Annotated in this window: 53 protein-coding genes and 6 pseudogenes (2 of these 59 only partly in view); 35 read left to right on the top strand and 24 right to left on the bottom strand. The window is 70.7% G+C overall.

All coding sequences use genetic code 11. The annotated features are described in order from the left end of the window. A protein-coding gene (locus P3T34_RS39630; RefSeq protein ID WP_280671703.1) for a replication-relaxation family protein crosses the window boundary here: on the top strand, positions 1-302 show its 3' portion. It extends 649 nt beyond the left edge of the window; only the last 302 of its 951 coding nucleotides appear in the window; the start codon falls outside the window, past its left edge; the stop codon is at positions 300-302. 235 nt (positions 303-537) lie between these two features. Continuing rightward, a pseudogene (locus P3T34_RS39625) lies at positions 538-711 on the top strand (IS5/IS1182 family transposase); the annotation flags it as partial. Positions 712-799: 88 nt separating this feature from the next. Here P3T34_RS39625 and P3T34_RS39620 read toward each other — a convergent pair. Continuing rightward, on the bottom strand, positions 800-1,990 hold the full coding sequence (locus P3T34_RS39620; protein WP_280671702.1) for a hypothetical protein: 1,191 nt from the start codon (positions 1,988-1,990) through the stop codon (positions 800-802). 232 nt (positions 1,991-2,222) lie between these two features. Continuing rightward, entirely contained in the window at positions 2,223-2,684 is a 462-nt protein-coding gene (locus P3T34_RS39615; protein WP_280671700.1) for an ATP-binding protein, read from the bottom strand. Between the two features lie 377 nt (positions 2,685-3,061). Here P3T34_RS39615 and P3T34_RS39610 point away from each other — a divergent pair, with 377 nt between their 5' ends. The 14 genes from P3T34_RS39610 (at position 3,062) to P3T34_RS39545 (ending at position 16,729) form a co-directional block, all read left to right on the top strand. Next, entirely contained in the window at positions 3,062-3,910 is an 849-nt protein-coding gene (locus tag P3T34_RS39610) for a helix-turn-helix transcriptional regulator (RefSeq protein ID WP_280671698.1), read from the top strand. After that, complete coding sequence (locus P3T34_RS39605; RefSeq protein WP_280671696.1) at positions 3,907-4,131, top strand: DUF397 domain-containing protein; 225 nt, start codon at positions 3,907-3,909, stop codon at positions 4,129-4,131. Before P3T34_RS39610 ends, P3T34_RS39605 begins: the two co-directional genes overlap by 4 nt. 291 nt (positions 4,132-4,422) lie before the next feature. Next, positions 4,423-5,373 carry a hypothetical protein gene (locus tag P3T34_RS39600; protein WP_280671694.1) on the top strand — a complete coding sequence of 317 codons (951 nt, stop codon included), beginning with the start codon at positions 4,423-4,425 and terminating at the stop codon, positions 5,371-5,373. A gap of 216 nt (positions 5,374-5,589) precedes the next feature. Next, the gene (locus tag P3T34_RS39595) at positions 5,590-6,153 is read left to right on the top strand and encodes a hypothetical protein (RefSeq protein WP_280671692.1); all 564 of its coding nucleotides are present in this window, start codon (positions 5,590-5,592) and stop codon (positions 6,151-6,153) included. A 437-nt stretch (positions 6,154-6,590) separates the two neighbouring features. Beyond that, on the top strand, positions 6,591-7,073 hold the full coding sequence (locus tag P3T34_RS39590) for an ATP/GTP-binding protein (RefSeq protein ID WP_280671690.1): 483 nt from the start codon (positions 6,591-6,593) through the stop codon (positions 7,071-7,073). A 121-nt stretch (positions 7,074-7,194) separates the two neighbouring features. Beyond that, on the top strand, positions 7,195-7,770 hold the full coding sequence (locus P3T34_RS39585; RefSeq protein ID WP_280671688.1) for an SAF domain-containing protein: 576 nt from the start codon (positions 7,195-7,197) through the stop codon (positions 7,768-7,770). An 870-nt stretch (positions 7,771-8,640) separates the two neighbouring features. Further along, the gene (locus tag P3T34_RS39580) at positions 8,641-10,119 is read left to right on the top strand and encodes a CpaF/VirB11 family protein (protein ID WP_280671686.1); all 1,479 of its coding nucleotides are present in this window, start codon (positions 8,641-8,643) and stop codon (positions 10,117-10,119) included. Then, complete coding sequence (locus P3T34_RS39575) at positions 10,119-11,048, top strand: type II secretion system F family protein (protein ID WP_280671684.1); 930 nt, start codon at positions 10,119-10,121, stop codon at positions 11,046-11,048. The genes P3T34_RS39580 and P3T34_RS39575 overlap by 1 nt, the downstream gene beginning before the upstream one ends. After that, entirely contained in the window at positions 11,045-11,947 is a 903-nt protein-coding gene (locus P3T34_RS39570) for a hypothetical protein (RefSeq protein WP_280671682.1), read from the top strand. Before P3T34_RS39575 ends, P3T34_RS39570 begins: the two co-directional genes overlap by 4 nt. A 67-nt stretch (positions 11,948-12,014) precedes the next feature. Then, positions 12,015-12,251, top strand: a complete 237-nt coding sequence (locus P3T34_RS39565) for a hypothetical protein (protein WP_280671680.1) — start codon at positions 12,015-12,017, stop codon at positions 12,249-12,251. Then, positions 12,251-12,667, top strand: coding sequence for a TadE/TadG family type IV pilus assembly protein (locus tag P3T34_RS39560; RefSeq protein ID WP_280671678.1), 417 nt, complete (start codon positions 12,251-12,253; stop codon positions 12,665-12,667). Before P3T34_RS39565 ends, P3T34_RS39560 begins: the two co-directional genes overlap by 1 nt. Then, positions 12,664-13,098, top strand: a complete 435-nt coding sequence (locus P3T34_RS39555; RefSeq protein ID WP_280671676.1) for a TadE/TadG family type IV pilus assembly protein — start codon at positions 12,664-12,666, stop codon at positions 13,096-13,098. The genes P3T34_RS39560 and P3T34_RS39555 overlap by 4 nt, the downstream gene beginning before the upstream one ends. Beyond that, positions 13,098-13,544 carry a pilus assembly protein TadG-related protein gene (locus P3T34_RS39550; RefSeq protein WP_280671673.1) on the top strand — a complete coding sequence of 149 codons (447 nt, stop codon included), beginning with the start codon at positions 13,098-13,100 and terminating at the stop codon, positions 13,542-13,544. Before P3T34_RS39555 ends, P3T34_RS39550 begins: the two co-directional genes overlap by 1 nt. An 8-nt stretch (positions 13,545-13,552) precedes the next feature. Then, the gene (locus P3T34_RS39545; protein WP_280671671.1) at positions 13,553-16,729 is read left to right on the top strand and encodes a LysM peptidoglycan-binding domain-containing protein; all 3,177 of its coding nucleotides are present in this window, start codon (positions 13,553-13,555) and stop codon (positions 16,727-16,729) included. A 1,161-nt stretch (positions 16,730-17,890) separates the two neighbouring features. On the opposite strand, the gene P3T34_RS39540 is transcribed toward P3T34_RS39545, so the two are convergent. Beyond that, on the bottom strand, positions 17,891-18,358 hold the full coding sequence (locus tag P3T34_RS39540; RefSeq protein ID WP_280671669.1) for a hypothetical protein: 468 nt from the start codon (positions 18,356-18,358) through the stop codon (positions 17,891-17,893). Positions 18,359-18,826: 468 nt separating this feature from the next. Here P3T34_RS39540 and P3T34_RS39535 point away from each other — a divergent pair. Continuing rightward, positions 18,827-19,499, top strand: a pseudogene (locus P3T34_RS39535) (HAD family hydrolase). Between the two features lie 99 nt (positions 19,500-19,598). Here the strand turns inward: P3T34_RS39535 and P3T34_RS39530 are convergent. The 4 genes from P3T34_RS39530 to P3T34_RS39515 all read right to left on the bottom strand — a co-directional run bounded on the left by P3T34_RS39530 (position 19,599) and on the right by P3T34_RS39515 (position 21,920). Next, positions 19,599-19,994, bottom strand: coding sequence for a hypothetical protein (locus tag P3T34_RS39530; protein ID WP_280671667.1), 396 nt, complete (start codon positions 19,992-19,994; stop codon positions 19,599-19,601). Beyond that, the gene (locus P3T34_RS39525; RefSeq protein ID WP_280671665.1) at positions 19,991-20,839 is read right to left on the bottom strand and encodes an IS5 family transposase; all 849 of its coding nucleotides are present in this window, start codon (positions 20,837-20,839) and stop codon (positions 19,991-19,993) included. The genes P3T34_RS39530 and P3T34_RS39525 overlap by 4 nt, the downstream gene beginning before the upstream one ends. Before the next feature lie 88 nt (positions 20,840-20,927). After that, on the bottom strand, positions 20,928-21,500 hold the full coding sequence (locus P3T34_RS39520; protein WP_280671663.1) for an endonuclease domain-containing protein: 573 nt from the start codon (positions 21,498-21,500) through the stop codon (positions 20,928-20,930). Between the two features lie 138 nt (positions 21,501-21,638). Then, positions 21,639-21,920 (bottom strand): HU family DNA-binding protein, encoded by a 282-nt coding sequence (locus tag P3T34_RS39515; RefSeq protein WP_280671661.1) that lies wholly within the window; start codon positions 21,918-21,920, stop codon positions 21,639-21,641. Positions 21,921-22,057: 137 nt separating this feature from the next. On the opposite strand from P3T34_RS39515, the gene P3T34_RS39510 reads away from it, so the two are divergent. The 4 genes from P3T34_RS39510 (at position 22,058) to P3T34_RS39495 (ending at position 26,807) form a co-directional block, all read left to right on the top strand. Continuing rightward, positions 22,058-22,675 (top strand): cell wall assembly protein Knr4, encoded by a 618-nt coding sequence (locus P3T34_RS39510; RefSeq protein WP_280671660.1) that lies wholly within the window; start codon positions 22,058-22,060, stop codon positions 22,673-22,675. Between the two features lie 574 nt (positions 22,676-23,249). Then, entirely contained in the window at positions 23,250-23,978 is a 729-nt protein-coding gene (locus tag P3T34_RS39505) for a class I SAM-dependent methyltransferase (RefSeq protein ID WP_280671658.1), read from the top strand. A gap of 239 nt (positions 23,979-24,217) precedes the next feature. After that, positions 24,218-25,912, top strand: coding sequence for an IS1182 family transposase (locus P3T34_RS39500; protein ID WP_280671656.1), 1,695 nt, complete (start codon positions 24,218-24,220; stop codon positions 25,910-25,912). Between the two features lie 406 nt (positions 25,913-26,318). Next, the gene (locus P3T34_RS39495) at positions 26,319-26,807 is read left to right on the top strand and encodes a hypothetical protein (RefSeq protein ID WP_280671654.1); all 489 of its coding nucleotides are present in this window, start codon (positions 26,319-26,321) and stop codon (positions 26,805-26,807) included. A 180-nt stretch (positions 26,808-26,987) separates the two neighbouring features. On the opposite strand, the gene P3T34_RS39490 is transcribed toward P3T34_RS39495, so the two are convergent. From P3T34_RS39490 to P3T34_RS39470, 5 genes and pseudogenes are all read right to left on the bottom strand, one after another. Next, positions 26,988-27,800, bottom strand: a complete 813-nt coding sequence (locus P3T34_RS39490; protein ID WP_280671652.1) for a DUF817 domain-containing protein — start codon at positions 27,798-27,800, stop codon at positions 26,988-26,990. A gap of 143 nt (positions 27,801-27,943) precedes the next feature. Next, entirely contained in the window at positions 27,944-28,552 is a 609-nt protein-coding gene (locus P3T34_RS39485) for a hypothetical protein (protein ID WP_280671650.1), read from the bottom strand. Positions 28,553-28,916: 364 nt separating this feature from the next. Then, the gene (locus tag P3T34_RS39480; protein ID WP_280671649.1) at positions 28,917-29,735 is read right to left on the bottom strand and encodes a hypothetical protein; all 819 of its coding nucleotides are present in this window, start codon (positions 29,733-29,735) and stop codon (positions 28,917-28,919) included. Between the two features lie 211 nt (positions 29,736-29,946). Beyond that, a pseudogene (locus P3T34_RS39475) lies at positions 29,947-30,298 on the bottom strand (WhiB family transcriptional regulator). Between the two features lie 2,112 nt (positions 30,299-32,410). Further along, the gene (locus P3T34_RS39470) at positions 32,411-33,733 is read right to left on the bottom strand and encodes a hypothetical protein (protein WP_280671647.1); all 1,323 of its coding nucleotides are present in this window, start codon (positions 33,731-33,733) and stop codon (positions 32,411-32,413) included. 432 nt (positions 33,734-34,165) lie between these two features. Between P3T34_RS39470 and P3T34_RS39465 the strand changes: the two genes are divergently transcribed. Further along, the gene (locus P3T34_RS39465; protein ID WP_280671645.1) at positions 34,166-34,693 is read left to right on the top strand and encodes a hypothetical protein; all 528 of its coding nucleotides are present in this window, start codon (positions 34,166-34,168) and stop codon (positions 34,691-34,693) included. A gap of 81 nt (positions 34,694-34,774) precedes the next feature. After that, positions 34,775-35,311, top strand: a complete 537-nt coding sequence (locus tag P3T34_RS39460) for a hypothetical protein (RefSeq protein WP_280671644.1) — start codon at positions 34,775-34,777, stop codon at positions 35,309-35,311. 244 nt (positions 35,312-35,555) lie between these two features. Here the strand turns inward: P3T34_RS39460 and P3T34_RS39455 are convergent, their stop codons facing one another. Next, a complete protein-coding gene (locus P3T34_RS39455; RefSeq protein ID WP_280671642.1) occupies positions 35,556-36,377 on the bottom strand; it encodes a S1 RNA-binding domain-containing protein in 822 nt (273 codons plus the stop codon). 68 nt (positions 36,378-36,445) lie between these two features. Between P3T34_RS39455 and P3T34_RS39450 the strand changes: the two genes are divergently transcribed. Next, a complete protein-coding gene (locus P3T34_RS39450) occupies positions 36,446-36,943 on the top strand; it encodes an NUDIX domain-containing protein (protein WP_280671640.1) in 498 nt (165 codons plus the stop codon). Between the two features lie 120 nt (positions 36,944-37,063). Here P3T34_RS39450 and P3T34_RS39445 read toward each other — a convergent pair. The 4 genes and pseudogenes from P3T34_RS39445 to P3T34_RS39435 all read right to left on the bottom strand — a co-directional run. After that, positions 37,064-38,179 (bottom strand): annotated as a pseudogene (locus P3T34_RS39445) (ISAzo13 family transposase); the annotation flags it as partial. A 72-nt stretch (positions 38,180-38,251) separates the two neighbouring features. Then, positions 38,252-38,902, bottom strand: coding sequence for a group II intron maturase-specific domain-containing protein (locus P3T34_RS40040; protein WP_348534746.1), 651 nt, complete (start codon positions 38,900-38,902; stop codon positions 38,252-38,254). Between the two features lie 172 nt (positions 38,903-39,074). Then, positions 39,075-40,055: pseudogene (locus P3T34_RS40035) on the bottom strand (reverse transcriptase domain-containing protein); the annotation flags it as partial. Between the two features lie 601 nt (positions 40,056-40,656). Further along, positions 40,657-41,307: an ISAzo13 family transposase gene (locus P3T34_RS39435; protein WP_280671638.1), complete on the bottom strand. Its 651-nt coding sequence runs from the start codon at positions 41,305-41,307 to the stop codon at positions 40,657-40,659. 54 nt (positions 41,308-41,361) lie between these two features. On the opposite strand from P3T34_RS39435, the gene P3T34_RS39430 reads away from it, so the two are divergent. Then, complete coding sequence (locus P3T34_RS39430) at positions 41,362-42,276, top strand: IS982 family transposase (protein WP_280671636.1); 915 nt, start codon at positions 41,362-41,364, stop codon at positions 42,274-42,276. Positions 42,277-42,366: 90 nt separating this feature from the next. On the opposite strand, the pseudogene P3T34_RS39425 reads toward P3T34_RS39430, so the two are convergent. The 3 genes and pseudogenes from P3T34_RS39425 to P3T34_RS39415 all read right to left on the bottom strand — a co-directional run bounded on the left by P3T34_RS39425 (position 42,367) and on the right by P3T34_RS39415 (position 44,250). Next, a pseudogene (locus P3T34_RS39425) lies at positions 42,367-43,373 on the bottom strand (IS5 family transposase). 205 nt (positions 43,374-43,578) lie between these two features. After that, the gene (locus P3T34_RS39420; protein ID WP_280671634.1) at positions 43,579-43,749 is read right to left on the bottom strand and encodes a hydrophobic protein; all 171 of its coding nucleotides are present in this window, start codon (positions 43,747-43,749) and stop codon (positions 43,579-43,581) included. 87 nt (positions 43,750-43,836) lie between these two features. Next, positions 43,837-44,250 carry an STAS domain-containing protein gene (locus P3T34_RS39415; protein WP_280671632.1) on the bottom strand — a complete coding sequence of 138 codons (414 nt, stop codon included), beginning with the start codon at positions 44,248-44,250 and terminating at the stop codon, positions 43,837-43,839. A gap of 129 nt (positions 44,251-44,379) precedes the next feature. Here P3T34_RS39415 and P3T34_RS39410 point away from each other — a divergent pair, with 129 nt between their 5' ends. The 4 genes from P3T34_RS39410 to P3T34_RS39395 all read left to right on the top strand — a co-directional run bounded on the left by P3T34_RS39410 (position 44,380) and on the right by P3T34_RS39395 (position 46,455). Continuing rightward, on the top strand, positions 44,380-44,736 hold the full coding sequence (locus P3T34_RS39410; RefSeq protein WP_280671630.1) for a winged helix-turn-helix domain-containing protein: 357 nt from the start codon (positions 44,380-44,382) through the stop codon (positions 44,734-44,736). After that, positions 44,733-45,053: an SOS response-associated peptidase family protein gene (locus P3T34_RS39405; RefSeq protein WP_348534768.1), complete on the top strand. Its 321-nt coding sequence runs from the start codon at positions 44,733-44,735 to the stop codon at positions 45,051-45,053. Before P3T34_RS39410 ends, P3T34_RS39405 begins: the two co-directional genes overlap by 4 nt. Positions 45,054-45,107: 54 nt before the next feature. Further along, positions 45,108-46,019: a hypothetical protein gene (locus P3T34_RS39400; RefSeq protein WP_280671628.1), complete on the top strand. Its 912-nt coding sequence runs from the start codon at positions 45,108-45,110 to the stop codon at positions 46,017-46,019. A 211-nt stretch (positions 46,020-46,230) separates the two neighbouring features. Then, positions 46,231-46,455: a hypothetical protein gene (locus P3T34_RS39395; RefSeq protein WP_280671626.1), complete on the top strand. Its 225-nt coding sequence runs from the start codon at positions 46,231-46,233 to the stop codon at positions 46,453-46,455. Positions 46,456-46,499: 44 nt separating this feature from the next. On the opposite strand, the gene P3T34_RS39390 is transcribed toward P3T34_RS39395, so the two are convergent. Continuing rightward, complete coding sequence (locus tag P3T34_RS39390) at positions 46,500-47,237, bottom strand: dienelactone hydrolase family protein (protein WP_280671624.1); 738 nt, start codon at positions 47,235-47,237, stop codon at positions 46,500-46,502. A gap of 542 nt (positions 47,238-47,779) precedes the next feature. On the opposite strand from P3T34_RS39390, the gene P3T34_RS39385 reads away from it, so the two are divergent. Continuing rightward, entirely contained in the window at positions 47,780-47,941 is a 162-nt protein-coding gene (locus tag P3T34_RS39385; protein WP_280671622.1) for a hypothetical protein, read from the top strand. A gap of 962 nt (positions 47,942-48,903) precedes the next feature. Continuing rightward, positions 48,904-50,043 (top strand): DUF4190 domain-containing protein, encoded by a 1,140-nt coding sequence (locus tag P3T34_RS39380; RefSeq protein WP_280671620.1) that lies wholly within the window; start codon positions 48,904-48,906, stop codon positions 50,041-50,043. Positions 50,044-50,144: 101 nt separating this feature from the next. Here the strand turns inward: P3T34_RS39380 and P3T34_RS39375 are convergent, their stop codons facing one another. Next, positions 50,145-50,645 carry a transposase family protein gene (locus P3T34_RS39375; protein WP_280671618.1) on the bottom strand — a complete coding sequence of 167 codons (501 nt, stop codon included), beginning with the start codon at positions 50,643-50,645 and terminating at the stop codon, positions 50,145-50,147. Positions 50,646-50,919: 274 nt separating this feature from the next. Here P3T34_RS39375 and P3T34_RS39370 point away from each other — a divergent pair, with 274 nt between their 5' ends. Continuing rightward, positions 50,920-51,384 carry a hypothetical protein gene (locus P3T34_RS39370; protein ID WP_280671616.1) on the top strand — a complete coding sequence of 155 codons (465 nt, stop codon included), beginning with the start codon at positions 50,920-50,922 and terminating at the stop codon, positions 51,382-51,384. Positions 51,385-51,858: 474 nt separating this feature from the next. Here P3T34_RS39370 and P3T34_RS39365 read toward each other — a convergent pair whose 3' ends face one another. Beyond that, on the bottom strand, positions 51,859-52,260 hold the full coding sequence (locus P3T34_RS39365; RefSeq protein WP_280671614.1) for a hypothetical protein: 402 nt from the start codon (positions 52,258-52,260) through the stop codon (positions 51,859-51,861). A gap of 228 nt (positions 52,261-52,488) precedes the next feature. Here P3T34_RS39365 and P3T34_RS39360 point away from each other — a divergent pair, with 228 nt between their 5' ends. The 3 genes from P3T34_RS39360 (at position 52,489) to P3T34_RS39350 (ending at position 55,602) form a co-directional block, all read left to right on the top strand. Beyond that, the gene (locus tag P3T34_RS39360) at positions 52,489-53,763 is read left to right on the top strand and encodes a M48 family metallopeptidase (protein ID WP_280671612.1); all 1,275 of its coding nucleotides are present in this window, start codon (positions 52,489-52,491) and stop codon (positions 53,761-53,763) included. A gap of 175 nt (positions 53,764-53,938) precedes the next feature. Continuing rightward, entirely contained in the window at positions 53,939-54,568 is a 630-nt protein-coding gene (locus P3T34_RS39355) for an RNA polymerase sigma factor (protein ID WP_280671611.1), read from the top strand. Beyond that, positions 54,565-55,602, top strand: coding sequence for a CU044_5270 family protein (locus P3T34_RS39350; protein WP_280671608.1), 1,038 nt, complete (start codon positions 54,565-54,567; stop codon positions 55,600-55,602). Before P3T34_RS39355 ends, P3T34_RS39350 begins: the two co-directional genes overlap by 4 nt. Before the next feature lie 518 nt (positions 55,603-56,120). Here P3T34_RS39350 and P3T34_RS39345 read toward each other — a convergent pair. Beyond that, positions 56,121-56,282 carry the 3' portion of a hypothetical protein gene (locus P3T34_RS39345; RefSeq protein ID WP_280671606.1) on the bottom strand. It continues 132 nt past the right edge of the window, so the window shows 162 of its 294 coding nt (coding positions 133-294); its start codon lies off the right edge, out of view; its stop codon occupies positions 56,121-56,123.

Below are 56,282 nucleotides of genomic sequence, written 5' to 3'. Positions count from 1 at the left end.
CCCGCACCACCGTCCGCAGCGCCGCCGCGGTCCCGGCCTGGCGCAGCCGCTACCCCGCCTTCCCCCGGCTGCTCCTGGTCCTCACCGGCGCCGAACCGGCCCGCCTGCAGCGGCGCATCGCCGACCTGCGCAGCCTCGCCGCCAGCGACCCGCTCCTGACGGCCAGTCCGATCCGCGTCGGCGCCACCACCCTCGACCAGCTACGCGAGCGCGGCCCGTTCGCCCCGATCTTCAACCCCGTCCTCAGCGCGGACGGGCCGGTCGACGCCTGGCTCCGCCCGCAGGCTGCCACCCCGGCCTGATCCTGACCACAGTGCTCTGCGGGACTTCCGAACATTAGGTCGCCGACCTGGACGCCCATCTCGCCCAGCTCCGCCACCTACGCGAGGCGATGCTTTTGCCCAATGTCGATCTGCAGGTGATCCCCTTCAGTAAGAGGTCGCGCAGATAGGCGTGGTGACAGCACCCCGGTAGCAGTACTGGCACGGACCTTGTCGATCATGGAGTTGCGACGCTCTGTGATCACCGGGGGGACCTGTGCCAGTACTTCCGTCATGGCTGACCGAACCACTCTGGAGCCAGTTCAGCGCGCTGCTGCCCGAGCGGCCGACCTACGCGGCCACCCATCCGCTGGGCTGCCACCGGCCGCGCATCAGCGACCGGATCATCTTCGACAAGATGCTGCAGCTCTTGCGGTTCGGCTGCTCCTACCAAGCCATCGGCTACCGCACACCACGCCGTTACTGCCCATCGTGATCGGCACGTTGCTGACGCTGGGTGGCGGGGCCTGCTGCGGTGCTCATCCAAGCTCCCAGTGGGCCGGGGCGAGGAGCTGCGCGCCGGGGCGTCCGGCGCGCAGCAGGGTCGCAGTCCAGCGGTCGATGGTCGGTCGTCCGAGGGTGTCCCAGTCGGCGATCAGGCGAGTCAGACGGTCGGCCATCTCGTGAGTCCGCGGGTTGTGATCGCTGAGCAGGAGGGCGCCGGGTAAGACGCGCACCGCGTGGCTGCGGTCCTGTGTGACCAGCGCGCAACCGTTGCCGCTCTCGCCGGAGATGGGGACCTTGGTCGTGCGGCGGTCCTGGGTGGCCAGGTACATCCACAGGTCGTAGTAAGCGTCATGGGTGAGATCGTCGGGGACCGTGCTGCGGCGGCCATAGGCGGACGGCGGAAGTGGCAGGTCATCGAGATGGCGGTCTGGGCAGAGGAGTCCTACAGCCCGGGCGCGGTGGGCGGCTGAGATGAGGCGAGCTCGCGGACCGCGGGGGCCGGTGGTGATCCGGGCCAGGACCTCCAGTCCGCGGTAGCCGAGCGGGCCGACGATGTAGCCGCCCGGGGCAAGCTGCCCGATCCAGGCAGGTGGGACCCCTGCGGTCGCGCAGGTGGTGATGATCCGGTCCAACGGGTCGTGGGACCGGGCAAGGTAGCCGTCCTGATCCCGGATGCGGACCAGGCGTCGGAGCCCAGCGCGGTCGACCACAACGCGGGCTCGGCGCGAGGTCGACTGGTCGATGTCCACGGTGACCACTGTGGTTCCGGTCATGGCGGCCGTCAGGCACGCAGTCCGGCCGTCGCCTGCTGTCCCGATCTCCATGACCCTGAGGCCGGCCTTCAGGTCAGCGGCTCTCAGCACCTCCATCGCATCACCGTTCACGCATGCCGAGGGTCCTACCGGGAGGTGCTGGTGCGGATCGATCGGATCACTGCCAGGGCCGAGCCGGAGGTGCTCAGCCGCGTGTGCGAGGACCACACCGTTGGGAAGACTTGACCAATCACGGAACAAAGAGCCTATCTGGTAGGGCAGTTGTTCAACGGCTCGCCTCGGCATCGGCCACTGCGATACGTCACCGACGGAGACAAGCGGGAACCCCAGCTGCCCGAAGGGCGTAAGGTGGGTCATCGTGAACTCGCCTGCTTCGTGCCGTTCTACGGCGTAGCCGGGCCTGAGCGGCACGGTGGTTCCATCGCGACCGGAAGCCTGCGATGTCGTCATGGGTGGTCCTCGCTGTGGGTGGCTACCCAGAGAGCTCGATGGCCACAACTGGGCTCTCGCGCCTGCGATTCAGGCGCTGGTGATTGCAGGGGTCGACAGAGAGGATCACGTCTGCTGGCTGCCCCAGTGCGGGGATGAGCGCTGCGGGCACCACGTGAGCGAGGATGCCTCTCTGCTCGACGCGACGCCGAGGCCGACGAGACGCCCACTCTCCATCCGGGCCGAATCGGGCTCATGCCGCGCTCATCTCGTAGGGCAGTCGGCATCGGATCTGTTTGCCGACCGGGGTAGCGAGCACCTGCCAGCCCGGCGCGAGCACATCGAGGATGTACAGGCCGCGCCCACACTCCGCCACGAGGTTGTCCGCAAGGGCGGCAGAGCGCCGGGGCAGGCTCTCTGAATCAGGGTCATGGACGGTCACCCACACCCCAGAGCGTTCCGCGTAGACCTCAACCACCAGCGGCACGAAGTCTCCGCACAGCCGAACCGCATTGCCGACCAGTTCACTGACCAGCAGTTTGGCGTCGTCCACGAGCTCCGGGCAGACCCCGACTCCACTCAGTCGGGCATCTGAAAGCTCCCTCAACCTTGCCAGGTTCCCCCGGCAGGCGATCACGTGCGCCGTAAAACCTGACGCCCTGTCCTGGAGATAGAACCCGAGCCCAACTTCACCCGGGTTCACTGTCGCCGTCATCACAGCTCCTCCTGTCTGCGGGCCTGGGGTCCGCGCAGCATCGGAAATAAGTAGCTCTCCGCGATCATCAGTCGACCCCGAGCTGGCTCGCTCCTTGGGGGTGGACTCTTTTCAGTCGGGCTCGCCGGGCCGCGACTTGACGGCCCGCAAGGCGACGCCGCGCTGGGCCACGGAGAACTGGGCCGACCTTCATCGAGTCGGCGTGTTCCGCGTCACACTCAGCATGACGCCACATCAGGCAATGATGCAAGTAGCCTGGCGAAAGATGTATTTATGCATATCGAACCCGGATTCGGGCCACCCGCAGTGCAGTTGCCGCTGGCGCGAGTGCTTGGATCGAGGGCAGACTGGTGATCTCAGTTCAGGAGGGGTACTGCATGGCGGTCTCGACCGTTCGTCGCCGACGGCTCGGCGACGAACTGCGGAAGCTCCGCGAGGGCAAGAAGATGACGGCGGAGCAGGTAGCTGACGTCATGGGCTGGAGTCAGCCCAAGATCAACCGGATCGAGAACGCGAAGACGGCGGCCAAACTCGAGGACGTGGTCAGGCTCCTGGACTTCTACGAGGTCGCCGACGGCGAGATCCGCACCGGCCTTCTCGCCATCACCAAGGACGGCAGCAAGCGCGGCTGGTGGCTCAGCTACCGCGACGCGATCAACGCGACCGCGTTCGACCTCATCACACTGGAGACCGAGGCGTCGACGTTCAAGACATACGAGCCGTCCTACATCCCCGGCCTGTTCCAGACGCCGGACTACGCACGGATCGTCATCGAGCGACTCGGCGGCAGGATGGGCGGCACCGTCGAGGACCAGGTGCAGGTCAGGATGGCCCGCCAGTCCATCCTGACCCGACCGAACCCCGTCGAGGTCTGGGCCGTCATCCACGAAGCCGCCCTCTGCTCCAACGGGAAGCGGCCCGACATCATGGGACCGCAGCTGGACAAGGTCCTCGCGCTCAACCGCCTGGACAACGTCAATATCCAGGTGATGCCGATCAACGCGGCCATCCACCCGGGCATGGGCGGGCCGATGGCCATCATCGGGTTTCCGCAGCGCTCAGACCTCGACGTCGTGCTCGTCGAAGGACTGATGAGCAGTCTCTTCGTCGAGGATCCGGCCGATGTGGAGCAGTACCGAGCGAGGTTCACCGTCATCACGGCCGAGGCCTTGAACAAGGACGACTCGCTCGCCTTCATCCTCGAACAGAAAGCCAAGATCACGTGAGCCACTACCCCGATGCCGCGGCCACTGGGCTCGCCTTCGCGAAGTCCACCTACAGCGGAGGAAACGAGAACTGCCTGGAGTGCGCGGCGGACCTGCCTGACAAGGTTGCCGTCCGAGACAGCAAGGACCCGCACGGTCCGGCCCTTCGCTTCACGCGCAGTGCGTGGTCAGCGTTCATCCACGACGTTGTGTCAGCTCACTCGCTGCCCGACGAGGGCTGATCAGGCCAGCCGCAGCCAGGACGAGCGCACCCCTGACGGGTCGGGGGTGCGCCACAGGTCGTCCGCCGGACGGTCTGGAAGCGTCCCGCCTGCGGCCCCGCCAACCCGCAAGCGGGCATCGCAGCGCCCTCGCTCACACAAAGAGCTTGGGGTGCAGGACAACTGAGCCACTTTCAGGAATCCGCAACAGCGGGACCCAGGCCTGTGCTACGGTCCGTAATCAATCGAATACAGATGACCCCGGCGGTGCGCTAACACCCCGGGGTCCGGCAACAGGAGTACAAGCTCCCGATGCAGGTACATCGTAGCGCCCACGCGCGCAAATTCATCGTGCTGCCCAACGCCCTGCTACAAGACCGGCGGCTGAGCTACACGGCCCGCGGATTGCTGGCCGACCTCCTGTCGCGCCCCGACGGCTGGCGCGAGGACGGCCGACAGATGGCTGACTCCAGCACCCAGGGACGCGGGGCGATCCGCAAGGCTCTGAAGGAACTGACCGCGGCCGGCTACTACCGGGTCGACACACTGCGAATGAAGGACGGGACGATCCGCAGTGAGGCCCACGTCTTCGACACCCCTCAGCTCGAGCTGCCAGGTGTCCCCCATCCGGCGTCCGGTCAGCAGGAGACCGGGCTTGCTGACGCCTCTCCTGTAAAGGACTTGGGCAAAGCACCCACCCTCCCGGGTGAGCCGGTCAACGCGCAGTCGGTCAACGCCGAGGCGACTGGCGAGCCGAGAGGAAGGAAGAGCTACGACATCATCAAGGAATCGTCGGATGAGCAGGTCCGCGCGGCAGTGGTGACGCTGTTCGGGGTGATCAAGTCGGAGCCGCGCCTGCATGTCGGTGAAGCCGAAGCGCTGGAGCTGGCGCCCCTGGTGGCGCAATGGCTGGAGCGCGGCGCCTCCTCCAAAGAGCTGACGCAGGCGCTTCTGGTCGGCCTCCCCTCAACGGTGGTCTCCCCAACTGGATTGCTCCGCAGCCGACTTCGCCGCAAGATGCCGCCGCTCCGCTTCTCGTCGGAGCCGGCCGCCCACAAGCCCGCATACTCCGAGTGCCACATCTGCCATGACCCAGTGCTTCGGCAGGGGATCTGCCGATCGTGCGCGGGCCTCAGCACTCCGTCAGCCGCTATCGGCGGAGGGGAGGCCGTGACACCCAGTGGCGCCAGGCGCGTCCGTGAAGCGATGCGCTCCAGCAGAGTCGCGCTTGGTATCAGGGGCGTCGCCCTGGCCACCCAGTAGTCGACGAAAAGGGCCCGCGGGCAGAGGGCAGGGAACAGAACGCCAAATCCGCTGCGCGGCCGAGCGTTTGGCTGATGCCTCGAAGATCGAGAAGTGATGAACCTCCAAGCGGAAGCATCGTATAGTGACGATTGCATCACGTTCCGCAATCATGTGTGGCGGGAGCGTCATCGCCCCATGCCGCACAACCGTTGGAGGGGGAGACAGGTGTCGGCCATGCGACAGCGAACGATCGCGCTCGGAACGGGCATCGGTCTGCTGGCGTTCCTGACCGCCGGCTGCACGAGCAACGCACGTGAGGGCGGAGCGGGCAGCAGCCCGCTCAGCACCGTGGCATCGGCAGCCACGCCGTCTGTGCTCTCCGACGCAGCAAGCCGAGCAGCGGTCCTGGACACCTACCGCAAGTACTGGGATGAGCAGATCAAGGCATACGCGCAGGGCAGCGTCGTCGGTACGGAGCTGGAGAAGTACAGCGTCGACCAGGCGCTGAGCGGGACCCGCGCGGACGTCTACAACAACAAGACCGCCGGGATCGTCCTCACGGGCTCGCCGAAGATCAGCCCGACGGTGACAACGATCGAGCTCGACAAGTCTCCCAAGCAGGCCACGCTCAGCGACTGCCTGGACATCAGCGGATGGACGCCGGTCGACACGAAGACGGGCGCCGCACGGCCCGTCACCAACCCAGTGCTCCGGTACACCGTCACGGCCACAGCGCGCACGGTCGGCTCCGACTGGATGATCTCGGAGGTCGACTCCGACATGAGCCGTCCGTGCTGAGGCGCCACTTGCCACCGCTCGCGTCGGGCGTCTCTCTCAGCCTCCTGTGCGCTATCAGCCTGCTCCAGCCGTGCTCTGCCGAGGCCGACGTCGCGCCGTGCGCCAGCAAGTTCGTCTGCGTCGGTGTACAGACCTTCGCGCCACCGTCCACTGCTGCCGGCGCCACCCCGGCCGATAGCACGGACCATGAGCCTGACTGCTCCTGGAACGGGGTCCAGCACCCCTGCTCCGTCCTGGACCTCGGCTGGTTCAACGGAAACGACGGCTGCTACTGGCAGCCCGCGAGCCCTCAACCACCAGCTGGCGACCCCCTGTGGCAGGGCCACAGCCCGGACGACGGAGCCGTCTACTCCCGCACCTGCCTGGATGCTGCTGGAGGTATCACCGCCGCTCCAGATCATTGGTCAAAAGACCCTCCGCAGGGCTACGGCGGCGGTGTGGACCTCGTCGGCCTGGCCCACCAGGCCGTGGACAAGATGCTCCTCGCCGATCCGGCCATCACCACGGCGCCGAACTCCGGTTCCACCGGGCTGATCGGCATGCCGGTGTGGATGTGGGCCACCGTGTCCCCCACCACCTGGGGGCCGAACACCGCCACAGCCGACGCAGGCGGGGACAGCGTGACAGCAACCGCGCACGTCACCAGCATGGCCTGGACCATGGGAGACGGACACACCGTCACCTGCAGCTCAGCCGGCACCCCGTACAACGCCTCCTACGGCGGACACGCTTCGCCCGACTGCGGCTACACCTACACCAACACCTCGGCGAACCAGCCGCACGCACAGTTCCACATCACCGCGACCGCAGCCTGGACGGTCGACTGGACAGGCGGCGGCCGGCAGGGGCAGTTCGCCCTCACCCGCACCTCCGGCGCCGACGTGGCGATCGCGGAGGCCCAAGCGGTCGTCGAACCATGACGAGAAGGACCTGATGAGCACGATCAACAGAGTTCCACGCGCCCCGGAGCAGCCCGCCGCCTCTCCCCTGCCGGCAGCACCGGCAGTGCGTCAACTGCCGGTGCGTCGAAGGCGACCGGCGATGATCGCGGCTTCCATCGCCCTGATCGCGGTCGGCTCCCTCGCGGGTGCCTACCAGTACGTGGCCACCGGGCAGCGGATCGGGGTGCTGGCGGTGGCTCGGGACGTCCCGGCGGGTGCGACGATCACCGCGGATGACCTGGTGGAGGCGAGGATCGCCTCCGATCCGCTCCTCAAGCCTGTGCCCAGCCAGGACCTGGCCAAGGTTATCGGCAAACGCGCCGTGACCTCTCTCCCCGCCGGCACGCTGCTGAGCGAACAGGCTGTCACCAGCAGCCCGTTGATGACGTCCGGGCAGCAACTTGCCTCCATCGCGCTGGCACCTGCCCAGTTTCCCGCGACCCCGTTCACCCCCGGACAGAGGCTCCAGCTGGTCCACACGCCCAAGGACGGCAGCACGGGCACAGCGCAGGCCCCGGAAGCGCCGATGGCGGCGGGGGTGGTGCGGGTCGGCAAGCCCGACAACGCCGGCGACATCGTCGTCGATGTCGCCGTGACCGCGATGGACGGGCCGACGCTCGCGCGGTGGGCCGCACGGGGCGAGGTCGCCTTCCTTCAGCTGCCGGCAGGGGGATGACATGGCGGTGATCGCGTTCGTCGGCTCCCCCGGCGCGCCAGGTGTGACCACAACCGCCTTGGCCGCGCTGCTCAGTTGGCCGCTGGTGCCGGGTCGGCGCGCAGTGCTGGCCGAGTGCGACCCCGACGGTGGATCGGTCATCGCCGGGTATCTCGAGGGCCGTGTGCCGGGCGAGCACGGGCTGGCGAACCTCCAGGTCGCGGACCGCCTGGGCCGCCTGGAGGCTGGGCTGTGGGAGCAGCTGATCAACCTGTCGGTGCCCGAGGCGGCCGCCGACCGGCTGCTGCTGCCGGGGCTCAGGAGCCCAGCGCAGGCGGCCGGGCTGCAGCAGACGTGGCCGCATTTGGCGACGCTGTTCGGGGCTTGGCACCGGGAGGCAGGAGTGGACGTCCTGGTGGATCTGGGACGGTCCGGTGCTTCGGGTCCAGCCGGCGTGCTGGCGCGGTCGGCGGACGTGGTGGCCGTCGTGGTGCGCGGGACGCTGCGGGCGGCTGCTGCGGCGCGGCCGCGCATCGCGGGGCTGCGTGAGAGCGTCGGCGCGCGTGCGGGCAGCGGGCTGGGGTTGGTCCTGATCACGGAGGGTCCGTACGCGCAGCGGGACATCGCCGAGCACCTGCAGCTGCCGGTGCTGGCGAGTCTTGCCGTACGACCCTGGGGCGGCGAGGGTGCTGACCCACGGCGGTGCGGGCGGCAAGGCGTTCGGCCGCTCGCCGCTGCTTCGCCAGGCTGCGGTGATGGGGACGCGGCTGCAGCAACTTGCTGGGGAGCGCCGCGATCTCCTGTCGCTCCCTGCCGGCGGTCGGGGGGTGATCGTTGGTGGCGGTTCGCGGTAGGCCCCTGTATTCGACGGCACCCACCGCGCCCACGGCGGTGCCCGAGTCCCTCACGATGCCGGCGCAGCCGCAGGCTCCGTGGGCGAGCGCCGGCGCACCTGGGGCGGGGCACGCCGTCGCGGGGCGGGTCGCCCGGTGGGAGTGGTCCGAGGTGCGGGCGTTGCGGCGCGAGCTCGCGGATCGTCTCGCGCCCGAGTTCCAGGCGTACAAGGAGAGCCGTGGCAGCGAGATGCCTGCTGAGCACGCCGAGCAGCTGGGCCTGGCGCTGATCAACGACCTGGTCGCCCGGTGGGCTGCGGACTACGCGACGGCCCGTCAGGTCTCGCCCACGGCGGCCGACGAGCGGTCGCTGTTGCGGGCGGTCTTCGACTCGCAGTTCCGGCTGGGCCGGATCCAGCCGCATCTGGACGATCCGGATCTGGAGAACCTGATGATCAACGGCTGCGACGACGTGTGGGCGGACTATGCCTCCAAGCCGCGCCGGCGCCTGGAGGCGGTCGCCGACAGCGACGGCGAGCTCGTGGAGTTCCTGCAGCTGCTGGCCCGCCGCCACGGCCAGGGTGAGCGCTCGCTGTCCAACTCCCGGCCCAACCTGGCGCTGGCGTTGGAGGGCGGCTTCCGCCTGCAGGTGATGACGCAGGTCACCCCGCGCCCGTATGTGAACATCCGCCGCCAGCGGATCCGGGACATCACGCTGGAGGGCCTGGTCGAGCTCGGCACCATCGACACCGCGCTGCTCGCCCTGCTGCGCTCGGCGATCCGCGCGGGCAAGAACATCATGGTGTCCGGCACGCAGGGCGTTGGGAAGACCACGCTGCTGATCGCGCTGGCGCGCGAGATCGACCCCGACGAGCGGATCGGGACCTTCGAGACCGAGTCCGAGCTCTACCTGCACAAGTCCGGGCACCTGCGCCAGGTCGTCCCGATGGAGGCACGGGAGGGCAACGGCGAGCGGGGCCCGGATGGCCGGGAGGTCGGCGCGGTCTCGATCGCCGACCTGATCCCGCCGGCGCTGCGGATGAACCTGCGCAAGATGATCGTCGGCGAGGTCCGCTCCCGGGAGATCGTGCCGATGCTGCAGGCCATGTCCGGTGGTGAGGGCGGCTCGCTGTGCACCATCCACGTCCGCAAGCCCGACGCCATCTTCGCCCGAATCGCGCAGCTGTGCCTGGAGCACGGCAGCGCCGGGATGACCCAGGAGCTGGCCTACCTGATGGCGGCCAACGCGCTCGACCTGGTAGTGCACATCGGCATGGTGGACGAGACCGGCCGCGGCGGCAGCCGCCACCGATTCGTCCAGCACGTCCTGGAGGTCACCGGCGTAGGCGAGCGCGGCGCCCCCGCCTACAACCGGCTTTTCGCCCCGCGCCCCGGCAGCGGTGAGCTGCGGGCGGTGCCGACCGGCGTGATGCCGGCCTGCCTGGACGACCTGCGCGACGTCGGCTTCGACCCCGGCTGGCTCACCACCGACGGCGCCTGGGCCGCCCCTCTCAGCCTCCTTAGGGCGGTGCGGTGATGGGTGCCCTGATCGCCGCGTTCGGCGGAGTGTGCCTGCTGATCGGCGGACTCGGGCTGGTCGCCGGCCTGCGCGGCACCACCGCCCCGCCCCCCAGGCCCCGCTCCCGCCTGGCCCGGGCCGGCGGCACACGTCCGCCCCGGGCCAGGCGGCGCCTGCGCATCCAGGCGATCACCGCCGTCTGCGCGTTCACTCTGGTGTGGCTGTTCACCGGGTGGCTGCCCTCGGCCGTCGTCATCACCGCGACCGTGTTCTTCCTGCCCTGGCTGCTGGCCCCCAACAAGGCCGCCATCGAGCGGATCAAGCGCCTGGACGCCCTCGCCCAGTGGACCAAGCGCCTGGGCGACCTGGTGCGGGTGGGCACCGGCATCGAGGAGGCCATCAACGCCTCGCTGCGCACCGCACCAGCGCCGATCGTCCGCGAGGTCGCTGACCTCGCCGCGCGACTGCAGGCCCGCTGGGACGCCCAGGTCGCCTTGAGGGCCTTCGCCCGTGAGTTCGGGGACCCGCGCGCCGACCTGGTCGGCGCCGCGCTGGCGCTGCGCATCCGCGACCGCGGCCCGGGCCTGGCGCAGGTGCTGTCCGACCTCGGCGCGACCACCGCGGACGTGGTGCGCCGGCGGCGCGACGTGGAAGCGGACCGGGCCAAGGCCCGGACCACCGCCCGGTGGATCTGCTGCATCGCCACCGTCGTGATCGTCGGTATCTCCTTCAACCGCGGCTACGTCGCCCCCTACAACACCGCCCCCGGGGTGGTCGTGCTGATGCTGCTGCTGGCCGCCGCGGTCGGCCTGTTCACCTGGATGCACCGCCTGGGCGCCGCCAAGCAGCTGCCCGGCTTCCTCGAAGACAGCGCCGACGCCGCCGGCGCTGGCCCCCGCGCCGCGCTCACCCCCTCGCCGGCGGCCGGTCGGGCGGTGGCCTCGTGACGCCGTACGCGATCGTCGCCGGCGCCGTCCTGGGCGGCGGCCTGGCGCTGCTGGTGCGCGAACTCGCCCCCGCGCCGCCCGAGCTCGGCGCCGCCCTGGACCGCGTCGAAGGCAAAGTCCCCATCCCCCTTCCCCGGACCGAGGACGACACGGCGAAGGCGGCGCCGTGGTGGGAGCGTGCGGGATCGGCAGCCGCCGATCGCTTCGGCGGCCGCGCCGGGCTGCGCATCCCGCTGCAGGACCTCGACCTGGTGGGCCAGAGCCCCGGGGAATTCCTCGCCGCCAAGGCGGCCCTGGCACTGCTGGGCCTTTTGCTGCCCTCGCTGATGGTGGCGATCCTGGTCCTGGGCGGCTGGAGCACGGGCTTCACCCTCCCCGTGCTCGGCGGTCCGGTCGCAGCGGCCGGCGGCTGGCTGCTGCCCGACTTCGCGCTGCGGGACAAGGCCAAGCGGGCCCGGGAGGAGGCCACCTGGGCGTTCGCCGCCTACATGGAGCTCGCCGCGATGGAACGCGCCTCCGACGCCGGAGCCCAGGACTCCCTGGAGCGTCCCTCGGAGATCGCCGACGGCTGGGTGTTCCGCCGCATCCGGGGCGCCCTGATGCGCGCCCGCCTGGACCGCGTCCCGCCTTGGGAGGGTCTGCGGACACTGGGTCAGGAGACCGGCGTGAGCGCGGCGGAGGACATCGCCGACATCGTCAGCATCTCGGGGCGCGACGGCGCCGCCATCTACGAGACGCTGCGCGCCCGCTCCGAGAGCCTGGCCGGTGAGCTGATCGCCGCCGAGCAGGCCAGGGCCAACCAGGCCACCGAGAGCATGGCCGTCCCCGTGACGCTGCTCTCCATGGTGCTGCTCGTCTTCCTGGCTTTCCCCGCCATGATCCGCATCTTCCTCATGTAGACCGCCCAGCCGCCGGCCCGCCGGCGCCCGCCGCCCATCGAGTCACCGACGAAGGACGAACAGCCCCATGAACCACCTCAACCGCACTGCCCTGCGCCTGAGCGCTGCCGCCCACCTGCGTCTGGACGCCGCTACCAGCCAGCTGCGCGCACGCGCCGAGCAGTTGCGCGCCGCGCCCGACCGCGGGGACGTCAACATCCCCACCATCTTGTGGATCGTGGGTGGTGTGCTGTTCGCCGTCACCGCCGTCGCCGCGTTCAAGACCCTGGGAGACAAGCACCTCGCGGACATGACGAGCCTCTGATGACCTTTCGCGTCCTCCTGCACCGGGTCCGCACCCGCGCCCACCGTCGGGGGTGCGACAGGGGCGACACCAGCATCCAGATGGTCATCTGCTTCCCCGCCGCCCTGCTGCTGCTCTTCATGGTCGTGACCGCCTGCAACATCTACCTCGCCCAGCAGGCCGCCCAGACCGCCGCCCGCGAAGGCGTCCAGGGCGCGCGCGGCTACGGGTCGGGCACCGAAGCGGGCCTGGCCCGCGCCCAGAGCGTCCTGGACCGCCTGCACGGCACCCTCACCGGCACCCGGATCTCGGCCGACGGCAGCACCGGCGAGCGGATACAGATCACCGTGACCGGCACGGCCCAGAACGTCCTGGGCCTGCCGATCAGCGTCACCGAGCACGCCAGCGGCCCCGTCGAGAAGTGGATCGCACCGTGATCCGCCGCCGCGCACGCTGCCGCGACGAGGGCAGCGCCGCGATCGAGTTCACCATCTGGGTCCCCGCCGGGTTCATGCTGCTGGCCCTGGCCATGGTCGGCGGACGGATCATCAACGCCGGCGACGCCGTCGACGCGGCGGCGGCCGACGCCGCCCGCGAGGCGTCGCTGGCCCCCACCGCCGCCGCAGCCCAGCAGCAGGCCGGCACCGCCGCAGCCCAGACCCTCGCCGACCAGCACCTGCACTGCGCCAGCGTCGACATCAGTGTCGACACCTCCGGCTTCGACGCCCCCATCGGCCAGTACGGTGCCGTCACCGCCAGCGTCCACTGCCGGCTGACCCTGTCCGACCTCGGGCTGCCCGTCAGCGGCGGCAAGGACATGTCGGCGACGTTCACCTCCGTCATCGACCGGTGGAGGCCCCGCACCTGATGACCGCTCACCGCTCACCCAAGAACCGGGCCGGTCGCGACCGGGGCAGCATCACCCTGTGGTGGGTGATCGTCATGGCTGGCGCGTTCATGATGATCGGCCTCGTCGTGGACGGCGGCGGCAAGCTCCGCGCCGTCGAGAACGCCGACGCCCTCGCCGCCGAAGCGGCCCGGGCCGGCAGCCAGGCCGTCGACCCGACCAAGGCCATCCCCGGCCAGGCCATCGTCATCGACCCCGCCAAGGCCGTCGCCGCCGCCGACGACTACCTCGCCCGCGCCGGGGCCACGGGCACCGCGACCCCCAGCGCCGACGGCACCACTCTCGAAGTCCAGGTCACCGCCCGGCACAAGACCCTCTTCCTCCAGGTCATCGGCGTCTCCTCCCTCAGCGCCGAAGGCCACGCCACCGCCGAACTCTTGCACGGCGTCACCGCGCCCGAAGGGTAGGACCCAGCATGCGACCGCCCACCCACCCAAGGACCCGAGGCAGGACCGGCAGCCGCCTGGCCGCCGCCCTGCGCGCCATCGCCGCTCTCGTGACGCTGCTCGCCCTCCTGGCCGGTGTGCCCGCCCTGCTGTGGCTGTTCACCACCACCCTGCTCCCCCACGGCGTCAGCACCGCCGACCTCCAGAGCCTGCTCACCCCGCAGAGCAACGACGTCGGCACACCGTTCATCGCGGTGCTCACCGCCGTCGGCTGGAGCGCCTGGGCCGGCTTCACGCTGTGCGTGCTGCTGGAGATCCCCGCCCAGCTCACCGGCCGGGGCGCCGTCCGACTGCCCGCGTTCGGCGCACCGCAGCGCCTGGCCGCGCTGTTGGTCGGCGCGATCCTCATCCTCCTGCCCACCGGCAGCGCGCTGGCCGCCGCCGCGCCCGCCAGCGCGGCCACCGCCCGCCCGCTGGTCGCCGCCACCGCCGGCCAGCACCCTGCCAGCGCCTCGGTCGCCCAGGCGGCCACCCCGACAACGCCCTCCGCCGGCGCCCAGGCCGCTCAGCACCGCCAGTACACGGTGCAAGACCGCGACAGCCTGTGGAGCATCGCCCAGCACCAACTCGGCGACGCCACGCGCTGGAAGGACATCGCCCAGCTCAACGCCGACCGCACCATGAACGACGGCACCCTCTTCAGCGCCGACACCATCCAACCGGGCTGGACCCTGCTCCTACCCGACGCCCCCGCCGGCCCCGGGCCCACCACCGTCCAGGGCGCTCAGCAGCAGTCACCCCCCTCCGAGGCGAGGACAACCTCCCAGGAGGGACCCGCCTCTGTCGGGAACCCGACGGCCTGGCCGACGCACACCGTCCAGTCGCCGACCGAGTCGCCGTGGGACCTGGCAGTCAGCTATCTGGGTGACGGACAGCGCTGGACGGACATCGCCGCCCTCAACCCGACCCTGCCCGAGACCGCTGCCGGATACCTGCCGCAGGGCGCGGTCATCAACCTGCCCGCCGACGCCCGCCTCACCACCGCCCCGGCAGCACCGGCCGCCGGAGCAACCTCGGACAGCACGACCAGCCCAACTTCCCAGCAGCAGCCGTTCGACGCGCAAGCGACGCCCTCCACAGGATCTGGCCAAGGCGAGAGCCACGTGACGGTGCACGCAGGCGACAGCCTCTGGTCGATCGCCCAGAGCGCGTACGGGGATCCCGAGCAGTGGCCAGCCATCGCCGACGCCAACAAGGGGACGATCTCCGATCCCGACCTCATCCACCCCGGCCAGCAGCTGACCGTGCCGCCCCCGCCCGGAACGGCGCAGACACCGGCCGGCACCGAATCGCCGACCCGGGGGACAGCGGTGCAGCCGGACACCCCGTCCATGCCGACGGCGACCACGGGCGCGGGCTCGGCCCCGACGCAGAGCCGGCCGACGCCACCAGCAGCAAGCCCGGCCACCCCGGCGCCGACGCGACCGGCGATCCCCTCCCCGAGCGCCCACACGCCGAGCCCTGCCGCACCCCCGGACCAGGTGGGCGGCGCTGTCCAGCTGCGCACCGCGCAGCCAGCTGCTGAGGCGACGGCGCACGTCCTCGCGCCCGCCGAGGTCTGGCTGGGGGCCGGAGCGCTGGCGGCGGCGCTGGTCGGCGCGGTGGCGCTGCGCCGGCGCCTGCAGCAGCGGCGCCTGCCGCCCGGGCGGCACATTCCCCTTCCTACGGGCCGCGCTGCCAAGACCGAGCAGTCCCTACGCGCCGCCCAGCACCCCGCCGGCTTCGACCTGCTGGACCGGTCCCTGCGCACCCTGGCCCTCAACCTCGCGGACGCCGGACGGGAGCTGCCCATCGTGGAGGCGGTCGTCCTGCGCGAGGCCCGCGTCGAGCTGCACCTGGCCGCCGACACGGCCCCGATGCAGCCCTTCACCGCCGCTCCCGGCCGCACCGACCTGTGGACCTGCTCTGCGAGCAGCCCGGATCTGCCCGAGGACGAAGCCCTCGCAGACGCCGAGACGCCCTATCCGGCGCTGGTCTCCATCGGCTGGGACACCCGAGGCCACCTCGTCCTGGTCGACCTGGAGCACATCGGGATCCTGCAGCTGAGCGGCGACCGTGCCTTCGCCCGGCACGTCCTTCAGGCCCTGGCCGTCGAGCTCGCCACCACACCGCTGCCCGGGCACCTGGAGATCGCCGCCCTGGGCGAGGCGGCACCGGGACTGGAAGCCGCGGCGCCTGAGCGCGTCGCCCGCACTGCGGACCTCGCGCAGGGCGCGACCGCGCTGGCCGCCCACACCGCCGACCAGCGCCGCGCCCTGGCCGCCCTCGGGGCCGACTCCCCCAGGACCGCCCGCCTCGGCGATGGGGCAGGCGACTCCTGGACTCCGCACATCGTCCTGGCGCAGCAACTGGCCGCCGGCCCTGATACCGATCGCCTCCTGGAGGCCCTCGCCCAGCAGCCCCGCACCTCGAGCGCGGTCATCGCCACCGGCGATGAAGCGACCTTCGGTGGGTGGACGCTGATCTGCGAGGACCCCGACGTGACGGTGCTCCTGCCCGGCTCCGGCCTGCCCATCCGCCTCCAGGGGCTGAGCGACGAGCACTTCGCCGATGCCGTCGAGATCCTTACCCTCGCTTCGAGCGAAGCGGACCTCCCCGCACCAGCCTGGATCACCGAGCCCGCGTGGGTCTGGGCAGACGAAGCCGTTCTCGATCCGACCGCAGTCGCTGACGCGGACGAGGACGGGCTGCCAGCCAAGCACGCGGCCCTGGAGGACGAAGCACTGACCGACGAGCAGGACGCCGAGACCGACCTCGCCGTCGAACCGGACGGGAGCACCGCCGCCGCGCCGCTGCCGGTGAAGACGCCGGCCGAGCCGACCGAAGACCAGGACGACCCCGACGGCGGCCCGACCCTCGCCGACATCCTGGCCGAAGACGACACCCCGCCCGACACCCCGGCGCAGCACACGTGGCCCACCCCGATCCCCACCGCCCCGGTGCCCCCGCCTGCGGCACCCGCCCCCGCGACCGCGGTGGTTCCCACCGCCGCCACCGCGCTCCCCACCAGGCCCCCGGCCGGCCGGCGGGAGGCACAGCCGCCGCCCCGGGCCGCGGGCCGTCCGTACTGCTGCTCGGCGCTCTCGCGATCGAGGGTGCGGCGGGCCGGGTCGACTCCAACCGGCAGCGGTCCGCCACCGAGCTGATCGCCTACCTCGCGCTCAACCCGGGCGTCGACCACCACGCCATCGACGCCGCGCTGTGGCCCGGACAGCTTGTCAGCAAGCAGGTCCGCAACGCCCTCATCTCCCGCGCGCGCTCCTGGCTCGGCAACCACCCCGACGGGCACGCGTCCCTCCCCCGGGTCCAGGACACCGGCGACAGCCGCTACCGCCTGGCCCCGAGCGTCGCCTGCGACTGGGCTACCTTTCAGCAGTACGCCCTCGCTGGCCTCGCCGACCCGGGCGAGGACGGCGACCTCGCGCTGCGCCGGGCGCTCGCCCAGGTCCGCGGCCGTCCCTTCGCCGCGACCGACCCCGGCCGCTACGCCTGGGCCGAGCCCGCCATCCAGGGCATGGTCTCCGAGATCACCGCCGTCGCGTACGAGCTGTCCACCCGCTGCCTGGAAGCGGGCGACCTGCCCGCTGCGCTGCGGGCGGCACGCCAGGGACTGCTGGCCGCCGAGGAGAACGAAGTACTGCACCGCTGCGTCTTCCGCGCGCTGCACGCAGCCGGCGACATCGACGCGCTGCGGGCCTCCGCCACCGTCCTCGCGAAGATCAACCAGCAGCTCGGAGACGTCGACATGGAGGCCGAGACGGCGGCGCTCCTGCAGGAGCTCTTGCCCCGGCCGGTTCCCGTCCGTTGAACGAACCCGCCCCTGAGGGAGCAGTCGGCCTTCGGTGTGTGCGGCACCGGGGTCATCGACTGGCTGCGCGCCGAAAAACACCACCGCGTCCGCCAGGTCCGCCAGGTCCGCCAGGTCCGCCAGCAGATCGTCCCTGCGCCCCACCCACCGCATGCTCACGCTGTGATCATGCACCATCACGTGGCGTTCCATGCCATGAACAAGCCAACTGACCAGCCGTCATGGGGATCCCGCAGGCCTGCCAGGCGGGCACGGCCGACAGGCAACCCGGGGCTCATGCCCAGCAGCCGAAGACTCGGCACGTCGCTGGGGTGGTGACAGGAGCCCCGGGGCTGATCGGCCTGACAGCCGAAGGGCGCGGTGGTGAGCTGCTGGGGAGGCCGGGGCCTCGGGGTGGGTGGGGTCACTGCGCGCTGTCGGGGACGGGCCGGCATGCGCCGACTGCGTCTGACCGAACGGCAGGGTGATGAGTCCTGCCGAAAACGATCCAGCTCACGATCTACAGCCGAGTACCAGGCCGTCTCAGCCCCGGCGCCCGCGACCAGAGCGGTTGCAGGACGATGCCGAGGGCGAGCAGCTCCGCGGCGGCGAGCGCCGTGACGCCGGCCCAGCCGTACGGCAGGCTCGACGAGACCGGCAGGGCCAGCAGCAGGGCGACCCCCTGCAGGACGGTGGAGAACACAGCCAACTCCTGCGCCGCCCGGCCCTTGCGCCTGCGCATCACCGTGATCCCCCACAGCAGCGGGAAGAGCAGGCAGACGACCGCGAGGAGGGCGAAGAACGGCGCGGCGAACACGGCCCCCATGTCCCCGCCGCCCGGTGAGTCGTCGCCGGGGACGGGCACCGGATGATCCACGCCCCAGTTCGCGACCCGCATCGCCTCCACGAACACGGCGGAGAACGCCCCCGAGGCCAGCGCCGCCGCGCCGAACCAGGCCCGGCCCACCGCCTCGTCTCCTGCCACCATCGCCGCTCCTTCGCCAACCGCTCCGCTGGATCGACGAGTTCGCCGCACCAGGCCCTGCATGATCAACAATAGGTGGAACGACGCGGGCGCCGTCTGCGTCCCCGGCGCGCAGCTGGGCATGGTGCAGGCCGGCCACTCCACCCCACCATCGTCACCCAAGCCTGGCGCGCCCCCAGCTGGACCTGCCGCAGGACGCGCCTGCTGGCCAGCGGGCCTTCGTGGTGGGTAAGGCGGCGGTCGGGTGGGGTGTGCTGGTCGCGGCCGCGACCAGCTGGATCGGGCATCCGGTCTGCCTACAGGGGCGCGGCTGGCGGGTTGTTGAGGTACTCGGCCTTCGGACAATCTGAGAGGCCGTTCTGTGAGCTTTCGAGACGCCCCCCTGCTCCCTTGACTCCAGCGAGGCGACGGTGCGCATGCCCGCCCGGGCGCCGCCGGGTCCGTGATCATCACTGCGCTACACTTCGCGGGATGACACATTCGATCGACCTTGTCATCTTCGACTGCGACGGCGTCCTGCTAGACAGTGAGCGCCTGGCCGTGCAGGTTGACGCGGTGGTGCTCGCGGCCCTCGGCTGGGAACTGACCATTGAGGAGATCGTCGACCGGTTCGTCGGGCCGCTCCCACGAGTTCATGGTCTCGCAGGTCGAGGCGCACCTCGGTCGGCCCCTGCCGACGGGCTGGGAATCAGAGTTCCAGCCCCTCTACGCCCATGCCTTCGCGACCGGGCTGGCTCCGGTGGCGGGCATCGTGGCGGCGCTCGACGCGATCACCCTGCCCACGTGCGTCGCCTCCAGCAGCAGCCACGAGAGGCTGCGCACCACGCTCGTCCAGACCGGCCTCCATGACCGCTTCGCCGGGCGGATCTTCAGCGCAAGCGAGGTTGCCAACGGCAAGCCCGCCCCCGACCTCTTCCTTCACGCCGCCGCCAGGCTGGGTGTGCAACCCAGCCGGTGCGTCGTCGTCGAGGACAGCCAGTACGGCGTCGCGGCCGCCCGGGCCGCGGGCATGCGCGCCTTCGGTTACGCGGGCGGCCTAACACCCGCCGACTGGCTCGACGGGCCCCACACGGTGGTCTTTGAAGACATGGCGGAACTGCCGGACCTCATCGCCCGGGCGCAGCACACGTCGCTCCACCCCTGAGCGGGTCTTCTGTAATGCTTTGTCAGAGGGCTGTTCGAGAGCCGATTTCCGTTTCGAAGTGAGACAGGACAGGGCTGCTGGTCGCGGGGGCTCGGTCGGCTACTGCTTTTTGGTAAAGCTGCCGGCGTCGACTTCGGTGAGGACGTCGAGTTTGACCAGGCGTTTCAGCTTGGCGCGAGTGCCTTCGATGTTCTTCGGCTGTGGTTCGTGGCCGAGGGCTTCGCAGACGTCACGGGCTCGCAGGGGGCCGGTCGCCTCGTTGAAGAGCGCGAGGATGCGGGGGTAGTCCGGGTGCTCGGGCGGGGTGGTCCGGGCCGGGAGGCGGTCGGCGAGGGCGGTGACGGTCTTGCGGGTGATCGCGAGGTGTTCGAGCTGGGTCTCGGCCTCCCGCAGTCGGCCCTGCAGTTCCTGGATTTGGCTGCGGAGGTCGTCGGCCATGGCCCGGGCGGCGTCTTCTTGGATGTCGAGCGCGTCGAGGAGGGGCTGGATGGTCACGCCGTCACCACCTGCGGGTCGCGCCAGGTGGGCGTGTTCGCGCAGGTGAGGCGGCGGGCCATGACCGAGGTCATGGCCCAGTAGACGCGGGAGGCGGAGGAGGCCGGGCTGTGCTCGTAGTCGCGGACCAGGCGCCGGTGCAGGACCAGGATCCCGTAGGTCTGCTCGACTCTCCAGCGTTTCGGCTGCGGAACGAACCCCTTGTCCTGCGGGTTGCGTTCGACGATCTCGACGTCGATGCCCAGGCCGGCGCCGTGCGCGGCGACCTGCTTCTTGAAGCCCTGGTCGACCAGGGCCTTGCGGACGGTGCCGCTAGTGTGTTCGGCGACCCGGTCCAGCAGAGCGATGCCCGCGGCGTTGTCGTGCGTGTTCGCGGCCAGGACGATGACGGCTATGACCAGGCCCAACACGTCGACGGCCAGGGCCCGTTTGCGACCGGGAACCCGTTTCGCCGGGTCCAGACCGGTCGTGGAGGCGGGGACCCCGGCGGCCACGTGGACGCTCTGCGTGTCCAGGACCACCAGGGTCGGGTCCTCTAATCGGCGGGCCCTCTCGCGAACCTGGCAGCGCAGTAGTTCGTGGATCACCTGGTCGGTCCCGTCGTCACGCCAGGCGGCGAAGTAGTAGTACGTCGCGCTCTTCGGCGGCAGATCGTGCGGGAGGTAGGCCCACTGGCAGCCGGTCCTGCCCTGATAGAGGATCGAGTTCACGATCTCCCGCATCGCATAGGCGCCCTGATGGCCGCTCACCGACCGATGCCGGCCCTTCCAGGCTGTGATGACCGGCTCGATCAACGACCACTGCTCATCCGATAAGTCGCTTGGGTACGGCTTGCGTTCACTCACGCCCCCACCCCAGCAGAGCAGCGGTGGCAAGCGAGCGAACTCCAGTCCACACTCACACCATCAGGTGACACCAGAACCGGTCAAATGCTCACAGACCGCCCTCTGAGAGGTGTACGCAGCAGTCCGCGGTGCGGTTGCACAGGGCGCACAGGAGTCCGCGGACCAGCCCGGTGCCGTGATCGTGGTCCACCATCGCGCCGGGGTAGCGCCCGCAGAGGTGGCAGTCCGGACCGAGTGCGTCGACCAGGGCGGCTCGCAGCGGCCGGATAGAGGCGGTCTTGGTGGGAGGCCGCGGCCAGCTGTGCATCTTCTCGGTGTAGTCCATCCCCGCCGTGCACCTCTGGTCCTCGGGCACTTGGCCAGGGTCCGCCGCTGGTGTGAGCGGCCGGATCTGATCCGGCTCGTGCCCTGGAGTGACATGGCTCGCAGCCCGCGCGCCGGGGGCCGCTTGGCAGAGCAGTTGGTCGCCGCGCATCAGGTGGACCATGCCGTCGTCTGCGTGTGCGGCTGTGAGGTTCGGCAGCGTGAGCCGTGCTTCGGTGCAGTGATCCCGCCCCGGCTTGCGCACGGACTTCTCCAGAGCGGTAAGTCCGGGGAACAGCACGTAGTGCCACATCAGGGCGTAGCGTCTGTTCTTGGGGAAGTCGTCCAGGGTCGGCACAGGCCGATCCTGGCAGCCGGGTACGACAGGCTCGCCCTGCGGGGGATCCGCGTCCGTGGAGTCGGCGCTGTCGACGCGTTCAGGCTGGCCAGTTCGGGGCCGGTACCCGTGACCGCGGTGGCCGGCCCCGAAGTTGTGTCACTGGCCTTTCGCGGCGTCCTTGAGCTTGCTGCCGGCGCTGACCTTGACGCTGTACCCGGCCGGGATGTCGATCGGGTCTCCGGTCTGCGGGTTGCGTGCGGTGCGGGCGGCGCGCAGGGTGCGCTCGAAGGCGAGGAAGCCGGGGATGGTGAGCTTCTCGTCCCCCTTGGCGACGACCTCGCCGGTGATCTCGGCGAAGGCGTTCAGGATCGCGTCGGCGTCCTTGCGGTTCACCTCGGCACGCTCAGCCATCGCGACCACCAGTTCACTGCGGTTCATGTGTAAGACCTTCGCTCGAGGGGTACTGATCCCCCGCATGCTGCCAGGTCACACCGACAGGGGCCCGGCCCGACACTCCCACCTGGCACGCCGCACGCGCCCGCCGACGAGTCGGTGCGCCGCCCTACGGTCCTCACATGACCGACACTGACAGCGATGTCCCCGCCTTCGACCGGGCCTGGCGGCGCTTCACCGCCTGGCTTGCCGCCAATTCCCCGGCCGACCAAGCCGCCTTGCGGCCGGCGGCCGACGCCGGGCAGATCACCCACCTGGAGGACGAGCTCGGCTTCGCCCTGCACCCCCAGCCGCGCGCGCTGCTCGAAACGCACGACGGCGTCGTGGTGCCACAGTTCGACGGCGACCGGGAGTTCTTCCCCGCGGGGTCCTTCCTTCCGCTGGGGCACCGACTGAACACCATCGAACGCATCGTCACCGAACACCGCTCGTTCGCCGACCTGTTCGCCCAGGACGCCTGCGACCCCGAAGACCGGGACAGCAAGCCCCTGATCGCGCATCCAGGCGACGGCGGCCTGCTCTTCGTGGACCACTGTCAGGGCTCCACCTACGGGCACCTGTACGAGATGGGCGTCGGCTCGGGCGACATCGACGGCCACCTGTTGGCCACCGACCTGGCCGACCTGTTCACGGCCCTGACGGACAGCCTCGACAGCGGCCGACCGTTTCACCGCTTCACCCCTGGCAGCCACCGGCACACCTCCGGACACCACCGCATCGACTGGCAGGTGGTGCCGTAGCCAGCGTCCCGAACATCGTTCAGGAGACAGCTGGGTGAGCAAGCCTGGGCGATTTCGCGAATCCCTCAGCCCCTCCCACGTGAACCGGTGGTTCACCGCCAAGACACCCCTCGAGCACAGTGTCCGGGCACAGCGCGGCCAGGTGCTTGTGGAGCGTGTCGACGGGGTCCCACCGCAGGATTGGGCGGGGGCCCGCCTCGGGTGTGCGGACCGGGCCGTGTGGCGGCCGGAGTGGCGGGGGCGCTGCGGCTTCCGGTCCGCGTGGTGCAACTCACTGCGGGTGGTGATGGTCCGTCAGTTTCGACTGTCAGTGGGCGATGCGACGCTCTGCACGCGGCTGAGACCGACTGTGAAGGGGAAACGAGTGGGGGCCGGTCCGAGGATTGTTGCGTCAGTCGGCCGTGCAGGGCTTCGGCAAAGTCGGGGCGAGGGGTCGTTCCAGGTGGGTGCAGGTTGTGCTGGTGCCCCAACGCCAACCACTCGGGTGACGGGGCACGCCGCCCGCAACCGTCGGCGCGTGCTTGGACTGCCGCCGCGCGGGTACTACCGACCGGGTCTGGGTACGCACACGAGTATGTCCACCTCTGCGCTGTCCTTCGGTTCCGCTGCCCGCCTGTACGACTCGATCCGGCCCACCTACCCAGTACGGGCGGTCGCGTGGGCCATCGGCGCCAAGCCGGTGCGCGTCCTGGACCTGGGGGCGGGCACCGGGCTACTGGCCGGTGTGTTGCACGCCGCCGGCCACGAGGTGATCGCGGTTGAGCCCGACGAGCAGATGCGCGCTGTGGCCGCCGAACGCCGCCCCGGAGCGCAGGTGCTCGCCGGCAGCGCCGAGGACATCCCGTTGCCGGACGAGTCCGTCGACGCCGTCGTGGTCGGGCAGGCATATCACTGGTTCACTCCGCAGGACGCCCTGCCGCAGATTCACCGAGTGCTGCGCAAGGAAGGCGTCTTCGCTGCGATGTGGAACATCCGTGACGATCGGACCCCATGGGTGGCCGCGCTTTCCGACATCGTCGGCAAGGAGGGATACGGCCTGGAAAGTGCCTGGCACTACGGGCCGGTGACGCCATGGTTCACCGAACCCGAACGTGGCTTGACCGAGCACACCGTGACCATCCCGACGGACCGGCTGATCGACCTGGCGCGGTCCCGCTCCTACTACCTGACCGCCGACGCCGCCGAGCAGGCCCGCTTGGACCGGGAGATCGGCGAGTTGGCCGCCACCGACCCGGCCCTAGCCGGCCGCGACAGCGTCGAGATGCCCTACCGGACCTGCGTCTACCGGATGCGGCGGGTCTGATTCCTGGCCAGAGCCCCCGGCACGCTCATCGCAGGTGCATCCGTTGGTCCCCGTGGAGAACACTGCGGCCGAGCTCGTCCTGGCAGCCGACGGAGACGACCGGACCTGGCCCTCTCTGCCCGCCGCACAGACACTAAGCTTGACTCTGTCGGTGATCTTGGTGTTCGGCCGCCTGGGATCATGGTGGTGCGTCAGTCTTGCGGGTGTACGAAGCCCGTGAGACTGATGAGGAGTCAAATATGTCGATGCGTCCCCGTCCAGGTGCCGAGGTACCGGCGCTGACCGCGCGGATGGCGCGCGCCAGCAACCCCGGTGGCACGACGGCGATGTGGGTGCGGGACCACCTCGACGGTCTGTGGAGCGACGAGGACTTCGCCGACTGGTACCCGCGTGACGGGCGTCCCGGGCTTTCGCCTGCCCAGCTGGCCACGGTGAGCGTGCTGCAGTTCCTGCTCGGGCTCTGCGACCGCGACGCCGCCGAGGCCGTACGCTGCCGCATCGACTTCAAATACGCACTCGGCCTCGACCTCGACGACCCCGGCTTCCATCACAGCGTGCTCACCGACTTCCGCGACCGCCTGCTGGAGGACGGCCGGGCCGACCGCCTCCTCGACCTCGCCCTGGCCCGTCTCAAAGACGCCGGGCTGATCCGCGAGCGCACAACCCAGCGCACCGACTCCACCCACGTCCTGGCCGCCGTGCGCAACTTGACCCGCCTGGAACTGGTCACCGAAGCCATGCGGGCGGCCCTGGAGGAACTCGCCCGCACCGCCGGCCACGCGCTGGCCGACCTGGTCGAGGAGGACTGGGGCCGCCGCTATGGTCGGCCGGTGCGCCTGGGCAAGAACCCCACCCGGCCCAAGACCAGGATCAACACCACCGGGGCAGACGCCCGCCGACTGATCGAACACCTGGCCCGCAACCATCCCGGCCTGCTGGAAGGCCCTCAGACGCGGACCCTGCGGCAGATCCTCGTTCAGAACTACTACTGGGACACCGCCGGCCGCCTGCGCTGGCGCGACGATGACGACGACAGCGGCCTGCCGCCCTCCGCGCACCGAATCGTCTCGCCCTACGACCCGACGGCCCGATACGCCCGCCGGGGGCAGGTCACCCGCTGGACGGGATTCCTCGCGCACGTGACCGAGACCTGCTCCAACGACGGCGTCAATGTGATCACGGACGTGGCCACCATGCCCGCTACCAGCGCCGACACCGAAGTCCTGCCCGGCATCCACACCAGGTTGGACCACCGGGGACTGCGGCCCGACCACCACCTGGTCGACGGCGGCTACACCTCCCTGGTCCACCTGGAGCAGGCCGAGCGCGAGCACCGGATCACCGTCGTCGGACCCCTGCCGGGCAACCCCACCCACCAACACCGCCGGGGCGAGGGCTTCGCCCGCGACGACTTCCGCATCGACTTCGACCGCCAGGAGGTCACCTGCCCGCAGGGCCAGGTCAGCAGGGGCTGGCACGGCCCCTACCCGACATCCTCGCCGACCGCCGCCCCGCTGATCGTGGCCCGCTTCACCAAGAGCCAGCGCCAGCCCTGCCCGGTCCGAGCCAAGTGCACCACCTCCCGCGACGCCGCCCGCAACGTGGGCTTCCCCCCGCGCGAGCTGCACGAACTGCAGATACGCAACCGTGCCGAGCAGCAGGAACCGGCCTGGCACAAGCGCTACGCGGTGCGGTCCGGCATCGAGGGCACCATCTGCGAGTTCGCCCACGGCCACGGCATGCGCCGCTGCCGATACCGCGGGCAGGCCAAGGCCCACCTGCAGCACGTGCTCACCGCCATCGCCGTCAACATCGAACGCCTCAGCCGGCAGCCACCGGGCGAGAACACGCCCCCGCGACCACCGACTGCCTTCCAGGACCACCTCGACCAGCACAGCATCCCGCGTCTGCGCTCCTGGCGAGCCGTCAGCTGACACCCTAGCGACCAAGATCACCGACAGAGTCAAGCTGAGGAAGGCGCTCCAGAACTGGGGCGAACCGGCGGCACTATGCGTCGGAGCCGTCCTCGCCGCGCAGATCCGGGTGCAGGCCGTTGCTGGAAGCCCGCGTACGGCCCGCCGAGGCCCGGTAGCGCGTGAACCGCTTGCCATCCGGCCCTTCGGCTCACCCTGGCCAACTACCCTGTCCCGCTTGACCAACTAAGCACAGCGTCACCTGAACGCGACAACTGTCACCACCCCCTGGTGGCGTTCACCGTAGGTGTCGCCGAGCCCTTCGGTTGGCCCTTGAGCAGCTGGCTTGGCATCTTGATCCCTGGCGTTGTGCAGGCGGTAAGGCAACGAACACGATGTAGGCGGGGCCAGAACCAGGGGTGGGCGGATGAGCGTGGTTGGGGAGCGGGAGCGATGGGAGCTGCGGCCCGACATCGGTGTGGGGCCGTTGCTCTTCGGGATGTGTCCAGCGGAAGTTGCCGAGGCGCTGCTGGTTTCCGAGCCGGAGTCACGGCTTGGTGGCCCGTACGGTCAGGAGGACTTCTCGGACGGGGTGAAGGCGTTCTACGATGCCGGCCTGCTTGCATGCGTCGCGCTGGACGCCGTCATCGGTCCGCAGGTCTGGCTGGACGGCTTCCCCCTGGCAGGGAACGATTCAGGGCAGGGCCAGCAGTTTCTTCTGGACCACGCCGCAGAGCACGGGAACTGCATCCTGTTCACCCCGGACGCATCGCTCGCCCTGACCGACCTCGGGATCCTTCTGCGTGACCAGCGGGTTGGCGCAGCGCGGCTCACACGTCCGCTCTTCGTGAAGGAAGCGTGGCTGGAGTCGCAGTACTACCGAGACCGCCTCCCGCTGGAAGGTGTCACGGACTGAGTCCTCGACCCGTCCGTTCGCACCGGTCGGACCAGGCCACGGTCGGCGCTTGCGGGCTGCCTGCTTGTTCCAACACGGACGGTAGTTGGCCAGTGCTGACGGAGGGCGCCAATCGGGCCCTCCTCTCTTGGGAGCGGGCGGCCTGGGCTCACGCCGCCGGCCGGGGCGGGGTCGGGGAGCTCACTGCGCGATACTGCGGCCATCGCGTCGTCCCGACTGTCCTGGTGGCCCGACCAGCCGGTGGACGAGTACGAACATCACAGGCACCAGCAGCGCCCAGGACGACCACGTGCCGACCGACACCGGATGCCAGGTCGGCAGTTGGTAGGGGTACCGCCAAGCCCCCAGGCGGGTGGCGATGTTCTCGGCGAGCCAGAGGAAGCAGCCGTTGAGGGCAAAAGCGAGGGCCAACGGCATCCGATGCCGCGTTCGTCCGACGGTGAAGTGGAGCGTGCTGCCCGCCGACACCCAGAACAGTGTCAGGGCAAGTACCCAGCGCAGGTCGGAGATCCAGTGGTCGGCGAGGAAGTTCAGGTAGGCGGCTCCCGCTATTGCGGCGACCACGTTCGGCCGGTACCTGCTGACCTTCAGGTCCATGATCCGCCAGGCGGCGCAGAGGTAGCTGCCGACGGCGGCATACATGAAGCCGCTGTAGAGCGGGACTCCGGCGACCTTGGTCAGGGCTGCTTCGGGGTAGCTCCAGGAGTCGACGCCGACCTTCACCAGTTCCAGTACCAGGCCGAGGAGATGGCAGGCGGCGATCACGGCGATCTCGCGTCGGGACTCCCAGCCGAGGAGCCAGGCCAGCGCGGTCAGCAGCAACCCGTAGAGGAGCAGAAGGTCGTAGGGGGCGATGGGAGTCACCGGCAGCAGCCGTACCGAAGCCATGCCTGCGAACAGCGCGACGGCGAAGGCGCAGCTCCGTGCTTGGAGCCAGCCGAAGAGCAGCAGCTGTCGGAGGAGGACGCTGCCACGCTGGATTATCGGATGCATGTGGTGATCGACAGCACGGAGGACGAGTCCGGTTCCGTGGGAGGCGACGGCTCTACGGCGCCGGCGCGGTCAATGCGGGCCGAAGCCCGGATGCGGCAGCGCTGGTAGGCGGGCGGGGCCGACTGCGCTGTGGGCGATCTGCGTCAGCGCACCCAGGACCCGCGCCGGCACCCCGTCCAGTGCGGAGGCGCGCGCGGTGCCGGGTCCCCGTAGGTGGTGCAGGCACTGGAGGGTGAGCTGCGCGGCGCGCACGACCAGTGCCGGCAGGGCGTCGGTGGCTGCGGGGCCGTGGGCCAGGACGTAGTGCGGGGGCTGTGCGGCGCTTTCGTGCAGGGGCCGGCCGCCGGGCAGCTGTTCGGCCAGGGCGAGGCGGGTGAGCTCGATGAAGCAGTGCCCGAGGGGGTGGGGTCGGTGGTCAGCAGGTCGGTGTCCAGGTGGTCGAGGGTGTCGGTGATCTCCCGGGCCTGGGCGGTGGTGGGTGCCACCGCGGGGGTCAGGTCGGGCAGGTGCCCGGTGGTCGGCGGGTGGTGGCGGGCTGCCGCTGTGCGCAGCGCTGTATAGGACAGGCGGGCCAGGGCCCCGGTGATGGAGAGGGCGGCGTCGCGGGCGGTCAGGGGTGGGTGGCGGTGTGCCAGGTCGCGTAGGGCGTGGTCGGTGTCGGCCGTGATCGTCGGGGTGGCGGCCTGGTGTACGAGGTGCAGTGCGAAGAGTTCGCCGTCCTCGTACAAGCGCCGGTTGGGGTCACGGGTCACGGCGTTCTCCGGTGGTGGCGGGTTGGGCCCGGTGTGGGGCTGGCCTGCAATCGGCTTGGTGGGCACGGGCGTTGCTCGGTGTCCAAGGAGTACCACCTCGGCGTCCGGGCTGCCGCACCCGCCCCGTAGCCGCGGGCCCGCGCACCTCTGGGACGCTCGTCAGCGAAGCCCTTCGGCTGGTCCGGGCCGGTCCGGGGGGCCGGCGTCTGAACAGTGGCGCGCTCGCGCGTGTGCTCAGCGTGCTGGGTTGGTCGGGCTTGGACCGCCGGGCCGTTGCCGCTCTCGTACGCCGCTGTCACGCCCTGACCGGTCGCCGCGGGGAGGGGCTGGGCGCCCGGGCGGACCCGGGTGCCCAACCCCCTTGTCAGACGGACTTCACCTTCTGCTGGAAGACGCTGTAGTCGATCACCTGGTCGGCTGGCGGGGCCTGGACGACCAGCGGCGTGTTGAAGTCGCTGAAGTCGATCTGGCCGGCGTCGTCACCGGTCGTCTCCATGCGGATGACGTAGAGCGGCCCCTGGGCGGCGACGTAGACGGTGGTGTCGGAGGCCTTGAAGCCCTGGGTGGCGACGCCGTTGATCGTGGTGGGACCGACTTTGGTGGGGGCGGTGTCGTCCGTGGAGCCGTCGTCGGCGATGGACTGGATGAGGTTGCACATCGCGGTCATCTGCTTCAGGTTCGGGTCGTCCTGGCTGCCGGTGAGGTAGCGGCCCTTGAGCAGTTCGGCTATCGCGGGGCCCGCCTTGGCGTTGCCCTGCTGGGCGGCGCTGTTCTGCCAGAAGGCGGCGTCCGGCTGCATCCAGGTGCCCGCGCTGTTGTGGAGCAGCTTGACGCTGCCGAACCCGCCGATGGTGAAGGTGCCCGAGCAGTCCTGGGCCTTGTCGACCGTCAGGTCGAGGGTGATCTTCTGGCCGCCGGAGGTGATGTCGCCGGCCATCCGCACCGAGCCGAGGGAGGCCATCGCGCTCTGCGACTGCTGCTCGATCTGGGTGGGGGTCAGCGTGTTGATGTCCACGGTGGGTGAGGCGCTCGCGCTGGCTGAGGCGGGGGCCGTGGAGGTCGGCAGTGAGGAGGCGGGGGCCGCCGCTTTGTCCAAGGAGCCCTTCGAGGTGCCGCACGCGGCGGCGCCGCCGGCGAGCAGCAGGCAGAGCACCGCGGTGTGGACACGTCGGTTGGGGAGCATGTGGGTGGTCCTTCGGGTGAGCGGCAGTGATCTGAGCGATCAGTCGATCAGTGCGACTGCCGGATGGCCAGTGAATAAACTGTTGTGACGGTCTGTCAGGCGATCTGTTCGCTGCCCCGCCTGCAGGGATCCGGGGGCACCGGGTGGCCAGCTGCGGCTGGGCCGCGGTGGGCGGCCGCGGAGTCGGCGGCAAGCGCTGCCGGTCCCCCGCCTACACCGCCACGGCTGCGGGGGCCGGTGCGGGGGCCGGCGGGTGCCGCTGCCTGTCGTGGGCGGCGTTCTTGGCCCGGGCCCGGGCCGTGGCCGCGCGGCGGCGGATGGCGCGCAGTTCCTCCGCGCTGAGGCCTCCCCGCACGCCGCTGTCCTGACTGGTCTCCAGCGCCCGCAGGAGGCATGCGCAGCGCGCCGGGCAGGTGCGGCCACATGGCCTTGGCCTGTTTGGTCTGCAGCAGGGCCGGGCCCCGGTTGCCGGCGGGGAAGAACAGTTCGGGGTCCTGGGTGCGGCAGGTCGCGCGGGGCAGCCGGTCGCGCGGTGGGGTGTCGGGGTCGGCGGGGCGGGTCATCGCACTCCTCGGGTGGGGGTGGTGGAGTGGGCTGTCTGCTGGGGCCGGGCCGCGGCCGCGCGCCGGGCCGGGGCTGCGGCGGGGGCGGTGGGTTGGGGGTGGGGCTCGGCGGCCAGGAGGTCGGTGAGCTCCTGGTGGTGGTCGGCCAGGCGGGCGAGGCCCTGGCCGGCGTCCAGGGGCGGGGCGGCGATGTTCATGACCGCCCGTAGCGCTTTGAGTGCCATCGCCATCGCGGGTCTCTCCCTGAGCAGGACGTCGTCCAGGCGCCGGCGGGCGGCGCCTGGACGACGTCCTGCTCTGGGCTTCGGCGACTTGCTGCGCGGTCGGCCGCTCGCGGGCGCCCGGGTCGCGCTCCTGGGCGAGGATCTGGTCCAGCTCGCGTCCAAGGACGTGGTGGGTCTGCTGGGCGCGGGCGATGGCCTGGTTGTCGAGGTTGCCGGTGAGCTGCTCCTCCAGGCGGTAGCGGCCGGGGAAGTGCGCGGCGATGGCGCGGCGCACGGCGTGGCGCTGCTCGTGGAGGGCCTGGTCGAGCAGGTGCCGTGCGGCGTCGAAGCACGCCGCGTGGGCGGCCGTCACGGCGTAGTGGACCTCCATCGGCGGCAGGCCCTGGGCCTGGGCCAGGGTGCGGGCCTCATCGGCTGCCGCGGCCGCGAGCTCGAACAGGCGCGGCTCGTGCGCGGTGGCGGCGTGTTCGGCTTCGGCGAGGGCGAGCAGACGCCCCAGCACCGCATGGCGCCCGGTCGTCTCCTGGGCCCAGGAGCGCGCGGGCACCGTGCTGCCCTCCTCGGCGCCGGGCCGGCCCTGGCCGTGTCGGGTCCGGGCGACGTAGGTGTAGGCCTGGGCGACGGAGTCGTCGGCGTCGTCGGCCGCGCGCTGCGCCGAGGGGACTTGGCGGCGCCAGGCGAGGGCGGCGGCCGTGTCGCCGGCGGGCTGCCCGGGCAGCGGCAGGAGGTCCGGTGCCCGGATCGCGCGGGCGGCGACGGCGGCGACGGCCTCGCGCTGGGCGCCCTGCAGCGGCAGCAGGTCCAGGGCCGCGCTGATGACCGCGTCGAGGGGCCCGACCTGCCCGGCGCCGGCGGCGACGACGGCCGGGCCGCCGGGGGCGGGTGGGGTGGCGAACTCGGAGCGCTGGAACGCCTCGATCCGGCCCCGGTGCAGGTGCGGGGCCAGCACCAGCAGGTCGCGCTGCAGGGCGAGGGCTGCCTGACGCCAGCGGGTGCGCTGGGCCTGGGTGAGATCGGCGGGCGCCCGTCCGGTCAGGGGGTCCAGGTCGGTCAGGCGCTCCAGGTACCAGGTGGCCGCCGCGCTGGCCGCGGGCTCCCCGCGGGCCGGCCACGTCGCGTTCAGGTGCCGCCAGTTCGCCGCGATCCACGGCCGGTCCGTCTCGCTGACCGTGCCGCCGGCCTGCCGGATCGCACGGGCGGTGCGCAGGGCCGTCATCACCAGCTGCCGCTGCCCCAACTCGCCGCGGGGGTAGCGCTCGGCGAGGGCGGCGAGGACCTCGGGGCCCGGCGCGGCGGCGAACGCGGCGCCCCAGGCCGTTCCGGCGCGGATCCATTGCGGGTCGCTCGCCGCGACACCGAACGGCTCGTCCTGGCGGTCGTAGAGGCGGTCCTCGAGCCAGTCGGCCTGCGCCACGTGCAGCATGGTGCGGCGTGGATCGCCCTGGGGCAGTTCGCGCAGCGCGCGCTCCACGATCTCGCCCGGCCGGCACGGCACGAGGTCGCCGCCGGGGCCGACGGCGTGGGCCATGACCTCGCGCAGGCTGGGCCGGTCGGTGTCGAGGAAGAAGTGCGCGGCGGCGAACGGGTCCGCGGTGAGCAGCGCGGGCCCGTCGCTGCCTTCGAGGTAGAGGTCGGTGTAGACGCTCATCAGCGTGTACTGCACGGGCTCGGGGTGTGCCGGCGTGCTCAAGCCTGTCCCCTTCGTCGAGTGGCGCAATGTGCGGTGGGCTGGATGGCGAGCGTGCGCGGGTGGCGGGGGCCGGGACAACCGTTGCGGTGTCCTGCTCCCGGTGGGCGGGAGCGCGGGGCGGCGCTCTCCCACATGGCGGGATCACGCGGCAGTTGTCGGGGCTTGTTGCGGCCGCGGCGGGCCGGTGGCGGCGGGGTGTCAGCGTCGGCGGCGAGGGCCGGGCCGGCGCGGATGGGAGGGCTTGGTGCCCGGTGCCGGGTGGGAGGGCGCGCCGGGCGGGGTACGGGTGGCGGTGGCCGCGGCCTGCTGGGCGGCGGCCTCCAGGCGTTCGCGGTCGGCTTCGCGGCGGATGCGCAGCAGCTGCAGTCGGTCGTCGACGCGGGCGCGCCGGTAGAGGTCCAGGGCCTTGGACAGGTGCTGCCACTCGGCTGTGTGGTCCTGTTCGGGGGGCGGGCCGAGCGGGTCGGTGCCGGTGACGCTCTGGCGCAGCCGCCAGTGGGCGAGGGCCGCGACCAGGCGCCGGTAGAGGTGCTGCTGGGCGGTGTCGTCCTCGTCGGGGGCGGGGATCTGCTCCACCCACGCCTGGGGTGCCGGCTGCCCGGCCAGGGTCGCGGCCAGGGCGTTCTGGGCGAGGCGTTCGGCCTGCGGCGCCAGCGCGGGTACCACGGCTGCGGGGGCGGGGGCGGTGGCGGGCTTGGTGTCGGGCGTGGGCCGGGGCGGCGCGAGGACGGGCGGGGCGGCGCGCAGCAGGCGCAGCTGGGCGAGCTGGTCCAGGGCTTGGCGGGTGAGGTCGGACGGTGGCGGACGGTGGCGGAGGTGGCGCAGTTGGTGCAGGGTCAGGCTCTGGTGGTGCAGGGCGCGGATGCGGGCGGTCAGGGCGTCCCAGGCGGCGGCGCGGGGGTCGGTTTCGGGGCGCGGGCCCGGGCCCGGGGTGTCGGCGGGGACCTGGTTGAGGGTGCGCCAGGCGTCGGTGAGGGCGGCGGTGCGCTCCCACCGCCCGCGCGGGCGGTGGCCGGCCTGGGGCGGTGGCACCGGGCCCAGGGGGCTCGCCCAGGCCGGTGGGTCGGTGGCCAGCAGGGCGCCTCGGGCGGCGAGGTGGCGGTCGATGATGTCGCGGCGCTCGGTGAGGTGGCGGCGCCAGTCGTGGGGGGTGAGTGGGTCGCGCAGGGCGGCGGTGGGGGTGATCCAGTCGGGCAGGTCGCCGTCGTGGTCGTCGTGGGCCTGCGGGCGGTCGGGCAGCAGTCGGCGCAGGCGTCGCTCGGCGTTGATGCGGGCGCTGACGGCCTCGGCGGCCTGCCAGGCCTGGCGGGCCGCCTCGGTGCGCATCCGGGCCTGCTCGGCGTGGGCGTCGGCGGCTGCGGCGGGGTCGGCGGCGGCGTGCGGTGAGTGGGGGCGGGCGCGCTGGTAGTCCTCCCCGGCCCGGTCCCGCCAGGCCAGCGCGCGGCGCAGCCGCTGCTCCTCGCGCGCGTGGGCCAGGTCGTGGACGGCGGTGAGCTCGCTTCGAACCTGCGTGGGCCTCAAGGACCCGACCGGGACCAGAGCCCCGGCCCCCGATCAACCACTCCGGGCACCTCTCCCCGGAACCGACCGCCTTGCTCGCCGCGGTCCGTCCCTGCGCCACCGACTATCCGGTACAGCCCTGACCCGCTGCTGACCGCTGCCTGACCGTCACAGGCGGCCCGCGTACTCCCGACGGGGGGGCCTGCGCCGGGCAACGGCGCTGCCCGGCGCAGCACCCCCGGCACGGAAATCCTCGGCGGGGTACCCGTGGCGGCGCGTAGAGTCCGCTGGTCGTTCAGGATGATCAATCGAAGGGGGGCGGACATGCGTGCTGCACCAAGCGTGTGGGCTGTCGCGGTGTTGACCGTGCTGACGGGGGCCGTGTCCGCGTGCGCGGGTGCGGGTGCGGGTGCGGGTGCGGGTGCGGGTGCGGGTGCGGCGAAGAGTCCGCCTGTGGCACCGCCGTCCGCTCCCCCCTCGGCCGCGGCGCCCGGTGCCTACAAGCTCGTCGCTCCGGCCACCCTCCCGGGCGGCTACAGCGCCTCCAAGGCGCCCGTCGTCCATGCGGGCTCCACGAGCGTGATGCCGCCCGGCTTCAGCACCTTCGACGGCAACGTGATCGCCCCCTACACCAAAGGCGACCACGACTTCCTGAGCGTGAGCGGCTCCTGGGGCACGATCGCCGACCCCGCCACCGAGGCGGCGAAGGTGAGCGCCACTGCCCTCGATGCGCGGGCGACCTGGGCGCAGCCGTTGGCCGCATTCGACGCCAAGGACCCGCACGACAGCGAGGGGCGGCTCAGCTGCGGGGTGACGGACACCGACACGAACATGCTGCCGGTCTGCATCTGGGCCAATCACTCCACCGTCGGCTCGGTGAGCTTCACCCTGTGGCTGGATGGCATGGACCCGAGCATCACGATGGCGCAGGCCGCCGAGCGGACGCGGGCCATCCGCGACGCGATGACGATCAGCAGGTAACCGCCCCCGGACGGCGCCGGGGCGCCCGCGCCCATGTCGTCACACTTGTCCGGACGGTCCTCCTGCGGTGATCATGGGGCGATGATCGATCAGCCCCTGGACGGCATGGCGACGAGCTTCACTGTGGAGCGGCGCTTTCGCGTCTGGCGCTACACCGTCAGCCACTTGACGCTGCTGCTGCGCAGCGCCGCCTGGCGGGAGGGCGAGGAGACGGTCGACGTCTGGTTCGACGGTGTGAGAGCCATGAACCTGCAGGAGAGCTTCGGGTCGCTGACCGTCCGCGCGGCCGACCCCAAGGAGCGCGACCGGATGGTGGCCCACGCAGCGGACATCATCCGCGACCCGGTGAACAGGCCGCCGCTGTGCCTGATCCTGGCCTCCGGCCAGAGCCAGGGGTCCATCGTCTGCGCCCACGTACGCGTCACGGCCCACACCCGGGAACCGGGCGTCATAGGCCCGCCCAAGGACTTCGACCCCGCCATCGGACGTCCGCTGTGGAGCGCGGGCCCCACCGGCAACCCCACACCCCGGCACGGGTACACCCTCCACGAAGCCGGCCGCACCTTCCTGCGCGCGCAGCACGCCAAGGCCGAACCGGGACGACAGCTCTCCGGCTGAAGCCGCCGCCGACTGCGCCCCGGCCGTGCCGTACGACGGCGGAGTGGCCACACCACGCGGACGGCACCGCCTCGCAACGTGTCGCGCTCCGCATTCGCAAACCGCTGAGCCGGGACACGGAAGTTGGAACCGGTGAGGTGCGGCGAGCTGGTGGTTTCTGGTCAGTGGGACAAGCTTGTTGGCACCAAGTGGTCACGCTTCTTGCAACCAACCGCGAGTTGACACTCTTGTTGGCACCAGTTCGCTAGGTTCTGTCCGCTCCACCAGCGGCGCCCAGCCGCACCCGGTGACGTTGGAGGTCGACCTCGGCGACCTTCACCGTGATCAGCTCGCCCTCATCGACAAGCTGATCCGGGGTCTCGACCGGCTCGTCAGTCAGCTCTGAGAGGTGCAGGAACCCCACAACGTCGGGAGCAAGCTGCACGAACACGCCAAAAGGAACGATCTTGGTGATCGGCCCGGTGAGAACCTGGCCGGCCTGATCCGCAAACCGAATGAGTGGATCTTCCTGCAGAGCCTTCAACGAGAGCGTGACCTGTCCGGAGCGCGTCTCGGCGATGATCACCTCAGCGGTGATCCGCTGGCCGGCTTCGACTGCCTCGGAGGGGTGGTTGATCCAGCCCCACGTCAGGTCCGGCACCCGGATGAAGCCAGTGCACAGGCCTTCCGGTTCACCATCGACGTTAACGAAGACCCCGAAGTTGTGAACCTCGGAGACCGTCCCAGCGACGACCTGCCCTCGTTCAAACGCGAGGAGGAAGGACCGCAAGGCCGGAATCTCGCACGCCCTGGCGGAGAGGTGAAGCTGACCTTCGCGCCAACGCCCGATCTCCTCGGCGTTGATCTCCTGGCCGATCTCAAACAGCTCGGATGGGTGCTCTATCCGACGCATCGACGCTTCCTGCCGAGGAATCCGACCGATCTCGGTCTCCCCTCCTTCGGCATCTACGAGCTGCACCAGGACGTCCGCTCCGTCGAACCCGGTGACCTTCACCGTTCTCAGGGCCCCCGGCTGGAGGTGGTTGATCAAGGACTGCATGCGAGGGTCATGGGCTGGCTCGGACATGAAGGTGAGCCTAGATGATCGATTCCAAGGGATCGTTCTGACCGTGGGCAGGTGGATAGCATGCGCGGATGGCTTTGGTGCATCTGCGTCGCTCGGTCCGTGCGGTCGTTCTCGACGAGGGCGACCGCATCCTGCTGTGTCGGTTCGTCATTCCTAAGCCGACCGGCCCGATCGTCGTGTGGGCAGCGCCCGGTGGAGGCGTAGAGCCTGGCGAATCCGTCCTTGCCGCCCTGCGCCGGGAACTACGCGAAGAGGTAGGGCTCGCCATTGACGCCGATCCGCCGCATGTCTGGCACCAGGAGGTCATCGACCCTGGACACGCGGTGGGCTATGACGGTGTGATCAATGACTACTTCCTTGTGTGCACCGAATCGTTCCACCCCCGCGGCGCGATGTCCGACGACGAGCTTGCCACCGAAAACATCGACGGTTTTCGCTGGTGGCGGCTACCCGACATCGCCGACTACCGCGGTTCAGACTTGTTCTCACCGCGTGACCTGGCCACACCGTTGGCAGCGCTGATCACCAGCGGGGTTCCGGCCAGACCGGTGCCGCTCGGCCTGTGAGCCCGGCACCTGACCTCGGTCGACGTCCGGACGCATCCCCTACCGTGGGTGGGAATTCACAGACCACCTGCGCGCACGGAACGAGGGAGTCCAACGTCAGTGTGTGGGGCCTGCAGATAATCAACTCGCCTTAATGATCTGCTGATTGGCGGACGGTTCGCTTTCAGTGGCCAGCCTGCGGAGGTCCCTGAGGGAGAGGGGTCGCTCGTCAGCTGGTGGGGGGCAGCGGCCGAGAAGGTCCAGGATTTTGCGGGCCTGTCGAACGCGTTTTCCGATGCTTTTGCAGTGAACGCCGAACAGTTCGGCCAGGTCGGCATAAGGCAGTCCTAGGCGATCGTGGAGGAATGCGGCGAGGAGTCGATCTACCAGTGTGAACGTGGGCGGTCGTCCGGCGTCGGCGGCTCGCGCGTTCTTGCGGTCACTGCCCCGGCGGTACTGCAAAGCGGCTTCGCGTTGGTCTTCGTGCAATGCCCCGAAGGCCCGGATCAGCGCGGCCCACTCGGCGGGTTCCAGGCCGGTCACCAGCGGATGGCACAACCAAGCGTGCTCGGGACTTACCTGGTCGAACGACTTCTTCACCGGCGTGATGACCTGCGCGAATTCCTGGGGCAGCACAGTGTAGTTCCAGTTGCTGTGCCAGTCGTGGCCGTGGAGGGGTAGCGCCTGCAGTTGGGCGTCACTGACACGTACGCCGGTGGGGTAGGTGCCGGGGTCCAGTTCGGCCAGGACTTTCAGCCCGGTGCGCGTGGTGGTCGCGGCGATGGTGTTCACTACGACCTCGTGGCTGGTGAGCGGGCGACCGCGCCAGTTCATGGTGATGTGCGAGAACAGACGGTGCTCGATCCGGTTCCATTTCGATGTCCCGGGCGGAAAGTGACAGACTGTGACCTCCAAGCCAGTCTGGGTCGCCAGCCGCGCCAGCTCGAGTTTCCACGTGCGGGTGCGGTAGCCGTTGGAACCGCCCGCGTCCGCCGTGATCAGTAGACGGCCCGCTTGCGGGTAGGTGTCCCGGCCGGCAGCGTCCCACCAGCGGCGGATTGTGGCGACCGCGAACGCGGCGGTGTTGTGGTCGCTTCCCACGCTGACCCAGCCAGTGTTCGCGGCCAGGTCATAGACGCCGTAGGGAATGACCTGGCCTACGCCGTCTTGCTCCAGGAAGTCGTGCGAGCGGACCTTGACCGGTTTCCCCTTGCGCTGCCACTCCTGACCGGCCATGTGGTACTCGCCGATCTGGTCGGGTAGGTGCGGCGCATTGCTGCGGCCGCACCCCCCTCAGAACCGTGCGTGCCCGTCGTCCGAGCACACGGCTCAAGCAGGCCCCGGAGGGCTGCTGGCAGGTTGCAGTGCTGTCCGGCTGCCGGTGTTGGCACCGCGCCAGCGGTGGCAGTGGGTGTGGATCAGGCGGAGGTGGGCGGGGTTGTCCGGTGTGCTGCGGCCCGGGTCGGCGGTGATCGCGTTCTTGCGGACCGCCTGCCGGGTCACCTTGAGCCACTGCTCCCATTCCGCTGGGCTCTGCGGCTCGCGGTCGGTGTGCAGGAGGAGCCCGTCGCAGAGCGGACAGCGGCCGTGCTGCTTCTGCAGCAGTCGCAGCCCGCTCGCACTCAGCGGGGGTTTCCTCTTGCTCCGTCGCGCGGCCCAGTACTCGCTCAGAGCCGGGTCGTCGACCGACGCCCGGCCCGGAACCATCTGGTGCCGGACAATCCTGGTCCAGGCGAACTTGGTGAGATAGGAACCGGTCTCCCGGTCCCCGAACACCCACCGGTCCTGCCTGGAGCGGTTGAACCGTCCGAAATATCGGGACGCCACCCAGCGCTTCGACTTCTTCGGGTGGCTGTGCTTGGCCCACTTGTAGGTGAGCTTCCACATGTGGAAGTCCAGGGAGGCGAACGCCTCGCTGGACACCACGCCCCGGTAGTAGGCGGCCCAGCCCCGGATGATCGGGTTGAGTTTGGCGATCACCGCTGCGGGCGTTGATCCCTCGCAGGTTCACCACCTCGGCGGAGAGCCGGTCCCGTATCCGTTGCAGGGCATCCTTGCTCGGCTTGATCAGCAGCGTGCCGTGGTAGCGGCGGACGTTGAACCCCAGGAAGTCGAAGCCATCGTCGAGGTGCGCTATGCGCGTCTTGTCCTCGTTGAAGGCCAGGCCCCCGGGCGCCAGCCACGCGGCGAGCCGCGCCTTGACCTGCTCGGCCTCGTCACGGCTGTGGCAGAGCGCGACCAGGTCGTCGGCGTATCTGATCAAGATCGGCGAGCCCGCCTCGGTCTCACCGGCATGAGCGCCGGTCTGCCGATAGCGGACCCCGGCCGCCCCCTCCATCCCATGAAGGGCCACGTTCATCAAGAGCGGTGAAACGATCCCGCCTTGCGGGGTCCCCTCCACCGTCGGGGCGAATCTTCCCTGGTCGATCACCCCGGCCTTGAGCCACTGCTCGACCAGTCCCCGTCCGGGGAACTGTCCGAGCAGACCCAGAAGCCGATCATGGTCGATCCGGTCGAATGCCGCTGCCAGGTCGGCGTCCAGAACCCACTGCCGCTTGGGCGTCTTGCCCTTCGCGGCCTGGAAGATGGCCTGGATCGCGTCCTGACAGCCACGGCCGGGCCGAAATCCATAGGATCGCGGCTCGAACCGTGCCTCCCACTCGGGTTCGAGTGCACCGAGGACCGCAGCCTGAAGACAGCGGTCCAAGATCACGGGAATTCCTAGCGGCCTTTGACGTCCGTTCGCCTTCGGTATGAACACCCTCCTGACCGGTCGAGCCTTCCACGGAGCGGCCCTGTGCTGCATCCAGTCGGCCAATTCGGCCTTGCCCTGGGGCAGCAGCACGACCATCCCGTCGATGCCCGCCGTCTTGCGGCCAGCGTTGACCTCCGTGACCCGCCGCACGCTCATGAGCGTGTTGGAGCGGGAACGGAGCATCAACTTCTGCAGATTGCGGACCCGTTTGAGGTCCCCTGCCTGCGACGCCGTGAAGATCCTCTGCCTCAGCCGCCGTACTTCCCCCTCCGCCGCCTGCCAGTCGATCGACAACCAGTCGGTGGGGTCGCCCTCCGGTCCGTTCACCGCAGCCCGGTGGACCACGGCGGAGTCCGCCGCGGCTATCGGTGTCGCCATGGTGTCCAACTTGTCCTTCGGTTCGAGCGTTGAAGTCATCGGGTCCTCACAGGCCCACCTGATCCACGTCAGCACCCTTTCGGGTCCGGGCAGTTGCCCGTATCCGGCCAGTTGTTCGGGACGGCCAGCGGAGGCGCCGGCCACCAGTCCCGGTTTCCTGCTGCCTTTCGGCCGCCGGCGTTGGCTTCTTGGATCATCCTGTTCCCGCTGGGGAGTTGGGCCTTCCTTGCGGTCGGCTTACCGGAGACGGTGTCTCCGGACCCCATCGGGGTTACCACGTTCCACGCGAGCGAGATGCGACCGGGTTGGGTGCCCCCTTTACTCCGGGACGGCGATGCTCTCCCGGCTGGTAAGGAATCCCCAACCGGCACCTGCCGCTTCTCAACGGCCAGTCCTGCACCCCGCTGGAACGTCCCACCTGCGGAGCCGAAAATCACGAAGCATCATCGGGGGTTCACTCGCGTTCACCCGTCCGGTCTTCCCCTTGCCTGTGGCCTGCGGATGGAACGCGGGCCCTTGGGCTTCTCCCCCGAGCTCCGCACCGAGCCGTTACCGGCAACGCACGTCGGGGTGGGGACTGGCCTTGAGCACTGGCCAGGAACTACGCTGCCGACCTCAGTCGTCGGGCCTCTGACCAGCGCATTCGCTCGTCTCGTGCAGCATCGTGTCGCACCTCCTTCTTCTTCGCGTCCACCGATACCACCGGGTCCCAACTCGCCTGGTAGGTCTTGACCTGGTCGTTGATGTAGCGGAACTGGGCGTCTCGGTCCGGGTGACTCGCGCCCTCCAACACCCGGGAGTTGCCTTGCAGGCTGAAGCCCTCCTCCCGCAGCAGGTCACCGACGGTATCCGCGCTCACACGGTGCCCCTGGCCGGTCAGCTCTGCGGCCAGGTACCGCGTCGACTTGGTGGTCCACCGCAACGGCGACATCGGGTCGCCCCGCAGATCGGGTTCGACCAGCGCCAGCAGAGCGGGACGCAGGTCCGGATCGATGTCTGCTGCGCGCTTGCGTCCGCCGCCGGGACGTCGGACCCGCCCCAACGGCGGGTCACCACGCTCCAGTTCGGCGGCTCCCTGCGAGACCGTCCCCTCGCGTACTCCGGCTGCCCTGGCAACCACGCGGATCCCGCCGTGGCCCAGCGACCGTGCTTCCGCACCCATCATCAAACGGCGTTGACGCTCATCCAGATGCGGGAACACCGCCTGGAACTTCGCCGCCAGCAACTCCCGCGTGCCCTCCGGTATGCCCATACCAGATCAACGAGTCAGAATCACGGAAGCGACGCGTAGTTCCTCTGCGCGGCCGTGAAGACAGACTTGGACTCCCTCCCGACCGCACTCTACGTCAAGACCGACGACTTGCTGAAGGAATCACCGTACCTCGCCCCCTGCCGGCCCGTGGTGGGCATCGCGCCGCGGCTCAGCGACGCGGAGCTGGTGACCTTGGCGATGATGCAGGCGATGCTCGGCTTCACCTCCGAGGCCCGCTGGCTGCGGCACGCCCGCGTCAACATGCGGCACCTGTTCCCCTATCTGCCCCAGCAGCCCGGCTATAACAAGCGGCTACGCAAGGCCGCCGACCTCATCCGCCGCGTCACCCGCACGCTGGCCCGTGACACCACACTGTGGAGCGACGACGTGTGGGTTGTGGACTCCACCCCGGTGGAATGCGGTCGTTCCCGCGAGACCGTCAAACGCTCCGACCTGGCCGGATGGGCCCAGTACGGTTACTGCGCCAGCCACAGCCGCTACTTCTGGGGACTGCGGCTGCACCTCGTCTGCACCCTGCACGGCCTGCCCGTCGCCTTCGCGCTGACCGGCGCCAAGGCCGACGAGCGCGAAACCCTGCTGGACCTGCTCGCGGTCGAGCCCCAGCTCACCGCCGAGCGCCATGGCCAGACACTGATCGGCGACAAGAACTACTTCGGCCACGAGTTCGAACAGCAACTGGCCAAGCTCGGCATGCGGCTACTGCGGCCCGCCCGCAAGGGCGAGGCCGAGCGGCCCGGATCACAGCTCTTCAAGCCGCTGCGGCAGGTCATCGAGTCGATCAACGAGACCTTCAAGGGCCAACTCGACCTCGAACGACACCGCGGCCGCACCCCTGGCGGCGTGGCCGTCCGCGTTCTCCAGCGCATCCTCGCGCTCACCGCCGCGATCTGGCACAACGACCACACTGGTCAGCCGGTCATGCGCACACTGACTGCGTACGACCACTGAGCCCTTGGAATCGATCATCTAGTCGGCGCCGGCCGCATTGGTTGCAGCTCTCGTGGCCAGGTTCCAACTAGGGCCTGTTCTGAGTTCAGATCATGTGGCGGGCCGTAGGCTGCGGAGCCAGATGACGGCGCCGCGTAGGTGGAGTCCGGCGAGGTAGCTGTCGGGGGTCTTGTCATAGCGGGTGGCCAGACCGCGCCACTCCTTGATCTTGTTGATACAGCGCTCGACGGTGTTGCGGTCCTTGTAGAGGTCGGCGTCGTGCGTGACGGGACGGCCGCCGCGCGAGCCCTTCTTCCTGCGGTTGGCGGCCTGGTCGACCTTCTCCGGGATGACGGCCTTGATCCGGCGTCGGCGCAGGTAGGCGCGGTTGGCGCGGGAGGAGTACGCCTTGTCGCCAGCGATCGCGTCCGGGCGGGTGCGGGGCCGGCCCACCGGAACGCGGACCTTGATCCGCTCGATGACCGGGATGAAGCGGGGGCTGTCGGCGGCCTGCCCAGGCGTGAGCACGAAGGACAGCGGCCGACATTGGCGTTCGGCCGCGAGGTGGGTCTTGGTGGTCAGCCCGCCGCGCGAGCGTCCCAGCTCGGCCGCGCGGAGCCGGGCCTTGCGGCGACGGCGGACACGACGGCGTTCCTCGCGAGTCGCGTCGTCCGTCTCGCCGGCCGGGCCGGGCGCCGCCACTACTGGATCGGTTTGCCCCTTTTGTGGAGCCCCTTTTCCTTCGTGGCGGCCTTCTCCAGATCCTGCAGCAACTCCGGGTCGACGACCATCCCGGCCGCGTGGTGGTGCGCGCGGGCGACCGTGGAGTCCACGCTGACCAGGCTGAGATCGACCTGTCCACGGGCTGCGGCCTCGGCGATCATCCCCTCCATCAGCGCCTGGAAGGTCCCCGTGGTCGCCCAGATCTGGAACCGGCCGTAGACGGTCGACCAGGATCCGTAGCGCTCAGGGACGTCCCGCCATGGACTCCCGGTCCGAAACCTCCACATCACCGCATCGAGCTGTCGGCGCAGGTCGGGGATCGGCCCACGCTCGCCCAGCGGCAGGAGCGGCTCCACCAACTCCCATTCGGCATCGCTCAGACCACCACGCGTCACACCGCCGTTCTACCGGGCCGAGACCGTCCGGCGTCGGCGAACCACCAAACCGTGATCTGAACTCAGAACAGGCCCTAGGAGCAGGTACTCCTCCTCGACGCCGAAGGTCAGCACGGGAGCCCCGCCGGACGGTGCCGGCCTGGGGACGGTGTCCTGCGCCTGCCGCCGTCGGGTGGGGGTGTGGGGAGCGGGGCACGGCGCGGTGTCACCAGCGGTACCAGCGGTTGCGGCTCCCGCCGGTGGACGAGCCCCGCATGACGAAGCCCAGGAGCCACAGCACCAGGACGATGAGCGCGATCCACCACAGCACGTGGACTGCGAAGCCGGCGCCGCCGAGGATCAGGGCGATCAGCAGGACCAGAATCAGGGGAACCATGAGAACCAACTCCTGTGGGTCGGTGAGCGAATCGGTGGCGGGAGGAGAGAGCGCCCGGCGGCCCGCCGTTGCACCCTTCGACGGCGGTCAGGTCGGGGCCTCGGCGGCGCTGAGGGAGCCGGTGAGCACGTCGCGGGTGCCGGTGATGTCGAGCAGTCTGCACAGCTGCGGAGTCATCGCCGTCACCAGCGCGACGCACCCTGCGGCAGCGGCGTCCTCGCGGGTCCGGAGCAGGGCGCTAAGGCCGGCGCAATCGCAGAAGGACATCCCGGTGAGGTCCAGCTCGAGGACGGTGGCGGTGTCCCGGGTCGCGATGGCCAGCGCCCGCCGGAGCTCGTCCGCGCCGTCGTGGTCGACTTCGCCGACCACTTCGGCCAGGACCCGCTCCGCGGCCACCCGTGTGACGTACACAGCGAACCGGGCCGTCGGCGCCGATTCTCCCGAGGGGAACGCTGAGCGGTCTTCGGTGGCCGGCCGTGCGGGGTGCGGGCGGGGGGACATGAGCTGCTCCTCTCGCAAGAGAAGGCTTCCGCACTCGATCCTCCGACTGCCGAAAAAGCATGTCAAGCAATACGCGAAAATTTGTGCAGGTATTGGATCGCGTGAAACATCGCTCGTATGATGAGGGAGATGGATACGAGGACCGGCAGCCGTAGAGCGTGGACCTTCCTGACCAACCACGCCAGGGTGCTCTCATTGATCGCCAGGGATCCCGGCATCCGACTGCGCGACGTCGCCGCGGCGTGTCAACTGACCGAGCGCGCCGTACAGACGATCGTTGCCGACCTGGAGGCGGACGGCTACCTCACCCACACACGGGAAGGACGGCGCAACCGCTACCACATCACGCCCCACACCAAGTTGCGGCACCCCGTCGAGGCCGGCCGTACAGTGGCCGAGCTTCTCGAGCTCCTCGACAGCGAGTCGCTGGACGACGCGCCCGCCGTCACCGACCGAAGCCCCGGGCGGGGCGCCTCCGATGACTGACGCGAGGCAGGTCAGGCCGCGGAACACGGCCGCAGGCCGTAGGCGGTCACCCGCCCCGGCCCGCTGGGAGCGCTGGAGGCGTTGATCGAATCGAACCGCACACCCGGAACGACCCCACCCGCCCCGACGACGACCCGCTCGCCTGGCTGACCACCACCACGATCATCACCACCCAGGCCCGCGAGGACGTCGGCCGCGTCCACGACCGCATGCCCCTGACGATCAACCAAGACGATGTCGAGGCATGGCTTGACCCGGACCACACCGACCCCGCCCAGCTCCTGAAGAAGGCTCCCGACGCTCCCCCACTGACCTGATCAACACCGGGCCCCGGGCCGGAGCGACAGCGAGATCCCGAGGGAAGGGAGGCGGTGATCCAAGTTCACCGCGGCCCGCGACGCCGCCGCCCGCCACGCCAAGACCGACCAGCAGCCGGACCTTGCCCGCCGGATCGCCGCGCTGCGCCGCCCCGCCGCCCCGCCGCCCCCGCCTGGGCCGTCAACCAACTCAGCCGCCGCCAGCCGCAGCTGCTCCAGGAACTGCTCGACCTCGGCACCGCGCTGCGCCGCGCGCAGGCCGCTCTCGACGCCGACACCCCGCGCCAGCTCACCGCCCAGCGCCACCAGCTGCTCGAGCAACTGACCCGCCTCGCGGCCCGTGCCGCAGCGGACGCCGGCCAGCCACTCAGCGCCCAGGCGCGCGAAGCGGTCGAGCGTACCCTGACCGCGGCTGCCGCCAACGAGCAGGCCACCGACCAACTTACCGCCGGACGCCTGGCCACCGCGCTGGATCCTCCCACCTCCCTGCCCGATCCGGCCCCGTCCCTGAGCGCCGTTCCAGACCTTGGCGCGGCCGCGCAGCCGCCGACCTCCGGCGCGCCACTCAAGGCGGCACGCCGTTCCCGGCAGCAGAGCCACCCCGGCACCGCCCGCGAAGAGCGGCCTGCCGCCGATGAACAGCAGGCGAAGAAGGTGCTCCACCTGCAGGTGGAGCGGGACGGCCTCGTCGGCGGGGTGGCCCAGGCCGAGCGGGCCGTAGCGGAGGTCGAGGATGCCCTGGAGCCGTTGGCCGAGCTGGCGGCCCACGCCGCGCTGGAGGTCGAGCGGGCCAAGGCCGCGCTGGAGGCGGCCCGCTTCGCGCAGCGCGCTGCGGAGAGGACCGAGCGGGAGGCCCGCACGGCATTAGCAGGGCTGCGCAAGCAGGCAGAGCAGGCCCGGCAGCGGGCCGAAGAGAGCGAGAGCCGCCTGGCCGCGGCGAAGCGGCCAGCGGCGAAGCGCTCGTAGGCCGAACGCTCCACTGTCGACTCGGACCCTGCCGGAAAGACGCATATTGGATGAAACGCGGCGTACCTGATTGTGGAGGTGACGGCGGTGGCCAGGCCCATCTGGACGGGCGTGCTGAGCTTCGGGCTTTATGTTTGGCGGCTCGTGAGTGTCGCAGGTGAGCGCCCCGTCGTTGGGTGTGGCGCACTGTCTCCCGTGAAGGGCCGCCTCGTTGTTCCTCTACACCACCCCGCGCACCCTGCTGGCCAACATCCCTGAGCCCGAGTCGGCGGTTGCCATCCTCGGCCGGGCCGATGCCGGCGACGGGCTCCCGTTCATCCTCGACGCCGACGGGCGCTACGACGTTCAGCTGAACCGCTTCATCCGCGAGCTGCCCTCGTCGGGCATCCGCCCGAATGTGGTTCTGCTATGGGGACTTGAGGGGAGGGGACTGTGAGTGCCCGACGCGGACCAGGCCTGGCGCCAGGCTGTTTGCCTGGGTCATGCCCGCAGATCTTCCGTCACGGGCAGGCACTCGGTGAGCAGGTCGACGACGTCGCGCCAGGCTCGCTGCGCGTGCTGTGGGTGGTAGCCGACGCCGGGGACCGTGGGGTGGTCGACCGGTGGGTGGTGGAAGGCGTGCAAGGCGCCGCCGTAGACCGCGAGGCGCCAGTCGACGCCTGCGGCCTGCATCTCGGCGGTGAACGCGTTCCGCTGTGCGGGCGGCATGATCGGGTCTTCCGACCCGACGCCGGCCCACACCGGGCAGCGAATGCGCGCTGCCTCGCCCGGTCGGCCCGTGGTCAGTGCGTTGACTGTCCCGATCGCGCGCAGGTTGACGCCGTCGCGCCCGAGTTCCAGCCCGACGGCGCCTCCGGTGCCGTAGCCGATGGCGGCGATCCGGTCGGGGTCGGCCCGCGATTCGGTGCGCAACACGTCGAGCGCCGCATGGCCGATGCCCCGCATCCGGTCGGGATCAGAGAGCAGTGGTATGCAACGCGCCAGCATCTCCTCGGGGTCGCCCAAATAGCGCCCGCCGTGAAGGTCGAAGGCCAGCGCTACGTATCCCAGCTCGGCGAGAGCATCGGCCCGGCGGCGCTCGACGTCGCTGAGCCCCATGCCCTCTGGTCCGAGCAGCACCGCGGGTCGGCGGTCGATACCGGCCGGGAGCGCGAGGTGCCCGATCATCGTCAAACCGTCGGCCGGGTACTCGACCGTACGCGTCGTAATCGTCGTCATGAGACTGGACTGTAGTGATCGTCGAGCCCGGTCCGGGCGGTGTTCTGCCGCTGGCAGAACAGTGTGCGTGTCCCTCTGAAATACGGGGGCCGAGCGCTCGGGGCTTCAAGATCATCTCGTTGCCCCTTTGACGCGTACCTCGGTCACACCCCAACCAACGCGGGAACATGGAGGCGGAGGTGTCGATGAGCGACAGATGGTGACTGCGGCTGGGGGATCGGCAGATCTTGTTCGGCAAGAACGAGTTCCCATCCCGGCTGATGACCGTCTTCCAAGAGGAAGACAAGTACACGAGAGAGGACTGGGCCCGGGCCGTCGATGAACTCAACAGCCGTCCAGTCGATGAGGAGCTGGCCCCGGTCATGTTCTGCTTGATGGTGCAGCCGATTAGTCCGTGGGCGTGTTGGGTAGTGCGGGGGCGCTTTCGGGGAGCTTGGCCAGGTAGAGCAGCCTGACAGCCGGACAGGGAACCGACGGCGGTCGGGCCACCGGACAGGGAGCTACGTTCCAGACCAAGGGGCAGCGTACCGAACGGAGACCACATGACACACCGACGCACGCCCCGCAGCGCCACCCCGAACTTCCTGGAGCTCCACGCCGGTTGCCTGCACCTCATCATCGAACGAGTCCCCTACCGCCTTTTCGCCATCCTGGGCAGCCTCGCCAGCGCCCTCGGCAGCGCCGCCTGGATCACCGGACGATGACCAGCCCCACGCTCGCCCACACCCCGGACACCAAAGCCGGCATCCCACTCCACGGCGACACCACGACGCCGCCCGACCCACCGGAGCCGTTCGCGCGGTTCGCGCCGAACGTCCACAGCTGGTGCGACCCAGCATGCGACCACTGCTACGCACACAGCCGACCACAAGCGGACCGGTCGTGGCTGTACTGTCCCCAGCCATGTCCTGCGAAGAGAACCCGCCGACCTGCCCCACCTGCCAACAGCCCCTCCGGGGACTCGCCATGGCCCTCTTCCGGCGGGAGGACGACGGCAAGCGCACATGCCGCAGTGTCTGGGGCTGCCCCCAGCGCCACGTCTGGTGGAACTGGGCAGACCGCCCCGGCAGCCCCCTGGAGACCTGCCCACACCCCGACCTTTTCACCTGACCCCACCACCACCGCGCCGCAGGCCGTCCTGGCGGCACTCGGCAGGTCTTTGATGCAATGACCGCTGTGACGACCCCCGGACGACCCATCGCTCCGAGTTCCTGCGGCTGTCGGGCCTGCTCGAGCCGGCCGTACCGGCGGCCGACTCGTTGTCAACGTGGGACGCGGGCGAGCAGGAACTAGCCATCGAGGACCTCGCCGACCAGCTCTGCGAACACTACTTATCGGGCGATCATGGAGGTCGTCGCGGGCGGCGGTGGCCCGTTGCAGGCCAAGGACGTGGCCCGCGAGCTGGGGCTGGATCTGCTGGAGGCGAAGGTGGAGCTGGTGCGCGGGAAGTTGCGCAGGCTGGCCGAGCGCGGCTGGATCCCCCGAACCCCGGCCGGGCGCTACCTGTCCCCGGATCGCCGTGATCGCACTGGCCCACCTGGGCAACGCGGGGTGAAGGTCCGTCTGCAGGGTCCGCTAAAGTCCATCCTTGATCGAACACGCGTCCGCCATATCCGGGTGCGCGTCGGGCAGCTATGCCAGGCAGACCACGGGGGCAGACGCAGACATGACCGATGACCGCACCGAGCAGCAGGACATCTGGGCACCACCCTCGCCGCCCTCGCCCGCCTTCTCTGCCTCGCCCTGGGCTCCGCCTGAACCCGGCGGCTACGGCGGCCAGTTGCCACCGGGGTTCGCCGAGCCGCAGTGGCACGCGGGCACCAACGGTCTGGCGATCGGCGCGCTGGTCACCGGCCTGACGTGCTGTCTGTGGCCGCTCGGCCTGGGCCTGGGGATCGGCGCGCTGGTCCAGCTCCGCAAGCGGAAGCAGCGCGGCCGCGGGCTGGCTGTGACCGGCATCGTCCTCGGGCTCCTGGGCCTGCTGGTGAGCATCGCGTTCGGCGGCGCCTTCGTGCACGGCTTCGTGCACGGCCTCCAGCACCCGACCGCCGTGAACGGCAGGCCGTCCGTCGCCTGGTCGCTCAAGGTCGGCGACTGCTTCGACAACTCCCCCGCCCAGCCGGGTCGCATCGTGCCAGTGCCCTGTAAGGGCGAGCACAATGGCGAGGTCTCGGCCCGGCCCGCCCTGGGCAACGGCGCCTTTCCGGGCGCCGCGACCGCCCAGCGGGAGACCATGACGGCCTGCCAGGGCAGCGAGGCGGCCTACGTCACCGACCCGTGGGCACGCCCGGTCTTCGTCATGTCCACCTTCCTCTACCCCAGCGACGAGGTCAGCTGGCTGGCCGGCGGGCGCACCGGGATCTGCTACCTCAAGGACATAGCCGTCGGAAGCTACGGCAGTCCGCTGCGGCGCGACGCGACCAACCTGACCCCGGTCCAGCAGCAGTTCCTGCAGAACCTCGCCCCGCTGGACAGCACGCCGTGGGCAAAGCCCACAGGCGACCCGCAGACGGACGACGAGGCCTACCGCACCTGGATCCAGCAGACCTCGGACAGCATCAGCCTGGCCAAGGCCGGCCTGGAGGTGCAGACCTGGCCGGCCACCGCCCAGACCCAGGTGGCCGCCCTGCTGACGGAACTCCGCGCCGACCAGCTGGTCTGGACGGCTGCCACGAGGGACGCCACCACGCCGCTCGACCAACTGGTGGCCACCGTCTCCGCCCACTCCCCCGAGGCCGCCGAAGCCGCCGCCCGCACCGCCCTCTCCCTCCCCGACCACGACGAACGCTCCGCCGCCACCCAGTGAGGAAGTTCATCGCGATTCGTGCAGGTCAACCGTCCTGGCGTGAAGAGTGGTTGGGGTGCTCGTCCAGCTCATCACGGTGATCGTCACGGGGAGACCATCCGTCACCGCGCCACCTGCTGGCGGGTGAGCACCAGCAGGGCCCGCACCAGCGCGGTCGCATGCCGCGGGTGCATGCGCACCTTGGTCAGGATCCGGAAGGTCTTCAGGCTCGCGAAGCCGTGCTCGACCGGCGTCCGCAGGCTACTGATCAGCCGGTTCACGACCTTCTTCGGGGAGGACAGGCGCTTGCCGCCGCCCGCCTTGAAGCCCGTGATGACCGCCGGCAGCTCTTCGGAGCCATCGTCCAGGCCGACGAACCCCAGGCCGGCCACCGCTCCCAGCTGAAACTCCCGCAGCCGCGCGCACAGCTTCTCGTAGCGGGCGACCGTGATCTCGCTGCAAGCGCCGCGGCGGGCCGAGGAGATCCACAGCAGCCGCCCTTTCGCATCGGCCAGGGCGAGGAACAGCAGGCCGTGCGCCCTGTGCTTGCCCGAGTAGTTCCTCCGGTTCGCCCGCCCGGTGCGCCGCCGGGTGCGGATCAGCATGCCGTCCAGCAGGACCACTCACCCGCTGTCCTTGGCCACCTTCGCCAGCGCGCGGTCCAGGCGCGGGGGGAGCGTGCGGCCAGCAGTCGATCACCTCCAGCACCCACCGGCGCACCGTAGAGGCCGAGACCGCGCTGCCGCCAGCCAGGTCGGCCGGGCGGCCGGCAGCGGTAGCACTGGTTCGGCCGGAACGCCTCATCGCTGCCCACCCCGGGGCCGCCCTTACACCGCTGGCGCCCCACCGGTAGCGTCGGCTGCGGTACCCGGCAGCGGCACAGAAGGAGTCCTGAGCATGAGCGATCCACCCGCGATCGAGCCGCTACTGGAAGAACTCAGGTCCATCTGCACCCGCGCCGCAGGGCAACTGGCTGCGAGCATGCCCTCGACAACCGCCACCGTGTCTCACCGGAGCACCCCGAACTACCTGCCCTGGGCGCACATCTCGCTCATGCGCCAGGGCAGCGACGTCGAGTCGGTCGACACAGGCCTGACCATCAGGCGAAGTCCCGCCGGCTTCCTCGCAGAGATGGACATCGCAACGGTGGACGGCCGCTACGTCGCCGACCCGATCTGCATCGAGGTCCCCGAACTCAACGCGGCAGCTGCGCATCTGATCGCGCAGCGGGTCGAGGGGATGATCCAGGAGAAGCTCGCAGGGATCAAGGTGCTCCTGCTGCGAGAGAGGCTTGTGCGCGCCGTCGGCCCGACCGTGGCCAACTCCAAGGCGGTGACGACGACCGGCACAGCGTCCTCGTAGACGCCAAGGCCGAGCGCTCCCCCATCCGGGCACACGGCTGACGCCGCGGCCCACCGCCGGGCGATACGTGGACCTGCCGGCGCCGAGCGGGACGTCGCGCAGCGGCGTCGGATCGGCCATCCACGCTGCGGTCGGGGTGAGGCGACCCAAATCGGCCGGGCGGTGCTCGGTGTTCCACCAGCCGACCCAGTCCAGGAGCAGCCCAGACGAAGGCGGCGAACGTCAGCGGCGGCGCGTCCGGATCGGCGAGCCGCCCGCCGGTGAGCCTCTGACGGTGGGCGCAGCGCGGAAGGGAGAGGAGGAACATCTCCTCCACTGCGTCGTTCAGCGCCTCGATCGTGCCCTTCAGGTGCGGCTGTAGGCGGGCAGATCACGGACAGGGACGGCGAAGGCACCGAGCACGGCCCTCACCGTGGCGCGGCAGCCAGCCGGTACGGGTGAGGTGGGCGGCGCGCTGGTGAGCAGCCGTCAGGACTACGGCGGGCCCGGGTGGGGCGTGACGCGCGAGGCTTGCACGAAGTCGTCCCGGCACGGGGGTGTTGCCCTCCCCGCGGGCCCGGCCGCCGTCTGCAGGCAGTCCCGGGCCTGCGCCAGGAGGGAGGCGGCACGGCGAAGGTGGCGGTTGACGACGGGCAGGAGTGTGCCGCGGAAGCGGTCCGCGGTGCGCAGTTCGCTGGCGGCCCGCTCCAGCAGGTCACCGGCCCGGCGGACCTCGTGGCTGCGGTGGCTGGTGCGGTACTCCCCCGCCAGGGCCGCGGTGGTGTCCGCGAGTTCGCCGACGCCGGGGTCCTCGACCGGTCGCGCGCCGAAGAACACCACCGCGGCCGCCAGTTGCGCCAGCAGTTCGTCCCTGCGCCCCACCCACCACGTACTCACGCTGTGATCATGCCTCATCACATGGCGTTCTGGGTCATGAACAAGCCAACCGGCAAGGCCGTCATGGGGATCCAGCAGGCAGGCCAGGCGGACACGGCCGCCAGTCAACCCGCGGCTCACGCCCGGCAGCCGAAGACCAGCACGTCGCGATGGTGGTGGCAGGGGCCCTGGGGCTGCTCGCAGTCCGAAGGCGCGGTGGTGAGCCGGGGTCGGGCATGATCATGCGTCGTGACTGTCACTGCCTCAACCCGGTCCTGTCCCGACTGCGCCGCACCGATCGACGCCGACCCCAGATTCGTCGACTGGTGCCCTGACTGTGAGTGGAACCTCGGCGCGAGCGAACCGCGCGGTCGCTGGAGGCGCTACCGCCGCACGCGTGACCGGGCGCGAGTCGAACGGCTCTACGCCGGGCTCCTCGGTGCGCCCACGGGGCAGCGTCGCTGGAGCCTGGCCTGGATCGGCGCCCTGGTGCTCGCGGCCTTCGTCCATGCGTGGACCCTGGCGATCGTGGTCGGTTCGGCGTGGCTGCTGCTCAAGGGCTACCTGGTGCTCAAGCTGGCCGGTGCGACCGGCCTCGGGCTGGCCTACCTGCTGCGGCCCCGGTTCGGGCGCTGGAAGGCGGACGCCCTGGCGCTCCCGCGCGCCGGGGCGCCACAGCTCTACGCGCTGGCCGACCGGATCGCCGACGAGCTGGGCACCCGCCGACCGGACCGGATCCGGGTGAACGGTGGCTACAACGCCTCCTACGGCCGGCTGGGGGTGCGCCGGCGCGTCCAGCTCACCGTGGGGATGCCGCTGTGGACCGCGCTGACCCCGCAGGAGCGGATCGCGCTGCTCGGGCACGAGCTCGGCCACGGCAGCAACGGGGACGTCCGGCGCGGCCTCTGGCTCGGGCTGGCCCTGAACTCGCTCGCCGAGTTGCACCAGGTGCTGATGCCGCACCGCGGGGACGCCTGGCGGGTGCGCAGCGCCCGCACCCGGATGATGGACGAGTTGGTCACCTTCCTGCTCCAGATCTGCGCGCTGCCCGTCCGGTTGTGCTGGACCGTGCTGAACCGCCTCACGCAGCTCAGCAGCCAGCAGGCCGAGTACCTGGCCGATGAGATGGCCGCCCGGGTCGGGTCCGCCTCGGCAGCCGGCGCGATGCTCGACAAGCTCTCGCTCGCCGAGGTCGCCACGGCAAGGCTGCGACAGCGGCGCGCGGCCGGCGGGCACCACGGGCTCGCCAAGGCAGGCGACGTGGAGGAGGAGCTCTGGACCGGGCTGCGCGAGTACCTGGACTCGGTGCCGGCCGGTGAGCGGGAACGCCGCCGACGGCTCAGCGACCGGGAGATGACCGCCGTCGACGTCTCGCACCCGCCCACACACCTGCGGGTCCGGCTGCACGCCGAACGCCCCCAGCAGCCCGCCGCCGTCACGGCGCAGTCGGTGCAGTGGGCGGCGATCGAGACCGAGCTCGAACCGGCCCGGCGCCGGGTGGCGCGCGAGATCCTGGGACACTGAGAAAACATCAGATCCCCGCACGACCCCGCCGGGCTGCGCGGCGTTCGCCGCCGCCTGCACCTGAACCGCGAGGCGGTGCCCCGCCCTCTCTCTCGGCGGCGGCGCGCCGGAGTGTCGCTCCCATGCTGTGACGTGGCTCACGGGAACTGGTCGGGGAGAGCGGACAGGTAGTGGTGTGGATCAATCACAACGGGCGCGACTGCGCGCCGGGGACCAGGCTGTGCTCGGGGAGCTCTTCGACGAGCACGCACAGGCTTTGCACCGCTATGCGCTGCGCACGCTGGGGGGCTGGGCGGCCGCGGAGGACGCGGTCTCGCTGACCTTCCTGGAGGCGTGGCGGCTGCGCGGCAGTCTCCACGAGGAGGGTGAGGGGCTGCGGCCCTGGCTGTTCGGGATCGCGACCAACGTCCTGCGCAACACCGCGCGGGCCGCTCGGCGCCACCGCGCCGCGATGGCGCGGCTGCCCGAGCGGGAGGCCGTGGCGGACTTCACCGAGGAGGTGGTGACCCGACTGGACGACGGCGCCCAACTGGCCGCGGCGCAGCGCGCCCTGGCCGGCCTGCGGCGCACGGAGCGGGAGGTGTTCCGGTTGTGCGTGTGGGGCGGGCTCGACTACGCGTCCGCCGCCGAGGCCCTCGGTGTTCCGATCGGCACCGTACGCTCGCGGCTCTCGCGGGCCCGTACACGTCTGCGCTCGCTCACCGAGAAGGAGCTGGCGATGGGTCGGGAGGCCGCGGTCGCCTCCGGCGAGGTAAGGGACGGCCGCCTCGTAGCGGCCCGGTCGGTACAGGAGGACATCCGATGAACGACGCACCAGAGATGCTCCGCGCCGACCGCCACCGACTGTTGAAGGAGCATCTGATGAGTGAGATCGCCAGGCAGGAGCGGGCGCCGCGGCCGCGACGGAAGGTGGTCTGGTTGGTCGCCCCGCCGCTGGCGGTCGCCGCGGTGGCAGCCGTCACCCTGGTCGTGCCCGGACGGCATACGAACCGCCCAGTCCCTGCCGCCCCGCTGCCGTCCGTGTCCGCCGCGCCCACGCGGTCAGCGGCGCCCACCCCGGAGCCGACCGACGCTGCCGGGCTGCTGAGCCGGGCCGTGAGCGCCCTGCGCGGCCGGCCCGCGCCACAGGTCACGGCCGGGCAGTTCACCTACCGCTGGGAGATCCAGGAGGGGGCGAACACCTCCAGGCACGAGCGCAAGAGTTGGCTCTCCGTGAACGGCCGGCTCAGCGGCCTGATCGTGGACCCGACCATGACCGGGGCGGGAGACCCCGATGGCCGCAACCAGTGGCCGCCCACGCTGGGGGCGGCGCAGGGCGCGCCGACGGTGGCGAGCTTCGACGTGCCGACGTACGAGTTCGTCGCCGCCCTGCCCACCGATCCGCAGCAGCTCCTGCACCGGCTGCTCTACGACGACACCCACTACGCGGCGCCGGCCATGACGGACGCGCTGCGCCCCCAGGCGGCGTTCTCGCACGTCCAGATGATCTTCCAGAACATCATGGCGCCCCCGCCCGTGGCAGCCGCCCTGATGGAGGCGGCCGCGCAGATCCCGGGCACCGTTGTGCTCGCCGACGACGTGGACGCGGCCGGGCGACACGGGGTCGCTCTGGCCCATGACGTCGGCGGCGGCCTGCGGGTGTCGTTGGTCTTCGACTCGAGGACCGGCGCGTTCCTCGGCGTGCACGAGATGAAGCTCAAGGACCTCCCCTCCCCCGCCCCGGGCGGCGCCGCGCCCGCAGGCGGCCCGCAAGCGGGCAACGGCGCCGGCGATGAATACAGCTCGGCGATCCTCCAGGAGGGCATCGCCGACCACGTCGGGGACGCGCCCAAGGGCTGAGTGCCGCTGGGGGTCCCACTGGACCGGGCGGGTGCGGCCGGGGGGCCGCACCCGCCCCTTTCGTCTGCTGAGGGACGTCGCGGCAACGCCCGCCCGAGGACGCGCCCGCACTGCTCGGCGGCCGTTCTTGACGGTCAGGGATGCGGGACGTCCGGGATCGGGCGGGTCCTCGGCCAGGCGAACGCCGCCATGGGTGGGCAGAAGTGACCACCTGCATCCCCTCCCCCTGGGGAGGTCGCCGATGCGGCGGCAGCTCCGGATCGAGGACAGTCGGGAACGACCCCGGCAGGCGCCGGGGTTCGGGTACCCGCCAGTGTTCGTCTGCGGCCAGGGCGGACGGGTGGAGTCCGTCGAAGCCGGCTGGCCGCATCAGGTCGACCAGTGTGCAGGCCACGCCGGCAGCCGCTCAGGCCCTGCTGGACTGCCACCGCGCCACGCAGGCTGACGGGCGTGCTCCAGCGGGGGTGCCGGGGGCTCGATGAGGGACAACCAGGCCGACCATCCGACTCTGTTGGCCGTCATCGCCCTGTAGGAGGCGCTTCGACGGGCTCGAAGGCATCAAATTCGGCGTAGTGGATGATCGCCTGGCACTTCTCGGCCTCTGTTGGCCGCTGCCCTGCGCGCCACTGCGACCAGGCGTCGACCGCGTCCTGGGCCAGTTCCACTTCAAGCAGGTAGGG

This window comes from Kitasatospora sp. MAP12-44 (assembly GCF_029892095.1).
Classification (GTDB): Bacteria; Actinomycetota; Actinomycetes; order Streptomycetales; family Streptomycetaceae; genus Kitasatospora.
The sequence above is the reverse complement of the archived record's forward strand: the minus strand, read 5'-3'. Positions and strand labels throughout refer to the sequence as shown.

Bases quoted from the DNA above. Each gene is read 5' to 3' on its own strand.
- P3T34_RS39620 (WP_280671702.1), bottom strand. From the start codon at position 1,990: ATGACGACATCGCAGGCTTCCGGTCGCGATGGAACCACCGTGCCGCTC.
- P3T34_RS39615 (WP_280671700.1), bottom strand. From the start codon at position 2,684: ATGACGGCGACAGTGAACCCGGGTGAAGTTGGGCTCGGGTTCTATCTC.
- P3T34_RS39610 (WP_280671698.1), top strand. From the start codon at position 3,062: ATGGCGGTCTCGACCGTTCGTCGCCGACGGCTCGGCGACGAACTGCGG.
- P3T34_RS39600 (WP_280671694.1), top strand. From the start codon at position 4,423: ATGCAGGTACATCGTAGCGCCCACGCGCGCAAATTCATCGTGCTGCCC.
- P3T34_RS39595 (WP_280671692.1), top strand. From the start codon at position 5,590: ATGCGACAGCGAACGATCGCGCTCGGAACGGGCATCGGTCTGCTGGCG.
- P3T34_RS39585 (WP_280671688.1), top strand. From the start codon at position 7,195: ATGATCGCGGCTTCCATCGCCCTGATCGCGGTCGGCTCCCTCGCGGGT.
- P3T34_RS39575 (WP_280671684.1), top strand. From the start codon at position 10,119: ATGGGTGCCCTGATCGCCGCGTTCGGCGGAGTGTGCCTGCTGATCGGC.
- P3T34_RS39565 (WP_280671680.1), top strand. From the start codon at position 12,015: ATGAACCACCTCAACCGCACTGCCCTGCGCCTGAGCGCTGCCGCCCAC.
- P3T34_RS39560 (WP_280671678.1), top strand. From the start codon at position 12,251: ATGACCTTTCGCGTCCTCCTGCACCGGGTCCGCACCCGCGCCCACCGT.
- P3T34_RS39550 (WP_280671673.1), top strand. From the start codon at position 13,098: ATGACCGCTCACCGCTCACCCAAGAACCGGGCCGGTCGCGACCGGGGC.
- P3T34_RS39545 (WP_280671671.1), top strand. From the start codon at position 13,553: ATGCGACCGCCCACCCACCCAAGGACCCGAGGCAGGACCGGCAGCCGC.
- P3T34_RS39540 (WP_280671669.1), bottom strand. From the start codon at position 18,358: ATGGTGGCAGGAGACGAGGCGGTGGGCCGGGCCTGGTTCGGCGCGGCG.
- P3T34_RS39515 (WP_280671661.1), bottom strand. From the start codon at position 21,920: ATGAACCGCAGTGAACTGGTGGTCGCGATGGCTGAGCGTGCCGAGGTG.
- P3T34_RS39510 (WP_280671660.1), top strand. From the start codon at position 22,058: ATGACCGACACTGACAGCGATGTCCCCGCCTTCGACCGGGCCTGGCGG.
- P3T34_RS39505 (WP_280671658.1), top strand. From the start codon at position 23,250: ATGTCCACCTCTGCGCTGTCCTTCGGTTCCGCTGCCCGCCTGTACGAC.
- P3T34_RS39500 (WP_280671656.1), top strand. From the start codon at position 24,218: ATGTCGATGCGTCCCCGTCCAGGTGCCGAGGTACCGGCGCTGACCGCG.
- P3T34_RS39495 (WP_280671654.1), top strand. From the start codon at position 26,319: ATGAGCGTGGTTGGGGAGCGGGAGCGATGGGAGCTGCGGCCCGACATC.
- P3T34_RS39490 (WP_280671652.1), bottom strand. From the start codon at position 27,800: ATGCATCCGATAATCCAGCGTGGCAGCGTCCTCCTCCGACAGCTGCTG.
- P3T34_RS39480 (WP_280671649.1), bottom strand. From the start codon at position 29,735: ATGCTCCCCAACCGACGTGTCCACACCGCGGTGCTCTGCCTGCTGCTC.
- P3T34_RS39460 (WP_280671644.1), top strand. From the start codon at position 34,775: ATGATCGATCAGCCCCTGGACGGCATGGCGACGAGCTTCACTGTGGAG.
- P3T34_RS39455 (WP_280671642.1), bottom strand. From the start codon at position 36,377: ATGTCCGAGCCAGCCCATGACCCTCGCATGCAGTCCTTGATCAACCAC.
- P3T34_RS39450 (WP_280671640.1), top strand. From the start codon at position 36,446: ATGGCTTTGGTGCATCTGCGTCGCTCGGTCCGTGCGGTCGTTCTCGAC.
- P3T34_RS39435 (WP_280671638.1), bottom strand. From the start codon at position 41,307: ATGGGCATACCGGAGGGCACGCGGGAGTTGCTGGCGGCGAAGTTCCAG.
- P3T34_RS39420 (WP_280671634.1), bottom strand. From the start codon at position 43,749: ATGGTTCCCCTGATTCTGGTCCTGCTGATCGCCCTGATCCTCGGCGGC.
- P3T34_RS39415 (WP_280671632.1), bottom strand. From the start codon at position 44,250: ATGTCCCCCCGCCCGCACCCCGCACGGCCGGCCACCGAAGACCGCTCA.
- P3T34_RS39410 (WP_280671630.1), top strand. From the start codon at position 44,380: ATGGATACGAGGACCGGCAGCCGTAGAGCGTGGACCTTCCTGACCAAC.
- P3T34_RS39390 (WP_280671624.1), bottom strand. From the start codon at position 47,237: ATGACGACGATTACGACGCGTACGGTCGAGTACCCGGCCGACGGTTTG.
- P3T34_RS39385 (WP_280671622.1), top strand. From the start codon at position 47,780: ATGACACACCGACGCACGCCCCGCAGCGCCACCCCGAACTTCCTGGAG.
- P3T34_RS39380 (WP_280671620.1), top strand. From the start codon at position 48,904: ATGACCGATGACCGCACCGAGCAGCAGGACATCTGGGCACCACCCTCG.
- P3T34_RS39370 (WP_280671616.1), top strand. From the start codon at position 50,920: ATGAGCGATCCACCCGCGATCGAGCCGCTACTGGAAGAACTCAGGTCC.
- P3T34_RS39350 (WP_280671608.1), top strand. From the start codon at position 54,565: ATGAACGACGCACCAGAGATGCTCCGCGCCGACCGCCACCGACTGTTG.